General features: G+C 35.0%; 49 protein-coding genes, 2 pseudogenes and 4 riboswitches (2 of these 55 only partly in view). Of the genes and pseudogenes, 36 read left to right on the top strand and 15 right to left on the bottom strand.

Annotated features, from left to right (window positions below):
• The 3 genes in view from mtnK to MKX66_RS17890 are tightly spaced (at most 54 nt apart) and all read left to right on the top strand, a layout consistent with a single transcriptional unit that may run on beyond the window.
• Positions 1 to 925, top strand: the 3' portion of a protein-coding gene (gene mtnK, locus MKX66_RS17900; protein ID WP_341086853.1) for an S-methyl-5-thioribose kinase. Its footprint begins 356 nt before the window's first position; the window shows 925 of its 1,281 coding nt (coding positions 357-1,281); the start codon falls outside the window, past its left edge; the stop codon is at positions 923 to 925.
• On the top strand, positions 888 to 1,931 hold the full coding sequence (mtnA, locus tag MKX66_RS17895; RefSeq protein ID WP_002124936.1) for an S-methyl-5-thioribose-1-phosphate isomerase: 1,044 nt from the start codon (positions 888 to 890) through the stop codon (positions 1,929 to 1,931). The genes mtnK and mtnA overlap by 38 nt, the downstream gene beginning before the upstream one ends.
• Positions 1,932 to 1,985: 54 nt before the next feature.
• The gene (locus MKX66_RS17890; protein WP_002010177.1) at positions 1,986 to 2,627 is read left to right on the top strand and encodes an L-fuculose-phosphate aldolase; all 642 of its coding nucleotides are present in this window, start codon (positions 1,986 to 1,988) and stop codon (positions 2,625 to 2,627) included.
• Positions 2,628 to 2,671: 44 nt separating this feature from the next.
• Here the strand turns inward: MKX66_RS17890 and MKX66_RS17885 are convergent, their stop codons facing one another.
• Genes MKX66_RS17885 through MKX66_RS17875 form a run of 3 tightly spaced genes read right to left on the bottom strand, consistent with a single transcriptional unit; the run spans position 2,672 to position 5,682 of the window.
• Positions 2,672 to 3,679 (bottom strand): FecCD family ABC transporter permease, encoded by a 1,008-nt coding sequence (locus MKX66_RS17885; protein ID WP_002191791.1) that lies wholly within the window; start codon positions 3,677 to 3,679, stop codon positions 2,672 to 2,674.
• Positions 3,676 to 4,716 (bottom strand): FecCD family ABC transporter permease, encoded by a 1,041-nt coding sequence (locus tag MKX66_RS17880; protein WP_215590622.1) that lies wholly within the window; start codon positions 4,714 to 4,716, stop codon positions 3,676 to 3,678. Before MKX66_RS17880 ends, MKX66_RS17885 begins: the two co-directional genes overlap by 4 nt.
• A 48-nt stretch (positions 4,717 to 4,764) precedes the next feature.
• Positions 4,765 to 5,682 carry an iron-hydroxamate ABC transporter substrate-binding protein gene (locus MKX66_RS17875; RefSeq protein WP_000732562.1) on the bottom strand — a complete coding sequence of 306 codons (918 nt, stop codon included), beginning with the start codon at positions 5,680 to 5,682 and terminating at the stop codon, positions 4,765 to 4,767.
• A 330-nt stretch (positions 5,683 to 6,012) separates the two neighbouring features.
• Between MKX66_RS17875 and MKX66_RS17870 the strand changes: the two genes are divergently transcribed.
• The gene (locus tag MKX66_RS17870; RefSeq protein ID WP_016121395.1) at positions 6,013 to 7,062 is read left to right on the top strand and encodes an NAD(P)/FAD-dependent oxidoreductase; all 1,050 of its coding nucleotides are present in this window, start codon (positions 6,013 to 6,015) and stop codon (positions 7,060 to 7,062) included.
• 231 nt (positions 7,063 to 7,293) lie between these two features.
• Here the strand turns inward: MKX66_RS17870 and MKX66_RS17865 are convergent, their stop codons facing one another.
• On the bottom strand, positions 7,294 to 7,662 hold the full coding sequence (locus MKX66_RS17865; RefSeq protein ID WP_002010187.1) for a hypothetical protein: 369 nt from the start codon (positions 7,660 to 7,662) through the stop codon (positions 7,294 to 7,296).
• A gap of 182 nt (positions 7,663 to 7,844) precedes the next feature.
• Between MKX66_RS17865 and MKX66_RS17860 the strand changes: the two genes are divergently transcribed.
• The 7 genes from MKX66_RS17860 to MKX66_RS17830 all read left to right on the top strand — a co-directional run bounded on the left by MKX66_RS17860 (position 7,845) and on the right by MKX66_RS17830 (position 13,655).
• Positions 7,845 to 8,084: a helix-turn-helix domain-containing protein gene (locus MKX66_RS17860; RefSeq protein ID WP_002010190.1), complete on the top strand. Its 240-nt coding sequence runs from the start codon at positions 7,845 to 7,847 to the stop codon at positions 8,082 to 8,084.
• Between the two features lie 248 nt (positions 8,085 to 8,332).
• On the top strand, positions 8,333 to 8,857 hold the full coding sequence (locus MKX66_RS17855) for a spore coat protein (protein ID WP_088293265.1): 525 nt from the start codon (positions 8,333 to 8,335) through the stop codon (positions 8,855 to 8,857).
• A 20-nt stretch (positions 8,858 to 8,877) separates the two neighbouring features.
• Entirely contained in the window at positions 8,878 to 9,327 is a 450-nt protein-coding gene (locus MKX66_RS17850; RefSeq protein WP_002016711.1) for a hypothetical protein, read from the top strand.
• A gap of 179 nt (positions 9,328 to 9,506) precedes the next feature.
• Positions 9,507 to 10,175 (top strand): hypothetical protein, encoded by a 669-nt coding sequence (locus MKX66_RS17845; protein WP_002016710.1) that lies wholly within the window; start codon positions 9,507 to 9,509, stop codon positions 10,173 to 10,175.
• A 231-nt stretch (positions 10,176 to 10,406) separates the two neighbouring features.
• Entirely contained in the window at positions 10,407 to 11,672 is a 1,266-nt protein-coding gene (locus tag MKX66_RS17840) for an S-adenosylmethionine decarboxylase related protein (protein WP_341086847.1), read from the top strand.
• Positions 11,673 to 11,815: 143 nt separating this feature from the next.
• The gene (locus MKX66_RS17835; protein WP_341086845.1) at positions 11,816 to 13,042 is read left to right on the top strand and encodes an ATP-binding protein; all 1,227 of its coding nucleotides are present in this window, start codon (positions 11,816 to 11,818) and stop codon (positions 13,040 to 13,042) included.
• Between the two features lie 229 nt (positions 13,043 to 13,271).
• Entirely contained in the window at positions 13,272 to 13,655 is a 384-nt protein-coding gene (locus MKX66_RS17830) for a hypothetical protein (RefSeq protein ID WP_033708170.1), read from the top strand.
• 25 nt (positions 13,656 to 13,680) lie between these two features.
• On the opposite strand, the gene MKX66_RS17825 is transcribed toward MKX66_RS17830, so the two are convergent.
• Complete coding sequence (locus MKX66_RS17825) at positions 13,681 to 14,313, bottom strand: cyclase family protein (protein ID WP_002091277.1); 633 nt, start codon at positions 14,311 to 14,313, stop codon at positions 13,681 to 13,683.
• An 85-nt stretch (positions 14,314 to 14,398) separates the two neighbouring features.
• Positions 14,399 to 14,511: riboswitch (SAM riboswitch) on the bottom strand.
• Between the two features lie 149 nt (positions 14,512 to 14,660).
• On the opposite strand from MKX66_RS17825, the gene MKX66_RS17820 reads away from it, so the two are divergent.
• Together MKX66_RS17820 and MKX66_RS17815 are read left to right on the top strand one after the other, a co-directional pair.
• Positions 14,661 to 15,770, top strand: a complete 1,110-nt coding sequence (locus tag MKX66_RS17820; protein WP_341086844.1) for a PRK06851 family protein — start codon at positions 14,661 to 14,663, stop codon at positions 15,768 to 15,770.
• Positions 15,771 to 15,883: 113 nt separating this feature from the next.
• Positions 15,884 to 16,666, top strand: coding sequence for a nucleotidyltransferase domain-containing protein (locus MKX66_RS17815; protein WP_215590625.1), 783 nt, complete (start codon positions 15,884 to 15,886; stop codon positions 16,664 to 16,666).
• A gap of 134 nt (positions 16,667 to 16,800) precedes the next feature.
• On the opposite strand, the gene MKX66_RS17810 is transcribed toward MKX66_RS17815, so the two are convergent.
• Positions 16,801 to 18,102, bottom strand: coding sequence for an MFS transporter (locus MKX66_RS17810; protein ID WP_215590626.1), 1,302 nt, complete (start codon positions 18,100 to 18,102; stop codon positions 16,801 to 16,803).
• 147 nt (positions 18,103 to 18,249) lie between these two features.
• On the bottom strand, positions 18,250 to 19,776 hold the full coding sequence (locus MKX66_RS17805; protein WP_341086839.1) for an FAD-dependent oxidoreductase: 1,527 nt from the start codon (positions 19,774 to 19,776) through the stop codon (positions 18,250 to 18,252).
• Positions 19,777 to 20,356: 580 nt separating this feature from the next.
• Between MKX66_RS17805 and MKX66_RS17800 the strand changes: the two genes are divergently transcribed.
• On the top strand, positions 20,357 to 21,442 hold the full coding sequence (locus MKX66_RS17800; RefSeq protein ID WP_002091268.1) for a fatty acid desaturase family protein: 1,086 nt from the start codon (positions 20,357 to 20,359) through the stop codon (positions 21,440 to 21,442).
• 50 nt (positions 21,443 to 21,492) lie between these two features.
• On the opposite strand, the gene MKX66_RS17795 is transcribed toward MKX66_RS17800, so the two are convergent.
• The 3 genes from MKX66_RS17795 to MKX66_RS17785 all read right to left on the bottom strand — a co-directional run bounded on the left by MKX66_RS17795 (position 21,493) and on the right by MKX66_RS17785 (position 23,917).
• Positions 21,493 to 22,185: an amino acid ABC transporter permease gene (locus MKX66_RS17795; protein WP_002140233.1), complete on the bottom strand. Its 693-nt coding sequence runs from the start codon at positions 22,183 to 22,185 to the stop codon at positions 21,493 to 21,495.
• 93 nt (positions 22,186 to 22,278) lie between these two features.
• Positions 22,279 to 23,073: an ABC transporter substrate-binding protein gene (locus MKX66_RS17790; protein WP_002016697.1), complete on the bottom strand. Its 795-nt coding sequence runs from the start codon at positions 23,071 to 23,073 to the stop codon at positions 22,279 to 22,281.
• A gap of 121 nt (positions 23,074 to 23,194) precedes the next feature.
• Positions 23,195 to 23,917 (bottom strand): amino acid ABC transporter ATP-binding protein, encoded by a 723-nt coding sequence (locus tag MKX66_RS17785; protein WP_002029539.1) that lies wholly within the window; start codon positions 23,915 to 23,917, stop codon positions 23,195 to 23,197.
• A 210-nt stretch (positions 23,918 to 24,127) separates the two neighbouring features.
• On the opposite strand from MKX66_RS17785, the pseudogene MKX66_RS30890 reads away from it, so the two are divergent.
• Both MKX66_RS30890 and MKX66_RS17780 read left to right on the top strand, forming a co-directional pair.
• A pseudogene (locus MKX66_RS30890) lies at positions 24,128 to 24,478 on the top strand (HAMP domain-containing protein); the annotation flags it as partial.
• Positions 24,470 to 25,420 (top strand): methyl-accepting chemotaxis protein, encoded by a 951-nt coding sequence (locus tag MKX66_RS17780; protein ID WP_412097846.1) that lies wholly within the window; start codon positions 24,470 to 24,472, stop codon positions 25,418 to 25,420. The pseudogene MKX66_RS30890 and the gene MKX66_RS17780, both read left to right, overlap by 9 nt.
• On the opposite strand, the gene MKX66_RS17775 is transcribed toward MKX66_RS17780, so the two are convergent.
• Complete coding sequence (locus MKX66_RS17775; RefSeq protein WP_341086837.1) at positions 25,351 to 26,739, bottom strand: FAD-dependent oxidoreductase; 1,389 nt, start codon at positions 26,737 to 26,739, stop codon at positions 25,351 to 25,353. The genes MKX66_RS17780 and MKX66_RS17775 overlap by 70 nt on opposite strands.
• Before the next feature lie 375 nt (positions 26,740 to 27,114).
• Here MKX66_RS17775 and MKX66_RS17770 point away from each other — a divergent pair, with 375 nt between their 5' ends.
• From MKX66_RS17770 to MKX66_RS17755, 4 genes are all read left to right on the top strand, one after another.
• Complete coding sequence (locus MKX66_RS17770) at positions 27,115 to 28,779, top strand: glycoside hydrolase family 13 protein (protein WP_341086834.1); 1,665 nt, start codon at positions 27,115 to 27,117, stop codon at positions 28,777 to 28,779.
• Between the two features lie 201 nt (positions 28,780 to 28,980).
• A complete protein-coding gene (locus MKX66_RS17765; protein WP_002016687.1) occupies positions 28,981 to 30,618 on the top strand; it encodes a PTS transporter subunit IIBC in 1,638 nt (545 codons plus the stop codon).
• A gap of 4 nt (positions 30,619 to 30,622) precedes the next feature.
• Entirely contained in the window at positions 30,623 to 31,414 is a 792-nt protein-coding gene (locus tag MKX66_RS17760) for an endonuclease/exonuclease/phosphatase family protein (protein WP_341086833.1), read from the top strand.
• Positions 31,415 to 31,719: 305 nt separating this feature from the next.
• Positions 31,720 to 34,581, top strand: a complete 2,862-nt coding sequence (locus MKX66_RS17755; protein WP_341086831.1) for a YhgE/Pip domain-containing protein — start codon at positions 31,720 to 31,722, stop codon at positions 34,579 to 34,581.
• 41 nt (positions 34,582 to 34,622) lie between these two features.
• On the opposite strand, the gene topB is transcribed toward MKX66_RS17755, so the two are convergent.
• A complete protein-coding gene (gene topB / locus MKX66_RS17750) occupies positions 34,623 to 36,812 on the bottom strand; it encodes a DNA topoisomerase III (protein WP_002124971.1) in 2,190 nt (729 codons plus the stop codon).
• 228 nt (positions 36,813 to 37,040) lie between these two features.
• Positions 37,041 to 37,150: riboswitch (TPP riboswitch) on the top strand.
• A 72-nt stretch (positions 37,151 to 37,222) separates the two neighbouring features.
• Here topB and thiM point away from each other — a divergent pair.
• Together thiM and thiE are read left to right on the top strand one after the other, a co-directional pair.
• Positions 37,223 to 38,029, top strand: a complete 807-nt coding sequence (gene thiM / locus MKX66_RS17745; RefSeq protein WP_341086829.1) for a hydroxyethylthiazole kinase — start codon at positions 37,223 to 37,225, stop codon at positions 38,027 to 38,029.
• A 16-nt stretch (positions 38,030 to 38,045) separates the two neighbouring features.
• Positions 38,046 to 38,705, top strand: coding sequence for a thiamine phosphate synthase (thiE, locus tag MKX66_RS17740; protein ID WP_341086826.1), 660 nt, complete (start codon positions 38,046 to 38,048; stop codon positions 38,703 to 38,705).
• Between the two features lie 117 nt (positions 38,706 to 38,822).
• On the opposite strand, the gene MKX66_RS17735 is transcribed toward thiE, so the two are convergent.
• Complete coding sequence (locus MKX66_RS17735; protein WP_002091236.1) at positions 38,823 to 40,136, bottom strand: anaerobic C4-dicarboxylate transporter family protein; 1,314 nt, start codon at positions 40,134 to 40,136, stop codon at positions 38,823 to 38,825.
• 282 nt (positions 40,137 to 40,418) lie between these two features.
• Positions 40,419 to 40,503, top strand: a riboswitch (cyclic di-GMP riboswitch).
• Between the two features lie 140 nt (positions 40,504 to 40,643).
• Between MKX66_RS17735 and MKX66_RS17730 the strand changes: the two genes are divergently transcribed.
• From MKX66_RS17730 to MKX66_RS17700, 7 genes are all read left to right on the top strand, one after another.
• Entirely contained in the window at positions 40,644 to 42,383 is a 1,740-nt protein-coding gene (locus MKX66_RS17730) for a methyl-accepting chemotaxis protein (protein WP_078204733.1), read from the top strand.
• 163 nt (positions 42,384 to 42,546) lie between these two features.
• Entirely contained in the window at positions 42,547 to 46,119 is a 3,573-nt protein-coding gene (locus tag MKX66_RS17725) for a non-ribosomal peptide synthetase family protein (RefSeq protein ID WP_227495838.1), read from the top strand.
• A 51-nt stretch (positions 46,120 to 46,170) separates the two neighbouring features.
• Positions 46,171 to 46,272, top strand: a riboswitch (TPP riboswitch).
• Between the two features lie 101 nt (positions 46,273 to 46,373).
• Complete coding sequence (locus tag MKX66_RS17720) at positions 46,374 to 46,694, top strand: MTH1187 family thiamine-binding protein (protein WP_000082898.1); 321 nt, start codon at positions 46,374 to 46,376, stop codon at positions 46,692 to 46,694.
• A complete protein-coding gene (locus MKX66_RS17715) occupies positions 46,666 to 47,439 on the top strand; it encodes an ABC transporter permease (protein ID WP_002091231.1) in 774 nt (257 codons plus the stop codon). Before MKX66_RS17720 ends, MKX66_RS17715 begins: the two co-directional genes overlap by 29 nt.
• Entirely contained in the window at positions 47,436 to 48,434 is a 999-nt protein-coding gene (locus MKX66_RS17710; RefSeq protein ID WP_002124979.1) for an ABC transporter substrate-binding protein, read from the top strand. Before MKX66_RS17715 ends, MKX66_RS17710 begins: the two co-directional genes overlap by 4 nt.
• Complete coding sequence (locus MKX66_RS17705) at positions 48,431 to 49,180, top strand: ABC transporter ATP-binding protein (RefSeq protein WP_326996960.1); 750 nt, start codon at positions 48,431 to 48,433, stop codon at positions 49,178 to 49,180. The genes MKX66_RS17710 and MKX66_RS17705 overlap by 4 nt, the downstream gene beginning before the upstream one ends.
• Positions 49,181 to 49,625: 445 nt before the next feature.
• Positions 49,626 to 51,158, top strand: a complete 1,533-nt coding sequence (locus MKX66_RS17700) for an ABC-F family ATP-binding cassette domain-containing protein (RefSeq protein WP_002140244.1) — start codon at positions 49,626 to 49,628, stop codon at positions 51,156 to 51,158.
• Positions 51,159 to 51,630: 472 nt separating this feature from the next.
• Here the strand turns inward: MKX66_RS17700 and MKX66_RS17695 are convergent, their stop codons facing one another.
• Positions 51,631 to 53,655 (bottom strand): glycosyl hydrolase family 18 protein, encoded by a 2,025-nt coding sequence (locus MKX66_RS17695; protein WP_326996958.1) that lies wholly within the window; start codon positions 53,653 to 53,655, stop codon positions 51,631 to 51,633.
• Positions 53,656 to 54,027: 372 nt separating this feature from the next.
• Here MKX66_RS17695 and MKX66_RS17690 point away from each other — a divergent pair, with 372 nt between their 5' ends.
• From MKX66_RS17690 to MKX66_RS17660, 7 genes and pseudogenes are all read left to right on the top strand, one after another.
• The gene (locus MKX66_RS17690) at positions 54,028 to 54,399 is read left to right on the top strand and encodes a DnaJ family domain-containing protein (RefSeq protein ID WP_002140246.1); all 372 of its coding nucleotides are present in this window, start codon (positions 54,028 to 54,030) and stop codon (positions 54,397 to 54,399) included.
• A gap of 10 nt (positions 54,400 to 54,409) precedes the next feature.
• A complete protein-coding gene (locus MKX66_RS17685) occupies positions 54,410 to 54,724 on the top strand; it encodes a thioredoxin family protein (protein WP_002029563.1) in 315 nt (104 codons plus the stop codon).
• A 13-nt stretch (positions 54,725 to 54,737) separates the two neighbouring features.
• Positions 54,738 to 54,989 carry a hypothetical protein gene (locus MKX66_RS17680; RefSeq protein ID WP_002029564.1) on the top strand — a complete coding sequence of 84 codons (252 nt, stop codon included), beginning with the start codon at positions 54,738 to 54,740 and terminating at the stop codon, positions 54,987 to 54,989.
• A 129-nt stretch (positions 54,990 to 55,118) separates the two neighbouring features.
• Positions 55,119 to 55,202, top strand: a pseudogene (locus tag MKX66_RS17675) (histidine kinase); the annotation flags it as partial.
• Positions 55,203 to 55,282: 80 nt separating this feature from the next.
• On the top strand, positions 55,283 to 55,864 hold the full coding sequence (locus MKX66_RS17670; protein ID WP_002124986.1) for a TetR/AcrR family transcriptional regulator: 582 nt from the start codon (positions 55,283 to 55,285) through the stop codon (positions 55,862 to 55,864).
• Between the two features lie 66 nt (positions 55,865 to 55,930).
• Positions 55,931 to 57,148, top strand: coding sequence for an MFS transporter (locus MKX66_RS17665; RefSeq protein WP_002124988.1), 1,218 nt, complete (start codon positions 55,931 to 55,933; stop codon positions 57,146 to 57,148).
• 71 nt (positions 57,149 to 57,219) lie between these two features.
• Complete coding sequence (locus MKX66_RS17660; protein WP_002010192.1) at positions 57,220 to 57,471, top strand: helix-turn-helix transcriptional regulator; 252 nt, start codon at positions 57,220 to 57,222, stop codon at positions 57,469 to 57,471.
• Between the two features lie 75 nt (positions 57,472 to 57,546).
• On the opposite strand, the gene MKX66_RS17655 is transcribed toward MKX66_RS17660, so the two are convergent.
• Positions 57,547 to 57,671: the final stretch of an MFS transporter gene (locus tag MKX66_RS17655; RefSeq protein WP_002139495.1), read on the bottom strand. Its footprint extends 1,159 nt past the window's final position; the window shows 125 of its 1,284 coding nt (coding positions 1,160-1,284); its start codon lies beyond the right edge, outside the window; it ends in the stop codon at positions 57,547 to 57,549.

Below are 57,671 nucleotides of genomic sequence, written 5' to 3'. Positions count from 1 at the left end.
AATATTGCGTACAGCACTCATAAATCATCAAATGTTTCCGAGGCTTGCTGATGATTTAACTACTTTTATGGTAAACACTCTTCTATTAACATCAGATGTTGTAATGAATCATAAAGAAAAGAAGGAACTCGTGAAAAATTATATAAATCCTGAGTTATGTGAGATTACAGAGGACCTCGTATATTCAGAGCCATTTACAAATCATAATAAACGCAACGAATTGTTTCAATTAAACGAAGGATGGATTAGAGGGCATATTTATAGTGATAAAGAGCTTCGTATGGAAGTAGCAAAACTTAAGTTTTCTTTTATGACGAATGCACAAGCGCTGCTTCACGGTGATTTACATACTGGTTCTGTTTTTGTAAAAAGTGATTCTACAAAGGTTATTGATCCTGAATTTTCTTTTTATGGACCTATGGGATATGACGTTGGGAATATAATGGCGAATTTAATGTTTGCATGGGTGAATGCAGATGCAGTGATGCAATCTGGTATTGAGAAAGATACATATATGAACTGGATAGAATCTACCATGATAGATGTAATTGATTTATTTAAGAAGAAGTTTTTAGATGCTTGGGATATTCATGTGACAGAGATTATGGCGAAGGAAGAAGGCTTTAACCGAGTTTATTTACAATCTGTATTAGAGGATACAGCTGCAGTGACGGGTCTTGAGTTAATTCGTCGTATTGTTGGTCTAGCGAAGGTAAAGGATATGACTTGTATTGAGAATGAAGAGGCGCGTGCTAGAGCGGAGCGAATTTGTCTTCAGACAGCGAAGAAGTTTATTTTACAAGCGAATCAATATAAAACAGGTAGCAGCTTTGTAGAAACGTTAAAAAAACAGTCAATGCATAAGTGCGAAATAAGGGGAGAAGATGATGGCAGAGCAATTAATACCAATTCAGTGGAAAGATGATGCTTTAGTGTTATTGGATCAAACGGTATTACCGAACGAAGTAGTCTATGAATCTTTTAAAACGGCTGAAGGTGTGTGGGATGCGATTCAAGTAATGAAAGTACGAGGAGCGCCGGCAATAGGTGTTTCAGCAGCCTACGGTGTGTATTTAGGAGTAAAGGAAGTTGCGGAAAGTTCGGCGGAAGAATTCATAGCGGAAGTAAAAAAGGTATGTGCATACTTAGCGACATCAAGACCGACGGCAGTAAATTTATTTTGGGCGCTTGAAAGAATGGAAAGTGTCGCGAAAGAGAATGCTCACTTATCAATTGCGCAGTTGAAAGATAGATTATTAGAAGAAGCAAAAGAGATTCATAGAGAAGATGAAGAAATTAACCGTCAAATTGGAGAACATGCATTAACATTATTCCATGATGGCATGGGGGTATTAACGCATTGTAATGCAGGTGCGTTAGCAACGACTAAGTATGGCACTGCGACAGCTCCAATGTACTTAGCGAAAGAAAAAGGATGGGACTTAAAAATCTATTCCGATGAAACACGCCCTAGATTACAAGGTTCAACGTTAACGGCATTAGAACTGCAGCGAGCGGGAATTGATGTAACGGTCATTACAGATAATATGGCGGCAATGGTCATGTCACAAGGGAAAATCGATGCAGTAATCGTTGGATGTGATCGTGTAGCAGCAAACGGGGATGTAGCAAATAAAATTGGAACATTAGGTGTTTCGATTTTGGCTAAATATTATAACATTCCGTTTTATGTAGCAGCACCAACGCCGACAATTGATTTGAAAACACTGACAGGAAAAGAAATTCCAATTGAAGAAAGGGATGCTTCTGAAGTGATCAATCGTTTCGGACAATACTCTGCTCCTCAAGAAAGTAAAGTATACAATCCGGCATTCGATGTCACGCCATATGAAAATGTAACAGCGATTATTACGGAAAAGGGAATTGTGAGAGCACCGTTTATGGAGAATTTAAAAAAGCTATTTCAATAAGTAGATAGTTTTTAGAAAAATAGTCATCATAAGTTTCTTACTAGGGGGATGTATATGTTACTGCAAAAAGAAAGAGAAGAAGTTGTAGCGTACGGAAAGAAAATGATTTCTAGTGGTTTAACAAAGGGGACTGGCGGTAATATTAGTATTTTTAATCGTGAACAAGGTCTTGTTGCAATTAGCCCAAGTGGTCTAGATTATTATGAAACGACGCCTGAAGATGTAGTTATATTGAATTTAGATGGTGAAGTGATAGAAGGAGAGAGAAAACCATCAAGCGAATTAGATATGCACCTTATCTATTATAGAAATCGTGAAGATATAAATGCGCTTGTACATACACATTCTCCTTATGCGAAGACAATCGCATCATTAGGATGGGAACTTCCTGCTGTATCATATTTAATTGCTTTCGCAGGCCCGAATGTACGCTGTGCACCATATGAAACATTTGGTACGAAGCAATTAGCAGAGGCAGCTTTCGAGGGCATGATTGATCGCCGTGCAGTTTTACTTGCGAACCATGGTTTAATGGCCGGAGCGAATAATATAAAAATGGCGTTTACTATTGCAGAAGAAATTGAGTTTTGTGCTCAAATCTATTACCAAACGAAAAGTGTTGGGGAACCAAAATTATTGCCAGAAGACGAGATGGAGAATTTGTCGAAGAAGTTTGAAGGGTATGGACAGCAGTAAAATGAAATGAAAACACCCTCAAGAAAAAATCTTGAGGGTGTTTCTTACACTTTCTTAAGCAACAAATACATAAAGTAAGGTGCACCAATTAAAGCAACGACAATACCAGCTGGAATACCGCTAGGTTCGACGATATTTCGTCCAATTGTATCCGCTAGTAGTAATAACCATCCGCCGATTAAAACGGCGATAGGGATGAATATTTGATGCCTTGGACCTACTAAAGATTTGGCGATGTGAGGAGCCATAAGTCCGATAAAGCTAATGCCTCCTGTTACGGAAACAGCAGCGGCAGCAAGTGCAACGGCTGCGATTAATAAGTATCTTCGTTCTTTTTCAATTTCAATTCCAACACCGATTGCTACTGGCTCGTTTAATGCTAGTATATTTAATCTATTTGCCTTATAGAAAACAAATGGGATTAATACGATTAGCCAAGGAAGCATTGCTAAAACAAATGTCCAGTCATCTCCCCAAATGTTTCCGGCAATCCATTTAGCGATAAAGTCTACTTTCATACGATCTGCAGATGAAATAAGTACAATCATCGCGCCAGATAGTGCAAAGGAAAAACCGATGCCGGTTAATGTTAATCTTATTGGCTGAAGGCCTGTGGATTTGCTATATGAAAATACGTAAATTAGAACAGCTGTTAGAAACGCACCGATAAATCCAACGACTGGTAGTAGGTAAAGGAATGAACCTACGTCTATCGGGAAGTATAGAAAGAAAAAAGCAACTGCAACACCAGCACCAGCGTTAATGCCGAGAATACCAGGTTCAGCTAAATCGTTTCGGGTAATACCTTGTAATACAGCACCTGATAAAGCGAGTGCCATACCAGCTAATAATGTAATGACGATTCTAGGTAGCCTTAAAGAATATAAAACGAATTCTTCTTTAAATGAACCTTGTCCCATAAGTGTTGGGATTAATCTGTCATAGGAGAGAGCGGCAGAACCGAGCCCCATTCCAATTACAATTGTTGTGATGGTAAGTATGAGTAATGCAAGTATGATAAGGCGTTGTTTCTTTAGAATAGATTGCATCATGAGAAAGATCTTCCTCCTTTACGTACAATAAATAGGAAGAATGGTAATCCTACAATTGCGACGATTGCAGCAACTGGTGTTTCATACGGAGCGTTAATTGTACGTCCGATTGTATCTGCGAGCAGCATAAAGGAAGCACCAGCGATCGCTGACATCGGTATAACAAAACGGTAATCTGGTCCAACGATTGGACGAACCATATGGGGTACCATAAGGCCGATAAATGCCATGTTTCCGACAAGCGCTACAGAAGCACCTGCAAGCAAGATAATAATGATAAATAAAATTGTTTTAATGACGATAATTTTTTGGCCGAGTCCAACAGCAACTTCTTCACTGAAACTAAGGACTGTCAATTTTCTCGCAAGTAAGATAGCGAGAAATATACTTATTGAAATAACCGGAATAATAATTTTTAATTGGCTCCAAGTAGTTCCAATTACTCCCCCAGCAGTCCACATTGATACATCTTGTGAAATTTTAAAGTAAATGCCAACACCTTCTGAGATTGCAAGTAGAAATGCTGAAACAGCAGCACCAGCTAATACAATTCGAAGAGGGGAAAGTCCGCCCTTTTTCACCATGCCAATTCCAAATACCATAATAGCGCCAATTGCAGCACCGATAAAGCAAGCTAGTGTTAAGTAAAGGTAGCTTATAGAAGGATTGAAGGCAAGTGTTAGTGCAAGTGCAGCATTTGCGCCACCAGTTAGGCCAAGTAATCCAGGATCGGCAAGTGGGTTTCGCGTTAATCCTTGCATAATTGCACCAGAAACAGCGAGTCCAGCTCCTACAAAAATAGCAGCAACTTCACGTGGTAAACGTATTTCACGAAGGATGGATAGCTTATCTCCTTTAGCAGAGGAAGTAAGTGCTAACCATACGTCTTTTATAGAAGTATCTGCAGCGCCTAACACCATTGCAAACATAAAAATAAGAAAGAATGCAATGATACTCAAAATTAATTTGTATGTAAAAGCGTTGGAACGTAGGTTGTCTTGCTCTTTTTTCATTCGTTTCACATCTTTTCTTTTCATAGAATAAAGGAAGAGGAATTCTTAAATTAAGAATTCCTCATGTTTGTATTATTGACCAAGAAAGCTCTTCTTGAAGAAGTCTAGTTGGAAATCTAATGTAAGTGGATCATTGAAATAGAATTCCATCATGTTTGCTTCATATACACGATTATTTTTTACTGCTGGAATGTTTTTATATGATTCTGTCTCTTGGAATGAGTTATCAGTATCTTTGTTTTTACTTACGATTAAGTAATCACCAGCAAACTCAGGTAATACCTCAGTAGATAATGCGTAGTATCCTTCTTTTAAAGCTTTTTCTTTTACTTTTTCAGGCATTTTTAATTTCATTTCTTGGTAAAGAATTTCTGTTCCACGGCCCCAGTTTTCGCCGTATACGTAAAGCTGTTTGTTGAAGTTTTCAACAACAGAAACGGTTGCATCTTCACCAATCTTCGCTTTAATGTCTTTTCCAGCTGTTTGTGCACGTTTCTTGAAATCATCAACCCAAGTTTTTGCTTCTTTTTCTTTATTTAATAATTTACCGATTTCTAAGTGTTGTGTTAAGTAATCAACTTTTCCGTAAGTGTATGTTACAGTAGGAGCGATTTTCTTTAACTTATCAACATTTTTAATATTTGATAAACCAATGATTAAATCTGGATTTAATTCAGCAATCTTTTCAACATTCTCATCTGATACTTCAGCGACATTTTTCAGTTTGCTATCGAAACGTGGGTTTTGTTTAGACCATGAATCTACCCCAACAAGATTTACACCTAATGACATTACGTTACCAGCGAATGATGATAGGACAACAACACGTTGTGGATTTGCTGGAACTTCTACTTTACCATTTTCAGATTGGTATGTAATTGTTTCTGATTTCTTACCTTTTGCGTCGTTCTTCTTGTCTGTTGAACCGTTGCTACAAGCACTCATAACAAGGACGAACAGAACTGTTAGTGAAATAAATAATTTTTTCATCGTCTTTCTCCTTTAGATAGATGATATGTGATATACAATAAATTGTTTAGCTTTGATCTTTTGAAAAGTTAGTGGTAATACAAAAGTCTTATTAACAATCTTGAACTTGAGATTTTACCATGTAGTATTCACCATAGTAATAGAAGAAGATGTAACCTCACAGTTGCTAATAATTAACAAGTTGATAATGATTATCACTATTGATTCTTTAAATACTATAATTTTATATAGGTGTATTGTCAATAGTGATTTTGATTGTAAAATTTATAAAAACAAGTTATATTTTATTGAGAATGATAATCAATTATTAGTAGCTGAGGAGTGACACGAATGAATCAAGAAGAATTGTTTGATGTAACTGTGATAGGCGGAGGACCTGCAGGGCTTTATTCAGCTTTTTATAGTGGACTAAGAGAGATGAAAACGAAAATAATAGAATTTCAACCACAGTTAGGTGGAAAAATACATGTTTATCCGGAGAAAATGATTTGGGATATTGGCGGATTATTACCGGTCACTGGTGAGAAATTAATTGAGCAACTTGTACAACAAGGATTAACATTTCAGCCTGAAGTTGTATTGAATACAAAAATAGAATCAATTATTCGTAATGAAGAGGGTATTTTTACGTTGAAAACAAGCTCTGGGGAAGAACATTTTTCAAAAACAGTGATCGTCGCAACTGGGAGTGGTATATTGAATCCACAAAAGTTATCAATTGAAGGTGCTGAGAGATTCGAAGTCTCAAATTTAAATTATACAGTTAAATCGTTAAAACGTTTCAAAGATAAAACGGTAATTATTTCAGGCGGAGGGAACTCCGCAATTGATTGGGCGAACGAATTAGAACCAATCGCGAAAAAAGTTTATTTAACATATAGAAAAGAAGAATTATCTGGTCATGAAGCACAAGTAAAACAACTTATGAACAGTTCAGCAGAATGTTTCTTTAATACATCGATTACAAAATTAATTGCTGGTGATAACCATGAAGCGATTGAATATGTAGAATTAACAAATCATGAAACTGGAGAAGTTTCTCATTTATCTATCGATGAAGTTATTATTAATCATGGATATGAACGCGATATAACATTATTAGAAAATAGTGAGCTAGATGTTGCTATTGTTGATAATTATTATATTGCAGGGAATGCAAATAGTGAGTCCTCGGTAGACGGATTATATGCCGCTGGAGATATTTTAAAGCATGACGGGAAATTGCATTTAATTGCAGGGGCATTCCAAGATGCTGGAAATGCTGTGAATAAAGCGAAACAATTTATTCAACCTGATGCAAGTGAGTACGGAATGGTTTCTTCCCATAATGAAGTATTTAAGAAGAGAAATCGAGAATTGATTAAGCAGATGATGAAATAATAAAGGAACAAGTATACCCCCATTTACATCTCTATTTCTATGGACGAGAGATACAAATGGGGTTTTTCCTGTTTACTATATTTTCAATCATTTTCATAACACCGTTTTCATTAGTTCATGTCATATGAATGTATTTCTATAAAAAGGGAACACAAAGACTTGAACATTTTATTTGTAAATATTTCTAGGAAACAATGAATCTATAGTTGGTTTGTGCGGACCATTATTAAATTATGCTGTCCCTTTTTCCTGTTCATTAGGAAATGGGATATTTTGTATAGAAACAATATATTGTTTTCCATGTTGTCGAGCTAATGATTCTAATATTTGACGAACGCGTTTTGTAAGATTGCCTTGTTTTTTTATAGCTTCACAATATGCATCATAGAAAACGTATTTAGCCCAAAGGAAATCATCTTGTTGGAATAAGAAATGATTTTTGTACCATTCACCAATCGTATGATAACAATTATTTTCATGTACTGCTGCACTTTGTGAAAGAATACGATCGGATAAAGACTTAGATAGATGAGAAATTGTGTTTTCTGTTTCAACTCGTAATGTTTTTTCTAACATTGTAATGATGTGACGAGTAGCCATATGTTAACTCTCCTTTGTGTAAATGGGTAATACCATTCTATATTTAAAAAAATACTTACTATACTATTATACAATATATGGAATGCATCTACCTGCTTTTTAATTTGTATTTACAAAATCTTTTTTATTTGTTTACAAAAATAAAGTAAGATACATTATGTATATGAAAAAATAATAAAGGAATGAACACATTGTATATAACGATAGAAGAGGCTGCGGAGTATTTGAAATTACCAAAATCGTATGTTGAAGACTTAATTCAGCAAAAGAAAGTTCGTGCATTGTTTGATGGAGAGCAATATTTAATAAATAAGGAACAGTTTAATACACATTTAGAACAAATGGAGAAATATAAGCAGTTAGTGGAAGAAATATTAAATGAACCAATTCCAGAAGATATGGATGTTAAAGACGAAGATTAAATTTATAAAAAGCCCCCGTATTAAGATATGCAGAAATGTATCTTAATACGGGGGCTTTTTATATTAAGGGATGAAAAAGTCATCCGAAATCCTAGAGTTACTTTAAGGGAAAGAAGATTTTATGGGGATTAGTATTATTAGTTAAAAGCATATTTTTTCATAGCGGGGACAAACATAGCGAACATAACCTGTACAGATACATATACTATCAGTGCAAAAGCTTATAAATTAATGGAAGGGGTTTTCTCGTGAGTTTATTTCATTGTGATTTTTTGAAAGACTTAATTGGATCTTACGTGAGAGTAAACAGAGGTGGTCCAGAATCTCAAAAAGGAATAATAGTCGCAGTATGTTCGGATTACTTTGTATTAAAGAGTGAAAAAGGAGAGCTTTCTTACTATCAGCTTCGCCATCTAAAAAGTGTTACAAAAAATACGAAAGATTGTGAAGCAGATGATTATGGATGGTTGGAATATGAAGATGACTTTGAAAAGCTACTTCAAAGCTTCAAATATCGCTGGGTGAAAATTAATCGGGGTGGCCCAGAAAAAATTGAAGGTATTTTACAAGATGTTTCTTGTGATTATGTGACATTAATTGTAAAAGAAGAAGTTATATTAATTTCAATAACTCATATTAAGAGTGTTAGTTATAGCCCAGTAGTGTGCGGAGAGAGCGAAGAAAGTAACAGTGAAAGCAACAGTGAAAGCAATAGTGAAAGCAATAATTCAGGTCGAACTCGTGCACAAAGACAATCAAGTAGAGGAAGATAATAAGGAAGGAGGATACGAACTTGGAGAGCGTATTATGCTGTGATCAAATTAAAGGTTTAGTCGGTGAGAATGTAAAAGTAAATCTGCGCGGACCAGAAAGTCGAGTAGGTGTACTCTTATCGTTAGGAAAAGATTACCTTACACTACAATTACCCCATGGAGAAGTAGTGTATTATCAGCTGAAACATGTGAAGAGTCTAGTCAAGAAAGTGAAAGAAACAAAATGTGACGATTACTATGGTTCATGTTTCTATTCTGATGAAGATACTTTTTTTGATGTATTAAAAGACCTGAAGTATAAGTGGATAAAGATTAATCGCGGTGGACCAGAGTGTGTAGAAGGTTTATTAAGTGAAGTGCATGAAGAATGTATTATACTAGTAAACTGTGATGAAGTTATTTATATAATTAATTATCATATTAAGAGTGTGAGTCAAGTAGTGAAATGTAAAAAGAATGAAGATGAATAATGTTTAATAAATAAGAGGGGCATTATGATTGGAAGTAAAGAACGATTTCATAGTTCGCTACAATTATGAACGATATATGAAAAGGATCTCTTACTATTAAAAGACAGAACATTGCCCTGATTATTTTTTTTAGAAATGGAAGGCAGGAAAAGTAGTATTTTATAGAAAGGAGGATATAGATGAATGAGTTAAACAAAAATATTGGAGAAAATATATACGTTAAATTAATCGGTGAAAAAAGATTTAAAGGTGTATTAATTGATGTAGGAAATGATATTGTAGTTCTTTACAATGGACAAGACTATGTATATATATCTTTATACCATATCCAGTATTATAAATTTTTAAGAGAGCATGATGAAGAAATATTAAAGCCTGGTGTGGACTCTGTAATTAAGAGGGAATCACCTTCAATTTCTTTGAGAAAAGTATTAATCACATCTAAAGGGATTTTTACAGAAATTTATGTGGCAGGAAATGTTCCGATACACGGTTATGTTACAAGTGTGATGAACGATTATATTGTTTTTTATAGCCCTGTTTACAAAACTGTATATATATCTTTAAAGCATTTGAAGTGGTTAATTCCTTATAAAGAGAACCAAGTGCCTTATTCCCTCAATAAAAATGAACTCCCCGTAAATCCATTAAATATTACTCTAGCTAGAACTTTTGAAGAACAGCTTATTAAAATGTCAGGGAAAATTATGGTGTTTGATTTAGGCGAGGAATCTAATAAAATCGGAAAGATGACGAAAATTGATGAAGGGCATATTGAAATATTAAAAGCACGTGACGCAAAAATGTACGTGAATATTCAACATGTGAAATCTGTCCATTGTCCGTAGGCTAGTTGAAAGGGCTGGCTTTTTCTTTTATATATAGGGAAGAAAAGGTCGAGCCTATTTGTTTAATTCGATTTGGATATGAGGGGGAAATGAATTGAATATCATATAGGTATGTTAGTGTGATCTTTGAAGGGGCAATCTTGTACTAAAGGTGTACGAGCTACCTTTTTGTGTATTCAACTCACTTTTGAGGAAGTGCTGCTCAACTACTTTATTAAAGGGGTTTTGTTTGTGGAGCAGTTTCCAGATTCGTTTTCGATTACATTACTTGGCAGTGCTGGTGGAGCAGCAAAAGCAGTGTTAGCAATTTTGAATCAAGCGGTAGTAAATGAAAAAGATCCAATTTATGAAGTGATAAAGAATGTGAACTTCCATTTGGTGGATATAAAACAAAAAGATAAAAGTTATTATGATGAGTTGTTTCCAAATTTGAAAGAGCAATTTTTTTTATATGAAATAAACCTTCAAGATGTAGTCAAATTTAAACATCATTTAAAGGAAAAAAGAACGAAGGTTGTTATTGATGTTTCAGGTGCAGATACAATTAGGGTACTGAGTTGTTGTAATGACCTTGGCATTTGTTATATTAATTCGGCTTTGGAAAATGAGGCAGTAGATCAAGACGATAGTTTACTTGGTTTTCAGCTTACGGAAAGGTATACGAGGTTTGGGAAGGAGAAAGAAACATTTACAAATACAAGAGCGATTATAGGCTCAGGTATGAATCCTGGTGTTGTTCAATGGATGGTTGTTGAGCTTATGAAAGAACGTCCAAATGAAAAGCCGCGAGCATGCTATATTGTAGAACATGATACTTCATTTTTGAATGATAAAGAGCTTATAAAACCTCATACACTTTATGCATCGTGGGCAGTTGAGCGTTTTCTGGATGAAGCGATATGGAGTTATCCTATGTATATGAGTCATCATCGTCCACTTTACTTTTATGAGGATGTATATGCTTCAGAGTATAAAGTAAAGTTAGGTGAAAAAGAATTTTATGGTTGCTTAATGCCACATGAAGAAGTTTTAATTTTAGGGAAATCTTTTAATATGGAAGTGGGTTTTCTTTATCGGATCAATGAGTATACAACAAACTTAATTAGACAGAACTTAGATAAAGTGGAAGATTTATGGAATTGGAATCGTAAAGTATTTAATCCAGCAGAAGATGATATTATAGGAGAAGATTTAGTCGGTGTGTTGCTCGTTTATGAACATAATGAGACATACATGTATAATGTAATGAATAGTAGCCAAGTTTTTCAAAAATATAAAACAAATGCGACGTACTTCCAAGTAGGGTGTGGAATTTATGCTGGCTTATGTAGTTTACTGTTAGATACTTTTGGACAAGGCGCTTATTATGTAGAAGAATTATTATTAAATACTGAAAGTAAGTATGGGGAATATTTAAATTTATATATGAAGGATTTTGTAGTAGGACATAATAATTTTACAGATGGATTGCTAAATGATAGGGTAAGATGGATATAAATTGTAACTGAAAAGGAAGGAGCTGTATCTCCTTCCTTTTAGTATTAGAAGGTTACATGTTGCCCTGAAAGCAATTTCATAATTATAATTTAAAGAGATAACACTTGAAATGTTTTTTTGTATTGATCAAGAGGAGTTTTTATATGAACAAATACAAGAGCTTGATTTATGAAGAAAGAGAAGCTTTAAAAGTATTTATATTATTATTCTATATTATATTCTTTTTATATGACGTTATCTATTATTTTGTTTATCCCGCTATGAATATTAATGAAGCAAGGGTAGGGTGGCCAGAAGGTGGTATGGGAATAGGTGTATATATATTAGTAATATCTTTATTTACTATTTCAATATATCTTCAAAAACAAGGTTATGTATATTTTGTGAAATACTTATTTTTAATTGGGTATATGCTTATTGATCTTATTAATAACTTAATGATTTATTTACACAGTGATCGTGTTTTTGAAAATGGAAATATGGTTGAAATATTTTTAATTCTATTTGCACCCATTTTCGTGAACAGAAAATATTTTTATTTCGTTTCCTGTAGTGTAATTGGAAAATATGTATTTTTTACTTTGATATTACAAGATGTAAAAGTTGTGATTCCGCTTGTATTATGTATATTCTTTTTCATCATTTCGCATTCTTTATTAAAGAGATTTCAATCTTATGTAAGGACAGTTGTTGAGATGATGAACAGTATGAAAGAGACAGAAAATTTAGCGGTTATTGGGACTATGTCTACAACAATCGCTCATGAAATTCGAAATCCATTAACAGCTTTAAAAGGATTTACACAAATTCAAAAAGAAAGAAATCCTGAAGATACGATGAGCTATGAGATTATGCTGCAAGAAATTGAGAGAATTAATGGGTTTGTTAGTGAATTGATGTTATTAGGAAAACCGAAACCAACAAATTATGAATGGTGTAATATAGGGGAAATCCTTTTATATGTTGTACAGTTAATGGAAAGCTATGCAACTCAATATAAAGTGAAATTTAATTTGCAAGTAGATGGAAATTTACCCGTTATAAATGGTGATGATAAGCAATTAAAACAAGTGTTGTTAAACATCATCAAAAATGGAATTGAATCGATGCCAGGAGGCGGGAATATTCAGATTCTGGCATATGAAAAAGCTGGAGAGAACTTGTGTATTTCTGTTGAAGATCAAGGTCTTGGGATAGAAAATGAGAAAATAGAAAAGATCGGAAAAGCTTTTTATACAACAAAAGAGAATGGTACAGGTCTTGGATTAATGATTACATATAAAATTATTGAAGAACATCAAGGGAGTATCGCGATTGAAAGTAGTATGGGGATAGGAACGAAAGTGGAAATTTATTTACCAACAGTGTAGTGCATTAGACGAAATTACTTTTCAGAAAAGTGTTCTTGTTGTGTAAATATAAACATTTTATAAAATGTTTCAAGAAGGGTTTTTTTTATAAAAAACTTCGTTTATAATGGAGGAAAATATCGACATAGAGCTTTTAGCTCATGTAACGGTTCAGTAGTGTTATGAAAAGAAAAGAAGGGGTGCACGCGCATCCTTTTTTCTATGCGGATATGATGAAAGGGGTGGTATGATGGAATTAACATTAAATTCGACTGTATGTTTACACACGATTCAATTTCGAAAAGAGCAAAAGAACTATATTGTAAAAGATACGATTACAGGAGAGACATATGAAATGCCGCCACTTTGGATTGATGCACTAGCAATGATGCGTGACGGTTTTTTATTGGGAGAAATTGAGGAGAAATTAAAAGAAGAATATCCAGCAGAAGAAGTAAATATGGTAGCATTTACGAGGCAACTGTTAGAGCTAGAACTTGTCGAAATGGTAGATGGAGAAGAGATAGCTTGTACAAAGAAGAAAGATAAAGATTATTTAGCGTGGATACGCCCAAGGGTGGAGCAATTCTTTTTTAACTTAAATAAAAAATATAAAAGCAAAGGTCAAAAGTGATCTTTGCTTTTTTTGTAGACCATGTTTAAAAAATAACAGCGAATGCCCTTGCGAAAGCACCGTCACTATTTTTAATTTTTAAAGGTGCTGCTGAGAAAAAGAATCGTTTCGCTTTAATGGCATCTAAGTTTGTTAAGTTTTCAATTAAGTAAATATTATTTCCTAACAGTATGTGATGAATCGGTGATGTTTCTGTCGTTACCTCATCAGGAGAAATAAAATCTAAACCGACAGATTTTACTTTTAATTGAACTAGTTCTTCAGCTAATTCTTCGGAAAGATAAAACGCTTCTTTCTCATAAGCTTCGGTATTCCATTTATTAGATAGATTGGAATGGAAAATGACAATATCGCCTTCTTTTATGTCGACAGTATGTAATACTTCCTTAGGTAATTTTCGCTCTTGAACATGAGTCACATCGATAAGAACAGCTTCGCCTACAAATTGATTTAGGGGTAATTGATCAATAGTGGTTGCGCCTGAAATGAAATGAGCAGGCGCATCACAATGCGTACCAACATGAACGACAGAATGAAAATTCGTAACTTGATAACCTGTTTCTTCAACGCTTGTAATGGCTTCTAGTTGGATTTTTGGTGTTCCAGGAAATTGAGACATATTATTTTCAAACGTTTGTGATAGATCAATTACTTTCATTTTACATACCTCCAATATATTTTTTTCAAATAATAAAAAGCCCATCCTTCATAATCAAGAAAGATGAGCTTTACATACTAGTTGAGTTTTATCTTCCAAAATGCAATGCATTTTGCAGGAATTAGCACCTATTCAGTTTGCATAAACTGAGGTTGCTGGGCTTCAAAGGACCGGTCCCTCTGCCTCTCTTGATAAAGGTTTATTCGGTTTTAAATTCGGAATATTTGTGATATTTAAATTGTAATTCATTTCCTTTTTTCATGCAATACAAATTAGGTGTTCACCCAAATAAAGTTGCTCGCATATTGTAGCTTATGTAAGTAGACTGTTGCGAAGGAGTGAGTGCAGTGACAGGGAATGTATTAAATTATTATGCTGGTGGCAATACAGCTAGAGGATTTCATAATTTATACGAAGAGAATTTAAAAGGGCTAGATAGGTTGTTTATTTTAAAGGGTGGTCCAGGAACGGGAAAATCTTCTTTAATTAAGGCAATAGGTCGTGAATGGGTTGAAAAAGGATATGATATTGAACTTTTGCATTGTTCTTCTGATAATAAGTCAGTTGATGGAGTGATTATTCCGAAATTAAAAGTAGGAATTGTTGATGGAACATCACCGCATGTTATTGAGCCGAAAATGCCAGGAGTTATTGAAGAGTATATAAATTTAGGAGTTGCTTGGGACTCAGATAAATTAAGAAAGCAGAAGTTAGAAATTGAACGGTTTGTATTAGAAGCGGGCAAGGCTTTCAAATCTGCTTACGGATGTTTTAAAGAGGCGTTAGTTATACATGATGAGTGGGAGAAAATATATATTAATAACATTGATTTTAATAAAGCAAATGAACTAACAGAACAGCTAATTCAGAAATTATTTGCAGATAAAAAGGGAAAACAATCGATTGTGAAACATCGTTTTTTAGGAGCTGCTACACCGAAAGGAGCAGTTGATTTTGTTCCTAATTTAACAGAAGGATTACCACATCGTTATTTTATAAAAGGACGCCCGGGTTCTGGAAAATCAACAATGCTTAAAAAGTTATCGAAGGCAGCAGAAGAAAAAGGTTTTGACGTTGAAGTATATCATTGCGGATTTGACCCGAATAGTCTTGATATGGTTATCGTAAGAGAATTAGGATTTGCAATTTTTGATAGTACCGCACCACATGAATATTTTCCAAGTCGCGAAGGTGATGAGATTATAGATATGTATGCTCTTATTGTTAAACCAGGGACGGATGAGAAGTATGCTACAGAAATTCGTGACGTTTCCATTCAATATAAAGCAAAAATGAATGAGGCGATGTCTTTCTTAGCAAAAGCAAAATCAGTTCGTGATAAATTAGAACGAATTTATATTGCTGCTATGGATTTTTCAAAAGTGGATGCATATAAAGAGGAAATTCAAAAAGAGTTTGAACGAATTACTGCTACTGTAATTGAAAAGAAAAAATAGGTGCTTTATTGAGCTGTCAGAAATTGTCTGACAGCTGTTTTGGTATATAGTAAAATTAGTCGTATATTTGTCGAATTTCCAAGGAAATAATCAAAAAATGGGGATGGTATGAAATGAGAGGGAAAATTGAATTAGAGTTAGAAAGAATTGAAAAAGAGAATGATGTGAAAATTTTATTTGCAGTGGAATCAGGGAGTCGTGCTTGGGGATTTCCATCGAAAGATAGCGATTATGATGTTAGGTTTGTTTATATACACCCTGTAGAATGGTATTTATCAATCCATGATAAGCGTGATGTAATCGAATATCCAATTAGTGATGATTTAGACATAAGTGGTTGGGATATTAAAAAGGCATTGCAACTATTCGCGAAGTCAAATCCAGCTTTACTTGAGTGGATTCGATCACCAATTTTTTATTCGAAAAACTCTAACTTTCCAGAGCAGCTTCAGCAAATGAGTGAAAAGAATTTTGATCCAAAGGCAACGATATATCATTACTTACATATGGCTTCAAAAAATTATCGTGAATTTTTGCAAGGCGAGAATGTAAAGTTGAAAAAGTACTTTTATGTATTACGTCCTATTTTAGCTTGTCAGTGGCTAGAAGAGAAAGGGACATTACCTCCAGTAGAATTTGACCGATTACTTATAGAACTATCTATAGAACGTAGTGTATTGAATGAGATTGAGAAGTTGTTAGTAAAGAAAAAAGCAGGTACGGAATTAGATGTTGGATTGAAAGTTCAGGCGTTAAATCAATTTTTAGAAGAACAAATTGATTATTATCAGCAATACGTGAAAGGGATTGAAAAGGGATTAGGGATTGATATTGAGAGTTTGAATACATTATTTCGAAATATGTTGTTTGAAGTATATGAAAAAGAGCACAAGTGAGTTTGTGCTCTTTTTTATCCCGCATTAACGGGCAGTAAGACTCCCACCTCAAGGTTCGGCTGGAGCGAAGAAGTCAGGTGGGAGGTCAACTGCCCGTAAACGCCCGATTGGTGAGGGCTGATTAAAGTTTCACTTTATTTTGTAGGAATAAAGAAAACAGATATAGCTGCGATAAGACCTGCAAAGGAGAATAAGTAAAAATTCCACGCCAAGTCATATTGCATTGTCATAATAATACCGACAAGAATAGGGCCAGCAATTGCACCAACTCGGCCAAGTCCAAGTCCCCAGCCTAAGGAGGTAGCTCGTATATGTGATGGGAAGTATTGTGTTACATAAGCATTTAATATTTGAGTAATACCGACTGATCCAATTCCAGCAAGACCAATTAAAAGATAAATGATTGTAACAGATGGTTTAATTGTTAATAGTCCAATACATATGGCTGCCATAAGATAGGAGATACTAATAATAATTTTTGCTCCTATACGATCGGCAATCGCCCCAGCAAATACTGCACCGATAGCTGCAGTAATATTTAGTATAAGTAGAAATGATAAACTAGATCCAAGAGGGTATCCTGCCTGGCGCATCATCTGTGGTAGCCAAGTATTTAAACCGTATATTAAAAACATTCCCATTATATAAGTGAGCCAAAAAAGTAGTGTTGCTTTTATGTAATCTTTTGAGAATAACGTAAGAAATCCATTTTTCTTTTGTATATTAGATGGTGTTTCAGGAATTTCATCTTTTACATGGAATTCAATTTGAAAGCGATTAAGAATTTTATTCACTTCTTCTTGTCGATTTCGTGATAATAAAAATTGAATGGACTCAGGTAAATAACGAATAATGAAAGGAATGAGGAGTAGCGGAATCATTCCGATGCCAAACATAATTCTCCATCCGAAATCTTCTAGCATAAACATGGATAAAATAGCGCCTAACACGATACCTAAAGGATAGCCAGTAAACATAAGAGCATAAATAAAAGATTGCCGTTTTTTTGGTGAATATTCAACAGTAAGTGCTGAAGCCGTTGGGATAACACCGCCTAATCCGATTCCTCCGATAAATCGAGATAACCCAAATAATTCAGGAGAAGGAGCAATTGCAGCTAAGCCCATTGTGATAGAAAAAAGGGCTAAACAGCATATAAGTGTCCATTTTCGTCCAATTAGATCTGTAATGGTTCCAACTAGAATAGCACCAATAAACATCCCAAATAAAGCATAGCTGGCAATTGTTCCAGCGTGGGCTGGTGATAGTGCCCAGCTTTTGTCTTCTAGGAGCTTTGGCAGAACGGCGCCGTAAATACCTAAATCATATCCGTCAGCTAGAATGGCTAGCCAACAAATAAAAACAACAAGTTTTGTAATAGAACTTGAAAAGATAGTTTCTGTAGATTCTAGATGAGGTGGAGCAGAAGGTTGCATAGTATTCACTCCTTTTATTTGTAGATGAATATATTATTTTATTTTATTTAATGTTAATATTTCCCTGCGTATGTCGAAATTTATATGAAAAGGTGTCATGAAAAATAAAAAAGTTCAACAGGATTCCCGTTGAACTTCTTTGTTTTTTTATTCGTTATCAACTAGCTTTAATGGTTGATCTGCTGGACCTTCCATAACATCCCCATCAATTGAAAAACGGGAACCATGGCAAGGACAATCCCAAGTGCAATCACCGTTATTCCATTCAACTTCACAGCCGAGGTGTGTACAAGTCGTGTCGACGATATGTAATTTTCCTTCTTTATCTTTATAGGCACCTGCTCGTTTACCGTTAACATGTACAACAGATCCCTCGCCAACTTCAAGATCTTCTGGTTTACGTAATGCGGTTTCAATTTTCCCTTCAATTAAATGTTTAGCAACATCAATGTTCTGAGAGAGGAATGTCTTTATATCTGGGTTTGCATGAAAGCGTGATGGTGCAAACAGCTCTTTATATGGGCTGTGGACTTTTAGAATGGAGTCCTTCAGTAAATGAGCTGCTGCAGTTCCAGTCGTCATTCCCCATTTACGATATCCAGTTGCCACAAATATATTTGGATTCCTTTCGTTAATATGTCCGATATAAGGGAGTTTATCTAGCGTGATTAAATCTTGCGCTGACCATCTATAAGGAATTTCATCTACTCCAAAAGTAGATTCAGCAAAGGAATATAGTGCATCATAATGAAGCATCGTATTAATTCCTTGGCCTGTTTTATGGCTCTCTCCGCCAATCAATATCAACTTTTCTCCATTGCTTGTCGTATAACGTATGGAGCGTTTTGGATCATCGATACTTAAATACATGCCACCTGGATAATCTGTTTTTGCTTTTATTGCAAGAGCATAGGAGCGTTCTGCGTACATTCTCGTAAAGAAAAAGCTATTCGCATCATAAAAAGGAAAATGAGAACAAGAGACGACATATTCACAAGTGATGCGATGCCCCTCCTTTGTAATTACTTGTGGATAATCTCCTTTTTCCACATCCATAGCTGTTGTTTGTTCATAAACTTTGCCACCCATCTCCACAAACTTTTCTAAAAGTGTTTTCAAATAAAGGAGGGGATGGAATTGTGCTTGATTTTTCATTACAAGTGCAGATTGTATTGGAATAGGAATCGATAGAGATTGAACATAGTCACAAGGTATATTTAATTTTTGATAAGCTTCATATTCTTTCGATAAATTTCTTAATCCGTTATCGGTAGTTGTATATAAATAGGAATCTTCATTTGAGAAATTACAGTCGATTTTATATGTTTGAACAGTTTCATTTATGAATTGTAGAGCATGATTATTTGATTCATAGTAAAGCCTGGCCTTTTCCACACCGAAATGATTTATTAATTCGTCGTAAATAAGATCATGTTGTGCTGTTACTTTCGCTGTTGTATGCCCAGTTGTTCCGTTTAAAATAAGACCAGAATCAATTAAAACAACGTCGATGCCTTCTTTTGCAAGTAAATAGGCAGTAGTAATACCTGTAATACCAGCACCGATAACAGCAACTTTCGTCTTTATATTTTCAGATAAACGAGGGAAAGTAGGAAACTGAGTAGATTCAATCCAATAAGATAGTGGCAATTGTGGAAATGTATCACTTGTCATTACGGAAACCTCCTGATTTAGAACCATTTTCCTTTTAATATTTCCATATTATATGAAATTCATGTGTGTTGTTTTAGAAGGAGTCTATTTTTATTAAAAGAGGAATTAAATTATTTTAATATAATTAATTTGATGGGGCATTATGAAGAAGTAGGATTTATATAAAGCTAAATTTAAGTGATTCCGTTTGTTGATTACATAGAGAGTTCTTGAATGAGATATAGTCCATGGTGTTTAAGTATATGTATATATATAGTGGATAAACCCCTATGAAATCTATACTTTTTCTTTAGTGAAATAAAGTATGATTATAAAAGTATAACCAACTTTTATTACTAGGTCATAAAAGTTGTTGACAATATAGAAATTCTATTGTTATGATTCATCATGTGGAAAGGTTGATAGAGAGTAAAAAGAGAAATGTTTTTCATTGATAATAAAAGCGAAAATTAAGTGACGATAGAGTGAGTATATTTTCCTTATGATAAATGCTTTTTGGATCACGTAGTAAAATCAATCTGGAAGCAAGAATTGATATATGCAAGTTGCGCGGGGCGCGGCATAAGAAAGGGGCAAAAGGATGAAGGAGCTTCATACGTTTGGGTGGTATGCAGCACGTGTAGCACCACATTTGCCGAAAAAAGCATTTAAACCAGTTCCTAATCGATTATTTGGTGGACTGGCTTATTTACTTGTGGCATTGGCTGGTTTAATAACGATCGGTGTATTTGAATTGAATGTGTGGGCAAATCTAGGAATTGCAATTGTTCTTGGATTATGTTTTGCTTCACTTGGATTTTTAGGACATGAAATTTTACATGGAACAGTTGTAAGAAAGGCATGGCTTCGTGATTTTTTAGGTGCGATAGCATTTATGCCATTATCAACTGGCCCAAAACTTTGGAGAAAGTGGCATAATGCAACGCATCATGTTCACACACAGCATGAAGAGAATGATCCAGATGCATGGCCGACATTTGAGAAACTGAAAAAGAGTAAGTTTTTGAGTTGGGTATATCGCATGCCTCTTCATGTACGTTCATTCTTTAGTTTCCTGTCACTAACAATTCAATTTACGTTACATTCGACTCGAATGTTCTTTCATTTTATAAAAGAATTTAAGTCATCCAATCAAAAATCTGTATGGCTTCAACTTCTTTTGCCCTGGACAGTTTGGATTAGTTTATTGTTTATTATGGGACCTACAAAGTGGTTCTTTGCATACGTGATTCCGTTGTTAATTGCTAACTTTATTGTAATGGCGTATATCGCAACAAATCACCGCTTAAATCCTATTGTTCCAGTAAATGATCCTTTAGCAAACTGTTTATCAGTAACAGTACCGCGCTGGGTAGACGTTTTACATTTCAATTTCTCATACCATACAGAACATCATCTGTTTCCTGCTATGAGTTCTAAATACTATCCATTAGTAAAAGATAAAATTAAAGAAATGTGGCCGGAACGCTATCACGAAATGCCGATGACAAAAGCTTTGGCAGCACTTTGGAATACACCACGTGTGTATTATCACGGAAGTGAATTAGTTGATCCGCATAGGGAGCATTTCTATGGTTCTTTAGGAAATGGATTGGATCCTCATAATATTTCATATCGTGAGGAACATATAGAGGAAAAAGAGACTATAAAAAAAGTAAATCAATAATAGACATATTTTACGATGAAAAAGCAAGCTCTCTTAGAGCTTGCTTTTTGTTATAAAGAGACTTCTTTCTTGTTCTTCGTCTTGACCTGGACAGAGTTATTTTCTTTTCGTTGTAGTCGTTTTTCTAGAAGACTAACAAGATAAGTAAATAGAAGAACTAGTGCGAGATAGTATACACCAACAATGATATATGTATCTAATTGCTGGAAGTTACCTGCGGCAATTGATAAACCGGATCCCCATAATTCGGACATTCCTACATAAGCGACAAGTGAAGAATCCTTTAATCCAATAATAAATTGGTTCCCTAGAGGGGGAAGAGACAGACGAAATGCTTGTGGTAATATAATTCGGCGCATAGCTAAAGGGTAAGGCATACCTAAAGAGCGAGCAGCTTCCAATTGTCCACGGTCAACGGACTGAATGGATCCGCGGAAAATTTCAGTAATATATGCACCGTTATGGATTGCTAAAGCAATTGCTCCTGCCCAAAAAGGAGTGAAGACAATAATCGATGTAATACCGAAATAGAGAATGGCAATTTGAACAATTAAAGGTGTACCACGAATAATGGCGATATATACATGAGCAATACTATTTAAAATCTTATTGTTAGAGATTCGAAAAAAAGCGAATAGTAATCCAATTAGTGAACCGAGTAATAGGGATGTTAATGTTAATTGTAATGTGACAATAGTAGCCTTTAAGAGTGTGGGATAAGTAGACATAAAAATTTCAAACATATGTGTCACCTCATATTGTATGGATTTTAGTAGGGAATGAAATACCCCACATAAAAAGTGGGGCATAATGTATGAAACATTTGACTAGCTAATTTACTTCGTTTTTTCCTCTTCACCGAGAATATTACGCCCAAACCATTTTTTACTGATCTTTTCATACGTACCATCTTTAATGATTTCATCTAAAGCTTTATTTACTTTCTCAACCATTTCTTTATCATCTTTACGAATAGCAATTCCCATTTCATCAAGATTTAATGGTTTTCCAGCTTCTTTTATATTTGATTTACCTTCTTTGATCATACGTAAACCGACCATTTGATCAGTGATTACTGCATCAATACGTCCAGGCTCTAAGTCCATAAGTGCAGTAATATCGCTATCATATTCTGTGATTTGATCTGTATGTTTTGCAACAAGGTCTTTAAAGGTACTAGCTTTTACAACACCAATTTTTTTACCTTTCAAATCTTCTGGAGAAGAGATAGATGTATTCTTTTTAGCCACAAAAATTTGGGCACCAGAACGATAATAAGGATTGGAGAAACTAACAGCTTTTAAGCGTTCTTCTGTAATTGCCATACTGCCCAATATAGCATCATATTTTTTCGATTGTAGACCTTGAATTAGCGTTTCCCATGGATTTGTAATAGGAGTGGGTTTCATATTCATTTTTTTCGCAAGTGCCTCACCAATTTCCACATCAAAACCGGCAAGCTTTCCGTCATTTTCTTTATAGTTAAAAGGTTTATATAAGCCACTCATCGCATAACGAAATTCTTTTTCACCATTTGAAGAAGTAGTAGCACTTTCCTTACTACAGGCTCCTAGTATGAAGGATGTACATAATGTAATACTCGCAACAATGGTTAATAGTTTTCTTTTCATAAAACCCCTCCTATATATTGATCATACGGATGGTTTTAAGTATGTTACTGAGATATTTTATTTGGACAATTAGTTGTGCACCGTATGGATGTATTTCTTTTCATTTGAAACAGAAGTTATATTATAAAACGTTACGTAAAAATTGTTTTGCTCGTTCATGTGATGGAGCTGAAAAGAATTGTGCTGGCGGAGCGTCCTCTACAATCTTTCCGTCATCCATAAATATGACGCGATCAGCTACATCTCTTGCGAAATTCATTTCATGAGTAACAATAATCATGGTCATTCCTTCTTCAGCAAGTTCTTTCATAACTTGCAATACTTCTCCAACAAGTTCAGGGTCTAAGGCTGAGGTAGGTTCATCAAATAGCATAATTTTAGGATTCATAGCAAGAGCTCGTGCAATCGCAACGCGTTGCTTTTGACCACCTGAAAGTAGGTGAGGAGTTACATCCGCCTTATCTTGCAGGCCGACTTTTTGTAGGAGTTGATTCCCAACATCCTTCGCGTCTGCTGTCTCCAATTTTTTTACGTGAATAGGTGCTTCTATGATGTTTTCTAGTGAGGTCATATGAGGAAAGAGGTTAAAGTGTTGAAAAACCATACCGACATTTTCACGGACTTTGTTTAAATTTGAATGCTTCGGATCAATTCGTTCACCTTGTAAGTGAATTTCACCTTCATCGTACATTTCTAAAAAGTTAAGACAGCGAAGTAATGTACTTTTACCGGAACCACTGGCACCAATTAAAACAACAACTTCTTTTTCTTTTACTTCTAAATCAATTCCTTTTAAAACATCAAGCGAGCCGAATGATTTTACTAGATTTCGAACTTGGATCATACAAAACCCCCAGTCAAAAATATATTTTACAAATGTTTCCCCTTATTTCTGTTATTAGTCATAAATTGTCAGAATCCTTTATTTTTTTGACGGAATTTGATATTCAAGGGAATTATGATTTTTAAAATCTCTATATCTTTCTATAACGAAAATATGGATAATAATAGATAGGTAGCACTTATATTGCTTATAAGAAGGGGGAAAGAAGAGATGGAAAAAGAAAGGAAGACATTTTCCTTTGGCTTACGTACACAACTTATGCTATTCACTACAGTTTTAGCCTTAATTACATATTCAACAAGTTTATTTTTTATTTACGTTATATATGATTATTTTCAAAGTTATGTAAGTCAAACTGTTTATAATATTATCGTTATGTTATTAGGTGTAGTATGGTCTGGAATTTTAGCGTATGGGGCAGCAATATTTTTAATTAAACCACTTCGAAAGTTGGAAGAAGCAGCAAGGAAAGCGGCTGATGGTGATATTCGTGAAGATGTCCCATTGCCAAAAGTAGATGATGAGATTAAATCTTTAAGTGTTGCATTTAATATGATGCTCGAGAACTTAAGAGGTATGGTAAAAAATATTGATACTACATTTTCGTATACAAATAATCAAGTTCAGCAAATTAGAAGACAAACAGGGGAAGCGACAAAGCAAGCACGCGGTGTGTCTGAAACTCTTGCAGAGATTTCTTCTGGCGCCGAGCAATCAGCAGCTTCCATTCAGGCGATTGTTTCAACTGTCGATACAACAACCTCTATTGCGAGTGAAGTAGAAGAAAAAGCAAAAAAGTCCGACGAATTGTCTTTAGAAATGGTTCAAGCTTTAGGACAAAGTACACGTGTCTTTACTTCTTTAATTCAAGGCATTCAAACATTGGCAAAAGAGAATGAAGATTCGATGCAAAATGTACAGAAGTTAGAAGAACGAATGAGACAAGTAGAACATATTGTTTCTGTTGTGAGTGAGATTGCTAGTCAAACGAATTTATTAGCATTAAATGCTTCTATTGAGGCAGCTCGTGCTGGAGAGCATGGAAGGGGCTTTGCAGTTGTAGCTGAAGAAGTACGTAAACTTGCTGATGAAAGCGATCATTCTGCAAGAAATATATCGCAGTTATTACGAAATATGCAAGAGGAAGTGCAACAAGTCGCATTGAAAATGACGGAGCAAGTGAAAACAGCTAAAGAAGAGGCAAAACGAGGAGAAGCTACTGAATTAATTTTAAAAGAAATGTCATCGAGTATTATGGAAGTTGCCGATGCAACTAAGCAAATTAGTAGCTATATGAACGAACAAGTGAGTCACATTCATCAAACAGGAGCACAGACGAAGGCTGTAGCAGCAATTGCTGAGGAAACATCAGCTGGTTCACAAGAAGTGGCACGTGTGACGTTGCAACAATCTAAAAATATGGTAGTAATCGATCAATTATTAAAGGATTTAGAGAAGCAAGCAGCGGACTTGAAACAAACCATTGAACGATTTTCAATGTAAAAAGGAGGAATGCTTTGTTGAAAACGAAAAACATTACAAGGGTCATATGCTGTCTTCACTTTACGCAACCTTTGAAAATTAGAGCCATAATAACTAGTTTGCCAATTTTTTATGTCGATATCGGGCCAATTGACATAGTCTCCTAGTGTGTAAGGATCTAAGCTTTCCCGTAAATCTTTAACCCAGCGTATATTTCGATTTTCTTCATCGTTGCATTTCCAAGAAGTAATATATTCTTGAGCAATGATTGCCTTGCGGTGGAAATAAGCTGTTTCATTAGGCGAAATGTTTTCTACAGCACCTACGAGTGATTGGTGCCAAATACTCGCATCTTTATTTGGTGCATGAGAAAGAAAATATTGTAAGATTTGAATACCTTTAAGAGGGATAGGTTTATATACGTAGGAACCAGAGCGTTTGAATTTTTCAGGAATATTGCCGCTATTAAAGAATTGAACAGCCTTTATATACGGGACTTCATCTATAAAGAGAGAAGGATTACCAGTTTCAAGAAGAGGAGATAATAGATGATAGAGTTCAGAAGGAGAGCCGACAAATTCACCTTTCACCTCGATTTTATTTCGTTGTTTAGAGAATAATTCAATTGATGAATTGAGACGTTCATCTATATAAGGTGCCCAGTTTTGCCAAGCTTGAAATGCAGCAATAAAGTCTTTCCATTCCCATGTAAGTGAGAAAATTGATACGTTTTTAATAGGGTGGACTCGAAAGGTTAAGGAAGTAATAATCCCGAAATTTCCACCGCCACGGCATGCCCAAAATAGGTTAGGGTTTTCTTGTTCATTTGCACGAATGATTTTTGCACCAAATTTCCCGCACGCTTGTACCATTTCGACTTCTACTAATTGATCACATGTTAGTCCAAATAAGCGTGAAAGCATGCCAATGCCACCGCCGAGTGTTAACCCCACAATTCCGACACTTGCACTTGTGCCAGCTGGTATTGTAACACCATATTTCCAAAGTTCTTTGTACACAGTGCCAAGATTTGCACCCGCTTCAATTGTTGCTGTTAATTTTCCTGTACTAACCGTAATTTGCTTCATTTCACTCACATCAATAATAAGCCCGCCATTTAAAAGAGAGAAATTTTCGTAGCTATGTCGTCCACTTCTTAAGCGAAATGGTATATGACGCTCACGTGCCCATTTTAAGGCGTTACACACATCATTTTTATTTTGACAAAAAACAATAATACAAGGAAATTTTGGAATGCTTAAATTTAAATTTATTCGGGCTATGTCATACCCAGGATCCGAGGGAACGACGATACGACCAGTTAATTTTGTTTGTTTCAATTTATATCTCCTTTCTGAAATAATATGAGCTTGTATTAGTATATGAAGAGTGTATTTAACACGCATGGACGAGAAGAAGAGAAGGGTTAGATTTATCCCGTTATTTGCGAGCGGTAAGACAATCCGGCTGAAAAAAAGAAGATAGGGCTGCTCGTAAAATCTCGATTGGTAAGGGCTAATAATCAGCGGGGAATGGACACCTCCTTAACGATTAAAGTTTCACTTTATCTTTGTGAGAAATAAATAAGGCATAAGAATAAGGAAACTACATAGAGTTCAATGAAAACAGTTGCAAACTATTCATATTTTGTTATGATAGTGTTACGAAAACGTTTGCATAAAAAATCCGATGGGATGCAAAAGGAGAGAATTAGTATGAATAAGACATGGTGGAAAGAAGCTGTCGCTTATCAAATTTATCCACGTAGCTTTATGGATTCAAATGGTGATGGTATTGGAGATTTACAGGGGATTATTGCAAAGCTGGATTATTTAAAAGATTTAGGTATAGATGTAATTTGGATTTGTCCAATGTATAAATCACCTAATGACGATAATGGTTATGATATTAGTGACTATCAAGATATTATGGATGAATTTGGTACGATGGAAGATTTTGATATGCTACTAGATGAAGTTCATAAGCGTGACATGAAGCTTATTATTGATTTAGTTATTAATCATACAAGTGATGAACATCCATGGTTTATTGAATCAAGTTCTTCTAAAGAAAATCCAAAGCGTGATTGGTATATTTGGCAGGATGGTAAAGACGGCGCGGAACCAAACAATTGGGAAAGTATCTTTAATGGTTCTGCATGGGAATATGATGAAGTGACAGAGCAATATTATTTACATTTATTCTCGCGTAAACAACCAGATTTGAACTGGGAGAATAAAGAAGTTCGTGAAGTTTTATATGATACTGTTAATTGGTGGCTTGATAAAGGTATTGATGGTTTCCGCGTCGATGCGATTAGTCATATAAAAAAAGAAGATGGCCTCAAGGATATGCCAAATCCAAAAGGGTTAAAGTATGTGCCTTCTTTTGACAAACATATGAATGTAAATGGTATTCAGCCATTACTAGAAGAATTAAAAGAAAATACATTTGCTAAATACGATATTATGACTGTTGGAGAAGCAAATGGTGTGAAAGTTGAAGATGCTGATCTTTGGGTTGGAGAAGAGAATGGTAAATTCAATATGGTATTCCAATTTGAGCATTTAAGCTTATGGGATGCAGAAAAGAAGAAAGATCTTGATGTTGTTGAGTTGAAAAAAGTATTAACAAAGTGGCAAAAAGGTTTAGAAAATAAGGGATGGAATGCTTTATATATTGAAAATCATGATAAGCCACGTATTGTGTCTACTTGGGGAAATGATAAAGAATATTGGCGTGAAAGTGCAACGGCTTTAGGAGCGATGTATTTCTTTATGCACGGCACACCGTTTATTTATCAAGGACAAGAAATTGGTATGACAAATGTTCAGTTCCCGAATATTGAAGATTACGATGATGTAGCAATTAAAAATTTATATCGTGAGAAAATTGCAGAGGGCGTATCACATCAAGATATGATGGAAATTATATGGGCTTCTTGCCGCGATAATTCACGTACACCTATGCAGTGGAACGATGAAATGAATGCTGGCTTCACAACAAGTACACCTTGGTTTAGCATGAATCCAAATTACAAAGAAATTAATGTTGAAAAGCAAAAAAATGAAGAAAAGTCTATTTTCAATTTCTATAAGAAAATGATTGCCTTGAAAAAAGAGCACGATGTACTGAACTACGGTACGTACGATTTACTTTTAGAAGACGATCCACAAATTTATGCATATACACGTACGCTACAGGATGAAAAAGTCATTGTAATTAGTAATATCTCAAAAGAGGAAGCTGTGTATAATGAGAGTTTATTCGCATTAGAACGCAAACGTTTGCTTTTAAATAACTATGAAGTTGCGGAACATGAACAAATAATTACAATCACGTTGAAACCTTATGAAACAAGGGTTTATCGCATTTCATAATGAAAAAGGATGCTCCTTGAGCATCTTTTTTTATGAAAAAAAATAAATTTCTATTGCAATGTGAAAACGCTTTTATTAAAATAGATTTATGAAAACGGTTGCGTAAAGAGAAAAAGAAACATAAGGAATCGTTTTCATAAGAGAAACAGAAATTATAATTTAAATCATTATGTTGTTATAAATAAAGGGGAGGAAAAACAGATGAAAATTACGTCTTTTGATTTTTGGCAAAAGTTCGGGAAAGCGTTACTAGTTGTTGTAGCTGTAATGCCAGCAGCTGGTTTAATGATTTCCATCGGTAAGTTAATTGGGATGTCTGCTGGGGATGTTAACGCAGTTCATACCATTGCTCGAGTAATGGAAGACATCGGTTGGGCAATTATTACAAATCTACACATCTTATTCGCAGTAGCAATTGGGGGATCTTGGGCGAAGGATCGAGCAGGTGGTGCATTTGCAGCACTATTAGCATTCGTCTTAACAAACAGAATTACAGGAGCTATATTTGGCGTAAACGCTCAAATGTTAACGGATTCAAAAGCGACAGTTTCTTCATTTTTAGCAGGAGATTTACTTGTAAAAGATTACTTTACTTCTGTACTTGGTGCACCAGCATTAAACATGGGAGTTTTCGTAGGGATTATCACAGGTTTCTTAGGAGCTACTTTATATAACAAATACTACAATTATAATAAACTGCCACAGGCATTAGCATTCTTTAATGGAAAACGATTCGTACCATTCGTTGTAATTGTTTGGTCTACAGTCACTGCGATTGTATTATCACTTGTATGGCCATTTATCCAAAGTGGATTAAATGAATTTGGTCGCTGGATTGCAGCATCTAAAGATAGTGCACCAGTTATTGCACCGTTTGTATATGGAACGTTAGAACGTTTATTATTACCATTTGGATTACATCATATGTTAACAATTCCGATGAACTACACAGAGCTAGGCGGAACATATACGATGTTAACTGGCTCAAAGGTTGGACAAATTGTAGCGGGACAAGATCCGTTATGGCTTGCATGGATTACAGATTTAAATAACTTATTAGCAAATGGAGATACGAAAGCATATAACGATTTATTAAATAACGTTGTACCAGCTCGTTTCAAAGCTGGACAAGTTATCGGCTCAACGGCAGCGTTAATGGGGATTGCGTTTGCGATGTTCCGTAATGTTGATAAAGAAAAACGTGCAAAATATAAACCAATGTTCTTATCAGCTGCATTAGCAGTATTCTTAACAGGTGTAACAGAACCAATTGAATTCATGTTCATGTTTATTGCACCAGTATTATATGTTGTGTATGCAATTACAACAGGACTTGCATTCGCATTAGCGGATTTAATTAATTTACGTGTTCATGCATTTGGATTTATTGAGTTAATTACACGTACACCAATGATGATCAATGCAGGTTTAACGAGAGATTTAATCAACTTTGTCATTGTTTCATTAGTGTTCTTCGGCCTTAACTTTACGTTATTCAACTTCTTAATTAAAAAATTCAATTTACCAACGCCAGGGCGTGCAGGTAACTATATTGATAATGAAGATGAGTCAACAGAAGGAACAGGAAATGTACAAGATGGTTCATTAGCAACAAAAGTTATTGATTTATTGGGCGGAAAAGATAATATTGCTGACGTAGATGCTTGTATGACACGTTTACGTGTAACAGTAAAAGATTTAGATGCCGTTGCACCAGAAGCAAAATGGAAACAAAATGGTGCTTTAGGACTTATTGTAAAAGATAAAGGTGTACAAGCAGTATATGGCCCGAAAGCTGACGTATTAAAGTCAGATATTCAAGATATGTTAGGTGCGTAATAATATGAAATTGCTAACTTTAAATTGTCACTCTTGGCAAGAAGAGAATCAAATTGAAAAAATAAAGTATCTTGCTAAAGCAATTCAAGAAGAAGATTATGATGTGATCGCATTGCAAGAAGTAAGTCAGTCTATACAAGCTGAAAATGTATGCGGTAACAAGAAAAAAGATAATTTTGGACTTTTACTGCTAGAAGAGTTAAGAGCATTAAATGTAAAAGAATACAATATTATTTGGGATTTCTCTCATATTGGATATAATGTGTACGAAGAAGGATTAGCAATTATAACAAAGCACAACATTGTAAAGGAAGATACGTTCTTTGTCTCAGAAAATAAGGATACAACGTATTGGAAAACACGCAAAATTGTAAGTGCAACAATTGCTTATAATGATAAGAATATAACGTTTTATTCTTGCCATCTCGGTTGGTGGAATGATGAAGAAGAATCATTCAAAGACCAAGTTGATCGTTTAATGGAGCGTGTAAATAGCAATGAACTTTCCTTCTTAATGGGTGATTTTAATAACAATGCTCGTTTGGAAGGAGAGGGTTATGAGTATATGATGCAAAAAGGTTTATATGACACATATGAACTAGCGATAGAGAAGGATGAAGGAACAACTGTCCAAGGAGAGATTGCTGGTTGGGATGAAAATAAACAAAACTTACGAATCGACCTAATATTAAGCAATCAAAGTAAAACAGTTAATTCTTCAAAAGTCATTTTTAATGGAGCAAATCGAAATGTAATTTCTGACCATTTCGGTGTAGAAGTACAATTAGATATATAATAGAAGAAATCCTCACAGATAATGAAAAGCTGTGAGGTTTTTTTGATAAATACAAGTATTCCCAAGAGAAAATACTTGTATTTTTTATGACATTTCCTATATATTTGTTATTATTGAATGTAAAACTAATTTGGTCATTTTGTATGCATACTTTTTTTACTTCGTTATATAATGAAGTAAGTGAAATATTTAATGGGGAAAATAGTATGTTTTCGTTTAATCCACGATGTAGAAAGTGATATAATTACAAAATGTATGTATCATTTTCTAAAGAAGGAAAAATATATAATTAGGTGATAACTTTTATGAAACAAATTTGGCGTATTTATAAGACAGATTTACGGAATGTAGCCAAACATTGGGCTGCAATTGTTATTGTTTTAGGGTTAATGATTTTACCATCGTTATATGCATGGTTTAACATTAAAGCTTCTTGGGATCCTTACGGAAATACGAAAGGAATCCAAATTGCAGTTTCTAACCAAGATGTTGGATCAAATTTAAGAGGGAAAGATATTAACATCGGGGAAGAAATTGTAGATTCACTTAAGAAGGACAAAAATTTCGGGTGGAAGTTTGTTGATGAAAAGCAAGCAATTTATGGAGTAGAGCGTGGAGATTATTCCGCAAGTATTACTATTCCAAAAGATTTTTCTGAAAAGATTGCAACGGTCTTGAATGAAAATCCACAGAAACCAGAACTTGATTACTATGTAAATGAAAAAGTAAATGCGATTGCACCGAAAATTACAGCTAAAGGTGCATCGGGTCTTACAGAAGAGGTTAGTAAAAACTTTGTTAAAACAGCAAACGGTGAGATTTTTAAAATCTTCAATGACCTTGGAATCGATTTAGAAACAAACTTACCAAGCATCGAAAAAGTAAAAGATCTTGTATTTAAATTAGAAGCGCAGTTCCCAGAAATGAATACACTTATGGATAAGGCGTTAGATGATGCGACTCGAGCGGAAGATATCGTGAAAGTAGCACAAAAAGATCTACCTGTTGTAGAGAGTGTAATAAATGATGGGCAGGAAGCATTGGCAAACTTAGATAAGTTCTTTGCGAATCAAGATCAAACATTGAAAAATGCTCCAGGGACGATAAGAAATGATTTAGTAGCAGCCAAAGGTGTTATGGATAGCGCAGCTGCATTTACTGACTTTTTAATGAATCCGGGTGTGGATTTAGCTATTCCTGATTTGTCTGGAATGAATGGATTGCCTGAATTTCCAGCGAGACCGGACCTTTCTAAGTTGAATAGTGATGGTTATAAAAATATAGCGCAAAATATTAATCAAACAGTCAATAATGTTTTAAGTTCATCCCGTGCAGGAACAGCTTATGCACAAAGTGTTATGGATGGATTGCAAAATGGGAGCGTTGACCCAGAGATAGCTAAGAAAAATATTTCAACTATATCTAATAATCTTCAAACGCATATTGACAATCTCTCTTATGTAATTGATGTTATGGCTCGTTTAGAGCAAGGAGCTCAAACTGAGTTTGGGCAAAATTTCTTTAAAACAAGAAAAGAGCATTTAACAGCTATTAAAGATGGACAACAAGATTTAAATAATCGATTTAAACGTTTAAATGATTTGATTAGCACAGGTCAAGAAGTAAAACAAGATGTGCGAGATGGAATCAATCAGAAACTAAATGAAACAAATGCTTTAATCGATCGAGCTGAAAAAGATTATAATGAAACATTTGTAGCAGATTATCAAAAAGCAGTTAGTACAGTAGATCAAGCTAAAGCTGATGCAAATGCAGCATATGATAATGCAAAAGCAGATTACGATAAAGCGAAAAATGGCCTTGAAGGTGCTAAAGCAGATTTACAAAAAGCAAAAGAAGATATACAAAATAAAGGTGTTAATGGTTTAGATTCAACAAAAGTAGCTTTAAATAGCTTAAATGGTCAATTCCAATCTGGAATCGGTTTAATTGATGATATGATTCCCGTTCTAGAAAGCACAAATAAGGTTTTAGCAGATGTAAATAGTGATAAAAACCTTAATAATGGAATTGCAAAATTAAATAAAGCGAAAAGCAGTTTACAAAAAGGTGTAGAGGCAACGAATAAGGGTATTACACTTCTTAACAATGGCCAGAAACCGACAAAAGATGTAATTGAAAGTATTAACAATGCTGCGAAAGGCGGAGCAGCTCAATTAGCAGATGTATTATCGACGTATGATGCAGAAATTGTACCAGGCTTCAATACAGCAATTGCTCGTACAAAAGAGATGTCGAAAAATACAACTCAAATTTTAAATGATGCGGACAAAAAGCTTCCAGATGTTAAAAAATTACTAGAAGATTCATCAAAAGGCTTAGTAGACGGTAGAAAGAAATTAGCAGACATTAAAGCTGAAATGCCGGAGACTGAGAAAAAGATTAAAGAATTAGCAGATAAAATTCGTGATTTTGAATCTGAAGAGGATATAAAAGACATCATACGCTTATTAAAGAATGATGTTGAAAAGCAAAGTGACTACTTTGCAAATCCAGTAAATTTAAAAGAGAATAAATTATTTGCAATGCCGAACTACGGTTCAGCAATGTCACCATTCTATACAGTGCTTGCATTATGGGTAGGCGCATTATTAATGGTTTCATTATTAACGGTAGAAGTACACGAAGAGGGCGCGAATTATAAGAGCCATGAAGTTTACTTCGGACGTTTATTAACATTCTTAACGATAGGTCTTTCACAAGCGTTTATCGTATCAATGGGAGATATATTCTTACTCGGTACGTACGTAGTCGATAAGTTCTGGTTTGTGTTATTTAGTTTATTTATTGGGGGAGTATTTGTTTGTATCGTGTACTCACTCGTTTCTATTTTCGGAAACGTTGGGAAATCGATGGCGATTATTTTACTTGTACTACAAGTAGCAGGATCGGGCGGTACGTTCCCAATTCAAATGACACCACCATTCTTCCAAGCGATTTATCCGTTCTTGCCATTCACATATGCTATTAGTGCAATTCGTGAAACAGTAGGTGGAATGCTTTGGGATATAGTAACTAGAGATTTACTTGTGTTAAGTGCTTTCGTAGTAATCATGGTTGTGGCTGCATTATTACTGAAAACACCAATTAACAAATCAAGTGAAAAGTTTGTTGAGAACGCAAAAGGAAGTAAAATTATTCATTAAAAATAAAAGGTTCCTACCGATAGTGGTAGGAACCTTTTTGTTTAATCAAATTTTAATTTCTTTAATGCTTCTGCGAATGGATTGTTTAATGGTTCTTCTTCTTTGTTCTGCTGTTTCATATATTTTTGAACGTCGCGTTTATCAGCTTTGCTGCCGGATTCTTTTTTACGTCTCTCTTGGAATGTAGAAAGTTTCTCACGATAGCCACATTTACATGCGAAAATTTGGCCTGCTCCTTCACCACGAAGTTCTAGTTTCTTTTTACACTGAGGACAGCGTGCATTTGTAGTGCGGGATACATTTTTACGGTGACCACATTCGCGATCTTGGCATACAAGCATTTTACCTTTTTTACCGTTTACTTCTAACATTGGTTTACCACAGTCTGGACAAGACTTCGTTGAAATGTTGTCGTGTTTATATTTCTTATCACTCGATTTAATTTCAGCAACAATTTCTTTCGTATAGTTCTTCATTTCTGAAATGAATACTTCTTTCTTTAATTTTCCTTTAGCGATAGCTTCTAACTTTTGCTCCCATTCACCAGTTAGTGTAGGAGATTTCAGTTCTTCTGGCACTAAATCAAGTAACTGACGGCCTTTTGAAGTAATGTGAATATCTTTACCACGTTTTTCAAGCAAGAACGAATTGAATAACTTGTCGATAATATCAGCTCGTGTAGCTACAGTACCTAATCCACCAGTTGACTTTAACGTGTCAGCAAGTTGTTTGTTTTGCGTATCCATGTATTTTGTTGGGTTTTCCATCGCTGAAAGTAATGTTGCTTCATTAAAACGTGCAGGTGCTTTCGTTTGACCTGATGTTTGGACAATTAGTTTTATGTTTAATGTATCGCCTTTTTCGATGCGAGGTAAGATTTGTTCTTTTACATCATCGCTTGCATCATCATCTTCAAATCGATTTTCATAAACCTCTTTCCAACCAGCATGTAAAATCGTTTTTCCGCGTGCGATGAACGTTTCGTCACCAATTTTCGTGCGCAATGTTAGTTGTTCATATTCAAAGGCCGGGAATAAAACAGCTAAGAAACGTTTTACAACTAAGTCATAAATTTTACGTTCTTTATCTGTGAAAGCTGAGAAGTTTACATAGCTCTCTGTTGGAATAATTGCGTGATGATCACTTACTTTACTATCATCAACAAATGATTTATTAGATTTTACAGGTTTCTGCAATACTTTATGTGCTAAAGGACGGTATTCTCCAACTCCGCAAGCCTTCAGACGCTCTGGAAGTGTTCCGACAATATCAGATGAAATATAGCGTGAATCTGTACGAGGGTACGTTAAAACTTTATGCTGTTCATATAATTTTTGCATAATGTTTAATGTTTCTTTCGCAGAGTAACCAAATATTTTATTCGCATCACGTTGTAGCTCAGTTAAATCGTAAAGACCAGGAGCGAACGATTTCTTTTGTTTTTTATCAATGTCTACAACAGTAGCATTTTGTTTACTAATTTTGTTCACGATTGCATCAGTTTTTTCTTTATTAAAGCTACGGCTATTTCCTTTTGTATCTTGCCAAGTTAGCTTTAATCTCTCAGCTGTTTGAGCTTCGATACCATAGTAAGTTTGAGCTTTGAAATGTTTGATTTCATCTTCACGGCTTGCAATCATGGCTACAGTAGGTGTTTGAACACGACCACAATTTAGTTGGGCATTAAAGCGAGTAGTTAATGCTCGAGTCGCATTAAGTCCGATATACCAGTCAGCCTCTGAACGTGCGACAGCTGAAGCGTATAGATTGTCATATGCTTTTCCTGGTTTTAAATTTGCGAAGCCATCTTTAATTGCTTTATCGGTAACAGATGAAATCCATAGACGTTTAATCGGTTTCTGCATTTTAACTTTATCGATAATCCAGCGTGCGACCAACTCTCCCTCACGACCGGCGTCAGTAGCTATAATGATTTCATTTACATCTTTTCTAAGAAGCTGACTTTTTACAGCGTTAAACTGCTTCCCTGTTTGTTTAATAACGGTTAGTTTTAAACGCTCCGGTAGCATTGGTAAATCTTCTAAATTCCACTGTTTATATTTCACATCATAGCTTTCTGGATCAGCTAATGTAACGAGATGACCTAAAGCCCAAGTAACAATATATTTACTACCTTCAAGATAGCCGTTCCCTTTTTTATCACATTTCAGTACACGTGCGATATCACGTGCAACAGAAGGTTTTTCAGCAATTACAATACTTTTTGCCATATTTAAAAACATCCTTTCAAATTTCCATACGTTAAATATAGCATACATCTTTGTTCTATTCAGTCTTGCTGACGGTTTGAGTTATTTGTGGTGAAATATACGTGTGAGAGTTTTACTTATATAAAGGCGAAGAATGGTTGAACCAGGAGAGTTCTGATCTCTATCATTCTATAAAAGTAAAGAACTTGTTATTTTACTAGAATAAGAGTAGACTTTGAAGTAGATGAATAATAAACACATGGGAGTTTGTGGATGCAAACTGAGAGTATGACTAGTCCGTCATTGACCATTTGAACCTGTTGGATAATGCCAGCGTAGGGAGAGTGTAAAAGCACATGTTCAGGCACTTTGCGTACGCGCAAAGTGCCTTTTTGTGTATCTCCCATTACTATAGTTAGGAGATGAAAAGGATGAATATGAAAGAAATTAGTAAAGTAGTGGATTTGGTGAGAGAGTCTAATCCACTCGTGCATAATATTACAAATGTTGTTGTAACAAATTTTACAGCAAACGGTTTGTTAGCATTAGGAGCATCACCTGTAATGGCGTATGCAAAAGAAGAAGTAGCAGAAATGGCTAGCATTGCGGGAGCCCTTGTTTTAAATATGGGTACACTTCGTCCTGAAGAGGTAGAAGCGATGTTACTTGCTGGTAAATCAGCAAATACGAATGATGTACCAGTATTGTTTGATCCAGTTGGGGCAGGAGCAACTTCTTATCGAACAGAAGTTGCGAGATATATTCCAGCTGAAATCGATTTAGCTGTTATTCGCGGAAATGTAGCTGAAATAGCTAACGTTATTAACGAGAAATGGGAAATTAAAGGTGTAGATGCTGGTACTGGCAACGGTAATGTTGTAAATATTGCAAAACAGGCAGCGGATGACTTAAATACAGTTGCGGTAATTACTGGAGAAGAAGATGTTGTTACAGATGGAGAGCGAACTATTCTTATTCGAAATGGCCATCCTATTTTAACGAAAGTTACTGGAACAGGTTGTTTACTAACTTCTGTAATAGGAGCATTTGTAGCGGTAGAAAAGGATTATGTAAAGGCAGCAGTAGCGGCATTAACGTTTTATGGTGTAGCTGCGGAACTGGCAGCTGCTAAGACAGTGGAGAAGGGACCTGGTAGTTTCCAAATTGAATTTTTAAATCAGTTAGCAAATACAACTTCAGATGATATTGAGAAGTATGGGAAGATTGAGCTTATATAGTAAGGAGGGGAACTAGATGTCGCGCATTACAATGGATGAAATGTCTAGGTTATTACCAGTATATTTTATTATGGGAAGTAACAATTGTACGAAGGAGCCACTACAAGTATTGAGGGATGCACTAGAAGGCGGTATAACAATTTTTCAATTTCGTGAAAAGGGAGAAGGGGCTTTAACGGGAGAGAAACGTATTGATTTTGCGAAAGAACTGCAAGCGCTTTGCAAGGAGTACGATGTACCATTCATCGTAAATGATGATGTGGAACTAGCCCTCGAGTTAGATGCAGATGGCGTGCATGTTGGACAAGATGATGAAGGAATTACTTCTGTTCGTGAAAAAATGGGTGATAAAATTATTGGAGTATCTACACATACAATTGAAGAAGCACGCTGGGCGATTGAAAATGGAGCCGATTATTTAGGAGTTGGTCCAATTTTTCCGACGAGTACGAAAAAAGATACAAAAGCGGTTCAAGGAACGAAAGGTCTAAAGTATTTTAGGGAACAAGAGATTACAATACCGATCGTTGGGATTGGTGGGATTACGATTGAAAATACAGCTTCTGTTATAGAAGCGGGTGCGGATGGTGTTTCAGTTATTTCAGCGATTAGCTTAGCGGAATCTGCGTATGAAGGTACGAAGAAATTAGTTGAGGAAGTAAATAAGAGTTTGTAGAAAAAGCCTATGTAATATTTTAAATGCTATATGGAGGAATAGACTGCCAAAAAAGTTTAAACAAACGTTTGATTAAAAAAGCACAAACCTTTTTAAATAAAGGTTTGTGCTTTTTCTTTAAAACATAATTGAAATTAAGAGCATTCCAATTCCAATAGAAGTAAAGGTTGCGATCAGGCCCGGAATCATAAAGCTATGATTTAAAACATATTTACCAATTCCTGTTGTACCAGTACGGTCAAAGTTAATTGCAGCAACGATTGTCCCGTAGTTTGGAATGAAGAAATATCCATTTACTGCAGGGAACATCGCAATAAGTAATGCCGGCGGAATACCAAGTGATAGTCCAAGTGGCACTAAAGCACGAACTGTTGCTGCTTGGCTATACAGTAAAATAGATAGAATGAATAGTGCAATAGCAAATAGCCATGGTGCACTTGTCACTAAGTGTTGAATTGATCCTTGAATTATATTTAAGTTTCCGTTGAAGAAAGTATCTCCCATCCAAGCGATACCAAAAATAGCAACAACTGCTGTTGCGCCTGCTTTAAAGACGTTACCAGTTACAATGCTTTCCACATTTGGTTTACAGAAAATAATAATGAGAGCAGCAATGGTTAACATGACCATTTCAATTGTGTTTGGCATGGAAAGACGAGCTAACTTCCCGTCAACCATCCATCCCGGACGAAGGGCTTCAAATGAACCAAGAAGTACGACAAGGAAAGTTCCTACTAGGAAAAGGATAACTGATAATTTAGCGCCTTTTACACCCGCAAATTCTTTTTTCTCTTCAAGTTTAGGGATCATTCCCTCTTTTAATCGCTTCAAGTATTCAGGGTCTTCATTTAATTCTTTTCCCATTTTACTAGCAACGAATGCAGCTACCATACAAGCAATAAAAGTAGAAGGGATACTGACTTTTAAAATATCTAACAAGGTGATTTTATAGTCGGCTAACATTGCTAAAAGTGCAACTGTTGCAGCCGATATTGGACTAGCTGTAATTGCCTGCTGGGAAGCGATAACGGCAATTGACATTGGTCGTTCAGGTCTAATTCCTGATTCGCGAGATACTTCGGCGATAACGGGAAGTACAGAATAAGCGACATGACCAGTTCCCGCGCATAGCGTGAATAAATAAGTAACAATAGGAGCAAAAAATGTAATACGCTTTGGATTTTTTCGTAATGCTTTCTCAGCAAGGTAGACAAGGTAATCCATTCCTCCAGCAGCTTGCAAAGCACCGGCAGCTGTAATTACTGCTAAAATCATAAGCATTACATCAATAGGAGGAGCTGTAGGTTGTAAGTGGAAGACGAAAACAAGTATTGCCATACCAACGCCACCCATTACTCCTAGACCAACTCCGCCCAGGCGTGCACCAATAAAAATGCAGATTAGTAACGTAAGAAATTGTAGCCAAAACATGATAAACTACCTCCGAAATTCGTAAGTTAAGATATATTCGAATAGTTTGATTTGAATGAAAAATAAGTAATGATCCGAAATAATCCTTGTATTATATACATTTTTTATTATATAACACAAGAAATGTAACATTCACGTACTTTGTTAAATTATTTCAAAAAAATAATCCGTTAAAACTTTATATTTATATGTATAAATGGGTGGACATTTTAATTTTTATGTTGTAATCTTTGAAAGAGAATATTGTAATTCTCATAGAACTCCCATATCGTTCAACTCGTTCAGCGAGAAAGGCAAACTGATGGAAACATGAGGACGCAAAACTACAGGAGCTAAGGTCGAAAGGCTATGCTAGCCAGTTACCGGACGGATAGGGTTGGTCTTGGCCAATGCTTTTACATTGGTCTTTTTTTATTCTCGAACATATTGAGAATCATTTCTAAACAAAATATTCGTATATTTTGTTTTTTTGTTTTTAATTTTGATAATTAAGGAAGGTGAATATTAGTGAAAAAGTATTGGCATAAGTTATCATTTCTTCAAAAGAACGTCTTATTAACTGTCTTAGTTATTTTGACGCTTGTTGGAAGTATGGGTGCATTAAGCTTCAACATGTTTCAAAATAGTATGATGTCTTTATTTGAAAGACAGTCTATTGAAACGGGAGAGATAGTGCTAAAAAAACTGGATGTAGAATTAGTTAGAGACATGACGAAAGATCCTACAGCCGAAAGAGTGAAAAAAGAAAAGTTAACAGGGCAATTAGATGAAGTGTCAAAAGAATTGAAAAGTGTTGGACAAACGTATGTTACAGGAGCAAAAGCGAATGAAAAGCGAGAGTTACAACTCGTTGGTTTGACTACAGAGTTAACAAATGCAGTCCCTGTAAAGCCGGGAGATTATTATGAACAACCCGCTCATTGGATGAATGCATACGATAAAGTGATGGATACGAAAAAGGCTCAGATGACAGAAGTATATGAAGATGAATTAGGTTCGTGGGTGACAATATTAGAGCCAATTACAGATGGAGAAAACAATATTGTTGCAATTGTTGCGGCTGACTTAGATGCTTCTATCGTTCCTAGTACAAAGAAGAATTTTGTGATACAGGGTATACTCTTTATTATTATTTCATTAGCAATGGCAACTATTACTCAATTCTTTATCGTACGTCACTCGTTAGCTCCATTAAAAGATTTACGAGAGGGATTACGTAAGATTGGTGAAGGTGATTTAAGTATTAAATTAAAAGAAAGACCAGATGATATTGGAATTATTAATATATATTTCAATAACACGATTGATAAATTTAAAGGGATTATAGATAAAGTAAGACAGACTGCTGAGCAAGTTTCTTCTTCTTCACAAGAATTGTCGGCAAGTACAGAGGAAAACAGTATGGCAGTTCAAGAGATTGCAAGTTCTATTGAAGGTTTAAGAGTAGGAGCGCAATCTCAAGAAACTTCAGTACAACAATGCCTAGGAATTGTACATGGAATGGAAAATAAGGTAGAAGAGATAACTGGGGCTGCGAAACAAGTTGCAGTTGCTTCAGAAGGTATGGAGCAACATTCAATTGAAGGTAATGAAGTCATTGGACAAATCATTAATCAAATGAGTTTAATCCAAAATGCAGTACAAGATTTATCTTCTATCATCTATTCGTTAGAAACAAGGTCAAAAGAAATTAGTGATATTGTAACTGTAATTACAGGTATTTCAAATCAAACAAATTTATTAGCCTTAAACGCTTCTATTGAAGCTTCACGTGCTGGAGCAGCTGGAAGAGGGTTTGCAGTTGTTGCTGATGAAGTGCGCAAATTAGCAGAACAAACTGAAACGTCAGCGAAAGATATAGCGAAATTAATTAGTGAAACGCAGACTGAAACAGAAGAGGCTGTAGTTTCAATGCAGAAAGGTTCAAAAGAAGTAGAATCTGGAATTACTCTTGTTCAAAGTAGTGGTGCGTTCTTCGAGAAAATTTCAAAGTCAGCACAGTCTGTTACAGATCAAGTTAGGGCTGTTTCTAGCAACTCAGGTGATATTTTACAAAATAGCCAGAATATCGTTCAAGTCGTAAATGAATTATCACATATCGCGAATACTTATGCGAATAGCAGTAGTAATGTTGAAGAAAGTATGAAGGAGCAAGAAATATCAGTACAAGATATTGCAGAATTAGCTACATCTTTAAGTTGGCTTTCACAGGAGTTACAAGAGTTGATTGGAGAATTTAAAAGTTAATAAAAAATATAAGGTGTAGATATAATCTGCACCTTTATTTCTTTAATTAATAGTCTAATATCTAAATTTAAGGATGTTAGAGGTAAAACTTTAATCAGTAGGGGATGAACACCCCCACTGATTAAAGTTTCACTTTATTTTATGGAGAGCGAGAGGATTCAGTATGAGTATTTTCTTAAAACGTTCATATGTGGAGAGATATGAACAATTTTTGCAACAAAATTATGAACCACTTATGATACCGAAGGATTTTCAAGTAAACGAATATAAGCAGATGAAAATTGAGGATATACAAGCGATCGAACATAGTAAGTTAGATATAATAGTCGCTACTTTTGTATGGTTGCATCATGTTAGTAATGAAAAATGTATAGTGATTCCTCATTATATGGAACAGAGTAGTTATCCGTTATGTATTACGATTTCAGAGGAACTTTCTTATGAAGAGCTAAAAGTAGAAATTAATGATCAAATTGTGCAGTTAGAAAACATGGAAGAAGTACAAAAAGTATTATTACAATATGATGAAGGAAAATGGGGGAAACCTGCAGTTACAGTAGGAAAAGAGAATAGAAATAGTCAGTTGAACTTTATTGAATTAAAGAATAATTACTTTGAGGTTTCTTATAATAAAATGCAATTGGAAGAAAAAACAGCGACTCGTTATATAGAGCAAATTGAGTATGTATTACAGCAAGGAATTACAAACGAGAAGCAATGTATTGTAGCTATGGATATTATTCCAGAAGAAGAGTTAGCAATATATAAAGAGATAAATCATACAGAAGTACCATATCCGAATAAGAGTATTTCCGATATGTTTTATGAAACAGTAAGGAAGTTTTCAAATCGTATAGCTTTATCTTCTTTAGAAGGAACATTAACATATGAACAACTAAATAAGAGGAGTAACCAAATCGCTCATATGTTATTACATAATGGAGTGAAACAAGGCGATTATGTTGGTATCTTTATGAAGCGAAGTATTGATACGGTAGTAAGTTTATTAGCGGTTTTAAAAGCAGGCGCTGCGTATATTCCAATCGATCCAGATTATCCTGCCAATCGGGTGCAGTATATTATTGAGGATAGCCAATCGAAATTAGTGCTAACAAAAGAAACAAAAATTCCGTATGAAGGCATTCGCGAGTTGTCTCTTTATGATATTGAAAAATTTTCAGATGCAGATGTGAAATTGTCAATTCATCTTGATGATATTGCATATATGATCTACACATCAGGTTCTACAGGAAACCCGAAAGGAACAATGCTTGCGCACCGCGGGGTAGTTAATTTATGTACATGGATGCAAAGACATTATGAATTAACAGAAGAAGATATTTTTGCACAGTTCCCATCATTTAGTTTCGATGCGTCTATTTGGGAGTTATTTGCTTCATTGTTCTGTGGTGGAAATGTATATGTTTTATTAGATGAGCAAAGACTTTCAGTCGATGCTTTTGCAAATGCAATTTATAAAGAAAAGGCAACATCTATTTTAGGATTAGCTACAATTTTCTTACAACAAGTAGCAACATACCTTCCAGATGAAAGTAAATATAAGTTGGATTCATTAAAGAGAATTGCAGTTGGTGGAGAAATGCTTACTGCTGAAGTAGTGAAATTATGGCGACAGAGAATTGGTACTCATGTTCAATTGAATAATGCATATGGTCCGACGGAATGTACAATTACAACAACTACTTATCCAATTCCAGAGGAGTTAAATGATAAATTTGCTAGTATTCCAATTGGGAAGCCAGCGGATAATTATAAAGTTTGGATATTAAATGACAATATGAAAGTTTGTCCAATTGGTATTCCAGGAGAATTATATATAGAGTCAGTAGGTATCGCGAAAGGTTACTTTAATAAGCCAGAGAAAACAGAAGAAGTGTTTATTCCACACCCTTTAAAACATGATAGTAGGATATACAAAACAGGTGATATTGTTAAAGTATTGGAAGATGGAAATATTGAATTTCTACACCGTAAAGACAATCAAGTGAAAATTAGAGGACACCGAATTGAACTAGGTGAAATCCAAAATACAATTGCAAAATATGAAATGATAAAAGATGCGGTTGTATTTACGAAGAAAAGTGAAGAAGGTAGTCATTATTTAGTCGCTTTCTATACAACTGTTAATGAAGTTGCTATGGAAACCTTAATACACGATTTAAGAGAACAATTACCAGATTATATGGTGCCATCTAAGTTAATTTATATTAATGAACTGCCACTTACACCAAATAAAAAGGTTGATGTGAAGCGATTAGCACAACTGGAAGAAGAGTATGAGCCAGTTCGTTCACAAGAATATATCGCACCATCTACTGAAGCGGAAGCAAAAATAGCAAAAGCTTGGATTGATGTATTAGGCGTCTCGAAAGTTAGTGTCCATGACGACTTCTTTACAGTTGGTGGGCATTCGTTAAAGGTATTACGAGTTTTAACTCTATTGAAAGAGGATTTCCCGCATTTAACAATTCAAGACTTTTTCCAGGAACGCACAATATATAGGTTATCGCAAATTCAAAGGGAATTAAAAGTAGAGGAAGAAGACATATTCCGTGAATATAAAGTAATTCATGAGCCAGCAACAATTTCACATATAAAAGAAGTGAAAAGCGGTAAAGTTTCAAATATCTTTTTAACAGGAGCTACTGGTTATTTAGGTTCTCACATATTGCATGAATTACTAAAAGATACAACAGCACATATTTATTGCTTAGTAAGACCAACGCAAGATATACAACAAAGAATTGTTAATACATTAACAAATTACTTTAAAAATATAAAAAAAGAATGGCTACAACGCATAACAGCAGTACCTGGTGATCTCGGGGCAGAGAATCTTGGTATGAGTGAGGAAGAATTTAAAGTCATTCGTTCCAAGGTTGATACTGTAATTCATTGTGGTGCAGATGTAAGACATTTTGGAGATGTGGCTCAGTTTGAAAATGTGAATGTGCAAGGAACGGGTCGTATGCTAGCGTTAACTGAAGAAGGAGCGACATTCCACTTTGTTTCAACAATTGGTATTCCGATAGAATTAGCGATGGATCAATGGGATATATATGAAAAAACAGGTGATTTTAACTACGATGTGGTGTTGGAGAATGTGTATTCTAATAGTAAACTACAGGCAGAAAACCTTGTTCGTGAAGCGATAAAAGATGGTGTACGAGGAAATATTTATCGTGCGGGTAACTTAGCTTGTCATTCAGAAACAGGAAGGTTCCAACAAAATATTGAAGGAAATGCATTTTATCGTCTGATTAAAGCGATGTTACTTATTGGACAAGCTCCGAATGTAAAGTGGAAAATTGATTTTACACCAATTGATTTTGCTAGTAAATCGATTGTAACATATGTACAAGATTCACAAATAGCTGGAGAAATGTTACACATCTGTCACCCATGTCAAGTTGAATTTGAACATTTTATAAAGCTAATTGAGGGATGTGGATACAACCTTGAAATGGTTCCACTTTCGGAATATGTAAATACCGGGCTTGAATTAGCGAAGGGAAATGAAGTAATAGCAGAGCTAATTGCTTCTCAAGTTGCAGGAGATGGAGCACAGCAATCTGAAATTGTAATGGGTACTCGTAGAACGAATGAATGGATTAAGAAAAAAGAACTGGTAGTGCCAGCGATTAATAAAGAATTTATTCAGCAATTATTAGCTCATGGTGAAGAAGTTGGATATTTTCCAAAAATAATGAAATGATATGTACGCTTTTGTTTGTTCAATAAAATAAATCATGCTACAATGAAAACGAATTAAGAACCGGGGAGCCAATTGGCTGAGAGGATGTAAGTATACATCGACCCTCAACCTGATCTGGATAATGCCAGCGTAGGGAGTTACTTTAAAGTGATGTAGCATAAGTTATTATAGAATAACTTGTATACAAGGCTTTCCTACATGGTAGGAAAGCCTTTTCTTTTTTTGAAACCATATTTTGTAAGGGGGATTTTATTATGTCACAACAAGTTACAATTTCATTTTCAGTAGTACCACAAGCGAAGAACAAAGATGTGTATTCCGTTGTTGATAAAGCAATTGAAGTTGTACAACAGTCGGGAGTTCGTTATGAAGTAGGGGCAATGGAAACAACGTTGGAAGGAGAATTAGATGTACTTCTTGACGTCATTAAACGCGCGCAACAAGCTTGCGTCGATGCTGGAGCAGAAGAAGTAATTACTTCTATTAAAATTCACTATCGTCCAAGTACAGGCGTAACGATTGACGAAAAAGTTTGGAAGTACCGTGATGAATATGCAAAACCAGAAGCGATCTAAAATAATCACAACAATTTGGCTTATCCTTCTCATTGCTATATGGGAAGGATCTGTTTCATTATTTAAAATTGAGCCGTGGATTTTACCGAAGCCGTCTGCAATTGTGCAAGAGTTAATTGGAATGAAAGATTTACTATTACCGAATACAGTGCAAACGTTACAGGAAGTAATAATTGGGTTGTTTTTTGCAATTTTACTTGGGACGAGTATTGCTATCATTATGGATGTCATCCCTTTATTTCGGATTTTAATGAATCCATTGCTCGTTATTTCGCAAACAATTCCAATCGTTGTGCTCGCACCATTATTTATTATTTGGTTTGGATACGGAATGTTGCCAAAAGTAATGGTTGTTATTCTTGTTTGTTTCTTCCCAATTGCGCTTAGCATTTTAGAAGGTTTCCAAACGGTAGATAAAAATATGCTGAAACTGTTACAAACAATGAAGGCAACGAAATGGCAAGTTTACCAGAAAGTAAAGTTTCCAGCAGTACTCCCATACTTTTTCTCAGGTTTAAAAATTGCTGTTACATATAGTGTGATGGGGGCGATTATTGGGGAATGGCTTGGTGCCAGTGAAGGATTAGGAGTTATGCTTACAAGAGCAACAAAATCCTTTTTAACGGCTCGAGTATTTGGTGTTGCAGCGATTATCGTCATGGTGACATTATGTCTGTACTTTATTGTTGAATTTATGGCAAGAATAACAGCACCATGGATATACAGAAAGGGCGGCAGAAAATGAAAAAAGGTTTAAAAATTATGTTAGCTGCATTATTAGCAGTAACTGTTGCCGGATGTAATCCGGCGAAGAAAGAAGAAAGTTCAAGTAAAGATAAAAAAGTAAAAGTCGTTTTAGATTGGTTTCCAAATACGAATCATACTGGCTTATATGTAGCGCAAACGAAAGATTATTACAAAAAGCAAGGGCTTGATGTAGAAATTATCCAGCCTGGTGATAATGTAACGGCAGAGCAGATGATTGCTTCTGGGAAAGCAGACTTTGCGATAAGCGCACAAGAAAATGTAACATTAGCTCGTGTTGAAGGAATCCCAGTTGTTTCTGTTGGTGCAATTATTCAGCATAATACCTCTGCTTTTGCATCTCTAAAAAAAGATAATATGACGTCACCGAAAGATTTTGAAGGTAAACGTTATGGCGGCTGGGGGGGACCAGCAGAAGAAGCGACGTTAAAGACGATTATGGAGAAACATCAAGCTGATTTTAATAAAGTTGAAAAAATTATTCTTGGACAAACAGATTTCTTTAAATCAATCGGTCGTGATGCAGACTTTGAATGGATTTATTATGGATGGGATGGAATTGAAGCGAAGCGTCAAGGAAAAGAGTTAAATACAATTATGGTAAAAGACTTAGATCCAGCGCTTGATTTCTATAGTCCTGTTATTATTACAAGTGAAAAACATACGAAGCAAGATAAAGATTTTGTGAAAAAATTTATGACGGCAACGACGGAAGGTTATGATTTTGCAATTAAAGAACCGAAAGAAGCTGCGGATATTTTAATTAAAGCTGTTCCAGATGTGAATAAAGAATTAGTACAAGAAAGCCAAAAGTGGTTAAGTACAAAGTATCAAGATGATGCAAAAGCGTGGGGAGTACAGAAGGAAGAGATTTGGACAAATTACATGAATTTCTTATATGACAACAAAGTTATTAAAAAGAAAATCGATGTAAAAGATGCCTTTACAAATGAATTCCTTCCAAGTGAAAAATGAGTGGATTACAAATAAAAGATATTGTAAAAGCTTTCGATGGAAAGAATGTATTAGCAAATATTAGTGCGTCTATACAAGAGGGAGAGTTTGTCTCTTTTGTAGGTCCGAGTGGTTGTGGAAAAAGTACATTATTAAATATGATTGCAAGTGTTGAAGAGCCAACGAGCGGAGAAGTGTTTTATAACGAGGAGTATGTAAAAAAACAAGATGTTGTTAGTTATATGCCACAACAAGATTTATTACTACCGTGGCGATCGGCTTTGCAAAATATCGTTCTTCCATTGGAAATCGAAGGGAAGCCTAAAAAACAAAGGCTGACAGAAGGAATGGAAGCATTAAAGCAATTTGAGCTAGATGAATATGCAAATCATTATCCAGATGAATTATCAGGTGGAATGCGTCAAAGAATTAGTTTCCTTCGTACGTATTTATGTGAAAAGCCAATTATGCTGCTGGATGAGCCTTTTGGAAAATTAGATGCATTTACAAAAATGGAAGTACACAGTTGGCTTTTAAATTCTTGGCATCAAGAAAAGCAAACAATTGTTATGGTTACACATGACTTAGATGAGGCAATTTTACTTTCTGATCGCGTATTTATTTTATCTCAAAGACCAGCATCAATAGTTGGCGAGGTCCAAGTGGAATTACCTAGGCCGCGAACGATGGATATGTTAACATCTCTTGAGTTAAAGAAGGATAAGGAAGAAATTTTAAGAGTATTGGCTCCTTACATGAAAAAATAGAAAAAAGTCTTTTAACAGTTTTTTGTATAATTGCTGTTAAGAGGCTTTTTTCTATTGAAGGAGAAAGATGAAATCTATAGGGGAAATAGTGGGTTCATTAATATCGGATAAATTGGAAGAAGGAACAAAAGAAAAAGTAGAGAATAGAATATAACAGAGTGGTTTATACTCTTAATATAACAAATGTTAAAGGAGTGAAAGGATAAAATGACTTTATCAACTGTTCTTCAAATGGTTTTAGCTTGATACGGGAGAAGTCTGCCCATTTTTAACAAATAAGCTAAATTGAAGACAGCAGGTAAAGAACCTTAATCCTTTCTTACGATAATATGTAATGGGTAAGGTGTATTCACCTTACCCATTTTTATATGTATAACTAAATAAGGCTTTATACTGTTGTTCTCTCTATTTAGCTTATGGATCATAAGAAAAGGAGAGAAAAAAGATGAGTATATTAACAGTAGAAAATGTAAGTCATTCATATGGTGAGAAAACCATTTTATATAATGCGTGCTTTCGATTATTAAAGGGCGAACATGTTGGGCTAGTAGGGAAAAATGGAATTGGAAAATCCACATTATTACGCTTGTTAACAGGAGAACTTATACATGATGATGGAAACATTGAATGGTTTCCACATGTGAAGATTGGCTTTTTGCAACAGCATATAGATTTACAAGAAGGCATAACAATTGAAGAATACTTGCAAAGTGCGTTTTCTAACCTGTATGAGTTGGAACGTGACATGTTAAAACTTACAGAAGAGATGGCTGGAGCAGGAGAAGTAGCGAAATTGTTAGTAAGGTATGGAGAGTTACAAACTATATTGGAGAATTCTAATTTTTATCAAATTCATACAGAAATTGAGGAAGTAGCAACAGGCTTAGGCTTGTTTGAAATAGGATTGGAAAAGGATGTTTCAAAGTTAAGTGGTGGTCAGCGGACAAAGTTGTTACTTGGGAAACTCCTTTTAGAAAAAGCGGATGTTTTATTATTAGATGAGCCAACTAACTATTTAGATACAGCACATATAGAATGGTTGCAATCATATTTACAAATGTATGAAAAAGCTTATATTATCATTTCGCATGATGAAATATTTTTGAACAATATTACGAATGTTATTTATCATCTAGAAGAACGAAAGGTTAAGCGCTATGCGGGAGATTATGAAACCTTTTTGCAAAGTTATCAATTACAAAGGAAACAATTACAAGCGGCGTATGCGAAACAACAAAAAGAAATTGCACATTTAGAGGGTTTTATTCAAAAAAATAAAATTCGTAAAGCGAAACAAGCGAAAAGTCGTGAAAAAGTATTAGAGAAAATGAAAAAGGTTGAAAAGGTTAACGATGTACCTCGCGCCCGTTTTGATTTTAATGTTTATACTGAGCCAGTGAGTCGTATATTACAGGTAGAGAAACTGAAAATTGGTTATGGTGAACCGTTATTTCCAGAATTGGATTTTCAAGTGAAAAAAGGGGAAAAGATTGCGATTATTGGTCATAATGGGATTGGAAAAACAACAATGTTAAAAACATTACTAGGACAAATAAAACCGTTAGGCGGCTCAGTTTCTGTTGGGGAACGAGTAAAACCCGCTTATTTTGCACAAGAGGAATTTTCCTCAGAAATAACTGCACTAGAAAGAGTATGGGCAGGGAGACCAGATATGACAAGAAAAGAAATCCGACAAGCATTAGCAAAGTGCGGATTGAAAGAAGAACATGTATTAAAACCTATCCAGTTATTAAGTGGAGGAGAACAAACAAAAGTACGATTATGCGAACTTATCGTAACTAAAAGCAATGTTTTAATTTTAGATGAACCAACTAACCATTTGGATACAGAGACTAAGACGGATTTACAGGAAGCGTTAAAACAATATAAAGGTACAGTTTTAATTGTTTCACATGAGCCCTCTTTCTATGAAGCATGGATAACGAAAATATGGAATATCGAAAAATGGAACGTTTAACAATAATCACAAAGAAAAGGCGTTAGCTTTTATGAGCTAATGCCTTTTCTTTGTGATTAACATGATTTTCGAGAACTCTCAAATGAGAATTGTAAGAAAAAGAACTCTTATGGTGCGCTTATAAGCGCACCATAAGAGTTCTTTTTCTTTGGTTATATTTATAATAATACTAGATGCCTTTCCCTAATAGGCTACTATCTTTTTTATATATATAGATAGTTTGAAATGGAATGGAAATGATTCCTATATGTAAAGGATAATGTGATTAGTATGGGAAGACAATAGAACTTAAAGGAAATTCATGTAAAATTCAGATGAACTTCACGCGAACTTCATACTAGAAACTAAATATAATTATAATAGGTTATTATAATATAAATTGTGATTTTTCATAAAATTAAAAGTTTGAATTTAGGATAGAGCACTCAAACCTAAATTCAAACTTTAGTGAAATAATTAATGGAGGTTACGTTTAGTTTTCATTAATGGATGCATTTACAAGTTCGGCGGGATTGCCTGTTCCTGCCCCTCCGATTGTAACTGATCCACCAGGAGGAATTTCACCATTCCATCCTGCATTCGTAATTACGTAATGATTATTTATTTTACTACTAATTTTAGAATCCCAAACTTGTGTTAAATTGCCGTTATAATCAAATTCTAATTTCCAGTTTTTAATAGGGGTCGTTCCGCTATTTTTAATTATAATTGAGAAGTTGTAACCACTTCCCCAATTTGAAGTGACTGAAAAGGTAGCATTGCCATTTCCACCGGGAGGTGTTGTGTTAGCATCATCTGTTTTTATAAGAATAGAAGTAGGTTGTGATTTGTTACCAGCAGCATCTTTTGCTAATACTGAAAATGTGTATTCTGTATTAGATTTCAAGTTTTTAATTGTAATGCTATTTGTTGTTGTACTCCATTTCTCTTCTCCGGCAGTAATTTCATATTCAGTAACGCCTACGTTATCAGTAGATGCAGTCCAGTTTAATTGAACTGAGTTTGAATTTTTATTTGTAACAGCAATATTTTTTACGTTTGTTGGTGGTTCAGTATCTTTTTGAGTAATAGGTCCACCAAGTAATTCTTTTACTAGCGTATCAAGTAATTTTGATCCACTACAACTATATTTTGGACTTGTACGGCAATCCCCGCTTAGTTCCCAAAACATTGCGCCACTTAAACCCTTTGTCTTTATATAGTCTGTTTTATATTTCATAGATTCATTGTCATCATAGCTAATAAAGGTTCCTGTAGTCGCATTATATAAATAAGGTACTTTCGCTACATCGTTCCATCCGCGAACAAAACCATTTTTATTCACATAATTAGATGCTAAATCACCATAATCGTACACACCTGTGTCACCGGTAGAATAATCATCCCAAGTGCCTTTAGAAGCGAGCTTTCCGTCACTACCTGGTTTACAAGGTTGGTATTGCCCATTATTTTCTTTTCCGCAACTTTTCCATCCACGTCCGTAAAAAGGTACACCTAATACGAGTTTATCCGCTGGAACCCCTTCATTTGTATAAATGTCTATCGCACCATCTACGTAAAATTTCGTATCCGCTGCGGGGTCATTTGGATCTTTGTATAGTGCAGCATTATGGTTAGAAGTAGCTTCCCACCCACCGTGGAAATCGTATGTCATAATATTAATCCAATCCAGTATTTGAGAAATCTTCTTTAGCTCTGTATGATCCGCATAACGTTGGCTTGCACCTGACGCGATTGTTAGTAAATATTGTTTACCATCTTCTGCACCAGCTTTCGTTAATGCATTTCGAACATCTTGAAGCAGAAGGGTGAAGTTTTGTTTATCTTCAGGACGATAACTACCACCAGGAATCGTTTCAACACCCGGGTATTCCCAGTCTAAATCAACGCCGTCAAATCCATATTCGCGAAGAAAAGCTACTGTAGATTCAGCGAATACTTTTCTTGTTTTTTCATCAGCGGCCATATCAGAAAAGCGGTTAGACCAAGTCCAGCCACCAACTGAAATAATTGTTTTTAAGTGAGGATACTTAGCTTTTAATCGTTTCAGTTCTCCGAAATTTCCACAGCGGGCATATTTATCACAATCTTCCCAAGTTGTACCCGATCCCGGATAAGATTTTGTGACATCAGCCCATGGTTCACCGAGTACGAGAGTGCCATTAGGGACCTCTTTATTTTGCAGTGGTACACCAGATTCTTTACAGTTCCACGTTTGTTTATTTGGATTATCGGGGTGAGTAGAAGGGTTTCCATGTTTTCCATTCCAGCAAATATCAGCGAAAGCATAGTTTAAATGAGTTAGCTTTGATGCATCAATGTCTGCAACTTGATAATTACGTCCGTAAACGCCCCATGAAGGAAAATACCCAACAATTTTTTGACCTTGCTTTGGTGAATCTGCTAATGCGAAATTTGGAGTAATAAAGTTTGTGAGAAAAAGAGGTAAGAAAAGTAGTAGGGATAGTAATAGTAGCGTGAATTTTTTTGATCTCATAGTCATTTCTCCTTTCAAAATAAAAGATATATTTAAAGGCATGCGCCAATAAACCAAAGTGAATCTAGACGTATGAAACGTCTAGATAAAAATGATCAGACATCACGAAGTCTATACAAGGGAGCTGGGGGTGATTAAATCGTAGCAAATGCAAGATTTGGTGTAAACGCTTTATTTGATTCGCAAAGATTTTCTCAATATTAAATGGCTCTAATACAGACTACACATGAAAATAAAATATTGATTAGGGAGGAAAAGGCTCCTTGTAATTAAATTTGAGAAAAAATTGTATAAAGTCAATTTGTAATAGCGTAGCAAGATGAGAAAATATCATGTAAAATAATAGTAAAAATATGTAAAGGAGCGAATGGTGTGGATGTCTTTTTGAACATTGCTGAAGAAAAAATTCGACAAGCAATACGGAATGGTGATCTCGATCATATTCCGGGGAAAGGAAAACCACTACAATTAGAAGACCTTTCAATGGTACCTCCAGAACTTAGAATGAGTTATAAAATCTTGAAAAATGCAGGTATGATTCCACCAGAAATGGAACTACAAAAAGATATATTAAAAATAGAAGACTTAATTGCGTGCTGTTATGATGAAGTAGAGAGAAAAGAATTACAAGAAGAGTTAACAGCAAAAACGCTGCGTTTTCAGCAGGTAATGGAAAAGAGAAAGATTAAAGATAGTTCGGCTTTTCGTATGTATCAGGATAAAGTATTTCGTAAATTACGCTAAGAGGGATAAGATGAATACATTTGAAACGATAGAAGAATTAGCGACATATATTGAAGGACAACAATTGGTACTGCTGTTTATTAAAACGGAAAATTGTGGTGTTTGTGATGTTATGTTAAGAAAAGTAAATTGCGTATTAGAGAATTATGATTACGTAGAGAAAGTAGAAATATTACTACAAGACATGCAAGAGATTGCGGGGCGATATGCAGTATTTACAGGGCCAACAGTTTTATTATTTTATACTGGAAAAGAGATCCTTCGTGAATCGCGCTTCATTTCACTTGAAAATTTAGAGAGAACCATTCAATTATTCGAAGATTAAGGGAGGCTTTTATATGGAATTTATTATTGTCATACTATTATTTGTTGTAGTTGGAACGATCGCAACAGCAGTTCGATCAAACAAAAAGAAGGTAAATCTTACAAAACAAAATAACATTCATAATTCATCCAACAGCTCATCACCATTATTTTTCTTTGCTGGATCGGATAATGATAGCTCGCACGATGGAGGTTCACATGATTGCGGAGGTTCTTTTGGTGGAGATAGTGGAGGTAGCTGCGGTGGTGGAGGCGGCGGTGATTGATGAGAATACGCCCTATAGGGGGCGTATTTCTTTTTAAACAAACGTTTGATTAGTTGGCTTCCACATGCATAAAAACAGTTAAACAAACGTTTGATTAAATATTTTTAACATGCTAGGGGAAATGAAAAGGGAACCGTATTTCTTACTAAATTAGGATTTAAATTTGGAATAATACATATGATTCGAATGTGGTTTGAAAGTACGTTTTCTTAAATAAGGAGTATAGCCTCTTGCGATAGAGGTTTTTTATTTGTTATTATTAGACTGAACGGTCGGTTTAAAGAGGTGTGAATATGAGAAGAAGCGCAGAAGAGATAAAGAAAGAAATTGCCTATAAAGCAGAAAGTCTGTTTTCACAGAAGGGCTATGCAGCTACATCTATGGAAGAGATTTGTGAAATTACAGAGAGAAGTAAAGGAAGCATTTATTATCACTTTAAAAGTAAAGAAGAATTATTTTTATTTGTAGTGAAACAGCATACGTATGATTGGCTTGAAAAATGGAATGAAAAAGAGAAGTTGTATAGTACTAGTACTGAAAAACTATATGGTCTCGCGGAATATTATGTAGAGGACATACAGCAACCCATTTCAAATGCAATAGAGGAATTCTCTATGAGCCAAGTTGTAAGTAAAGAAATTCTGGATGAACTGTTAGCTTTAACTAGAGAATCATATGTTATGGTTGAGAAATTAATTGAAGCAGGTATACAGTCTGGAGAGTTTCAAGAAGATGATACGCGTGATCTTATGTATATTGTGAATGGATTATTATCGGGGCTTGGAGTACTTTACTACGAGTTAGATTATAAAGAGCTGAAACGTATTTATAAAAAGGCAATAGATGTATTGTTAAAAGGAATGGCAGCTGAATAATAGGTCAGTTGCTTTTCTTACAAAATAAATTAGACCGAACGGTCGGTTTATGAAAGGGGAATGAAAATGAACGCTTTATTTAAAAACCGAGCATTTATGCTCGTTATGGCATCTGATATTTTACAACAATTTGCAATTTGGATCAGAAATATGGCTCTTTTGTATTTCATAATGGAGCGAACGAATAATGATCCAGTTTCAGTTTCTTTGTTATCGGTTATGGAATATGCACCTATTTTTATTTTCTCGTTTATCGGTGGGGCGCTAGCTGATCGCTGGAATCCGAAAAGAACGATGGTCGCTGGAGATGTATTAAGCGTACTGTCTATTGTAGGAATTGTCTTGTTGCTAAAGCTGGATTATTGGCAGGCTATATTTTTTGCAACACTCATTTCCGCGATTGTAGGTCAGTTTTCACAGCCATCATCTTCGCGTATATTTAAACGCTATGTAAAAGAAGAACAGGTAGCAAATGCGATTGCATTTAATCAAACATTACAGTCGCTATTTATGATTTTTGGACCAGTGGTAGGATCGCTTGTGTACACACAACTTGGTTTATTTACGTCACTATATAGCTTAATTATTTTATTTTTGTTATCTGCTATCGCTCTTTCATTTTTACCAAAATGGGTGGAACAAGAGCAAGTGGCGAGAGGTTCATTAAAAAATGATATAAAAGAAGGTTGGAAATACGTTCTTCATACGAAAAATTTACGTATGATTACGATCACTTTCACCATTATGGGCTTAGCTGTTGGACTAACGAATCCATTAGAAGTGTTTCTTGTAATAGAACGGCTTGGAATGGAAAAGGAAGCCGTTCAATATTTAGCCGCAGCTGATGGAATCGGTATGTTAATTGGTGGTATTGTTGCTGCAGTTTTCGCTTCAAAAGTGAATCCGAAAAAGATGTTTGTATTCGGTATGAGCATATTAGCGATGTCATTTTTAGTAGAAGGGTTATCTACATCATTTTGGATTACTAGTTTCATGAGATTTGGAACAGGTATTTGTTTAGCCTGTGTCAATATCGTTGTCGGTACGCTTATGATTCAACTTGTACCAGAAAATATGATTGGCAGAGTAAATGGAACGATTTTACCACTGTTCATGGGGGCAATGTTAATTGGAACTTCACTAGCTGGAGGATTGAAGGAGATGACCTCACTAGTTACTGTATTTTGTATAGCAATGGCACTTATTTTATTTGCGATAGGTCCGGTTTTACGTATGCAAATAAAGAAAGAAGATATTGTGAATCGAGAGGAAATGACGAATTGATTAGTTTCGAAATAGCTATTGTAAGGGAGCAGAATTGCTCCCTTTTCTTGTGGCAATCTTTTGACAATGACATGTACCAACTATATACTGATGATGTAAAAACGATTTTACAGGTTAGGAGAAACGGTGTGAAAAATCAAATCTATGAATTGCGCACTGCAAATAATATTTCACAAGGTGCATTAGCGGATAAGTGTAACGTATCAAGACAGACGATAAATGCAATTGAGAATAATAAATATGATCCAAGCTTAGCACTAGCATTCCGGTTAGCAGAAGTATTAGGAACAACTGTCGATAAACTATTTTTGTACAAGCTTTAGAGTTTTTAATTGTGGGGCGTTATCGTTAAAAATATAAGAGAAAGATCCCCTTCTTGTGTGAAGGGGATCTTTCTCTTATATTGTTTTAGTTTTCGGATTAGGTGGTGTAACGGACGTATTATTTTCGGGTACTCTAGTTAATAAGAATCCACCGATAATAAATAAGACAATAATACTAAGGACACCAGCGTTTGTTTTTC

It is taken from the genome of Bacillus sp. FSL R9-9530, assembly GCF_038008145.1.
GTDB lineage: Bacteria > Bacillota > Bacilli > Bacillales > Bacillaceae_G > Bacillus_A > Bacillus_A mycoides.
Note: the sequence above shows the minus strand (reverse complement) of the source record. Positions and strands in the feature narration are given on the sequence as shown.

What these genes read in the sequence shown, in the direction of transcription:
- MKX66_RS17765 (WP_002016687.1), top strand. Translation starts at nt 28,981, where the DNA reads ATGAAAATTACGTCTTTTGATTTTTGGCAAAAGTTCGGGAAAGCGTTA.
- mtnA (WP_002124936.1), top strand. Translation starts at nt 888, where the DNA reads ATGGCAGAGCAATTAATACCAATTCAGTGGAAAGATGATGCTTTAGTG.
- MKX66_RS17760 (WP_341086833.1), top strand. Translation starts at nt 30,623, where the DNA reads ATGAAATTGCTAACTTTAAATTGTCACTCTTGGCAAGAAGAGAATCAA.
- MKX66_RS17710 (WP_002124979.1), top strand. Translation starts at nt 47,436, where the DNA reads ATGAAAAAAGGTTTAAAAATTATGTTAGCTGCATTATTAGCAGTAACT.
- MKX66_RS17715 (WP_002091231.1), top strand. Translation starts at nt 46,666, where the DNA reads ATGAATATGCAAAACCAGAAGCGATCTAAAATAATCACAACAATTTGG.
- MKX66_RS17665 (WP_002124988.1), top strand. Translation starts at nt 55,931, where the DNA reads ATGAACGCTTTATTTAAAAACCGAGCATTTATGCTCGTTATGGCATCT.
- MKX66_RS17720 (WP_000082898.1), top strand. Translation starts at nt 46,374, where the DNA reads ATGTCACAACAAGTTACAATTTCATTTTCAGTAGTACCACAAGCGAAG.
- MKX66_RS17815 (WP_215590625.1), top strand. Translation starts at nt 15,884, where the DNA reads ATGAGAGGGAAAATTGAATTAGAGTTAGAAAGAATTGAAAAAGAGAAT.
- MKX66_RS17830 (WP_033708170.1), top strand. Translation starts at nt 13,272, where the DNA reads ATGGAATTAACATTAAATTCGACTGTATGTTTACACACGATTCAATTT.
- MKX66_RS17735 (WP_002091236.1), bottom strand. Translation starts at nt 40,136, where the DNA reads ATGTTTTGGCTACAATTTCTTACGTTACTAATCTGCATTTTTATTGGT.
- MKX66_RS17890 (WP_002010177.1), top strand. Translation starts at nt 1,986, where the DNA reads ATGTTACTGCAAAAAGAAAGAGAAGAAGTTGTAGCGTACGGAAAGAAA.
- thiM (WP_341086829.1), top strand. Translation starts at nt 37,223, where the DNA reads ATGAATATGAAAGAAATTAGTAAAGTAGTGGATTTGGTGAGAGAGTCT.
- MKX66_RS17680 (WP_002029564.1), top strand. Translation starts at nt 54,738, where the DNA reads ATGGAATTTATTATTGTCATACTATTATTTGTTGTAGTTGGAACGATC.
- MKX66_RS17865 (WP_002010187.1), bottom strand. Translation starts at nt 7,662, where the DNA reads ATGGCTACTCGTCACATCATTACAATGTTAGAAAAAACATTACGAGTT.
- MKX66_RS17805 (WP_341086839.1), bottom strand. Translation starts at nt 19,776, where the DNA reads ATGACAAGTGATACATTTCCACAATTGCCACTATCTTATTGGATTGAA.
- MKX66_RS17790 (WP_002016697.1), bottom strand. Translation starts at nt 23,073, where the DNA reads ATGAAAAGAAAACTATTAACCATTGTTGCGAGTATTACATTATGTACA.
- MKX66_RS17685 (WP_002029563.1), top strand. Translation starts at nt 54,410, where the DNA reads ATGAATACATTTGAAACGATAGAAGAATTAGCGACATATATTGAAGGA.
- MKX66_RS17870 (WP_016121395.1), top strand. Translation starts at nt 6,013, where the DNA reads ATGAATCAAGAAGAATTGTTTGATGTAACTGTGATAGGCGGAGGACCT.
- MKX66_RS17845 (WP_002016710.1), top strand. Translation starts at nt 9,507, where the DNA reads ATGAATGAGTTAAACAAAAATATTGGAGAAAATATATACGTTAAATTA.
- topB (WP_002124971.1), bottom strand. Translation starts at nt 36,812, where the DNA reads ATGGCAAAAAGTATTGTAATTGCTGAAAAACCTTCTGTTGCACGTGAT.
- MKX66_RS17725 (WP_227495838.1), top strand. Translation starts at nt 42,547, where the DNA reads ATGAGTATTTTCTTAAAACGTTCATATGTGGAGAGATATGAACAATTT.
- MKX66_RS17800 (WP_002091268.1), top strand. Translation starts at nt 20,357, where the DNA reads ATGAAGGAGCTTCATACGTTTGGGTGGTATGCAGCACGTGTAGCACCA.
- MKX66_RS17860 (WP_002010190.1), top strand. Translation starts at nt 7,845, where the DNA reads ATGAACACATTGTATATAACGATAGAAGAGGCTGCGGAGTATTTGAAA.
- MKX66_RS17770 (WP_341086834.1), top strand. Translation starts at nt 27,115, where the DNA reads ATGAATAAGACATGGTGGAAAGAAGCTGTCGCTTATCAAATTTATCCA.
- MKX66_RS17700 (WP_002140244.1), top strand. Translation starts at nt 49,626, where the DNA reads ATGAGTATATTAACAGTAGAAAATGTAAGTCATTCATATGGTGAGAAA.
- MKX66_RS17660 (WP_002010192.1), top strand. Translation starts at nt 57,220, where the DNA reads ATGTACCAACTATATACTGATGATGTAAAAACGATTTTACAGGTTAGG.
- MKX66_RS17825 (WP_002091277.1), bottom strand. Translation starts at nt 14,313, where the DNA reads ATGAAAGTAATTGATCTATCACAAACGTTTGAAAATAATATGTCTCAA.
- MKX66_RS17875 (WP_000732562.1), bottom strand. Translation starts at nt 5,682, where the DNA reads ATGAAAAAATTATTTATTTCACTAACAGTTCTGTTCGTCCTTGTTATG.
- MKX66_RS17795 (WP_002140233.1), bottom strand. Translation starts at nt 22,185, where the DNA reads ATGTTTGAAATTTTTATGTCTACTTATCCCACACTCTTAAAGGCTACT.
- MKX66_RS17755 (WP_341086831.1), top strand. Translation starts at nt 31,720, where the DNA reads ATGAAACAAATTTGGCGTATTTATAAGACAGATTTACGGAATGTAGCC.
- MKX66_RS17670 (WP_002124986.1), top strand. Translation starts at nt 55,283, where the DNA reads ATGAGAAGAAGCGCAGAAGAGATAAAGAAAGAAATTGCCTATAAAGCA.
- MKX66_RS17880 (WP_215590622.1), bottom strand. Translation starts at nt 4,716, where the DNA reads ATGAAAAGAAAAGATGTGAAACGAATGAAAAAAGAGCAAGACAACCTA.
- MKX66_RS17810 (WP_215590626.1), bottom strand. Translation starts at nt 18,102, where the DNA reads ATGCAACCTTCTGCTCCACCTCATCTAGAATCTACAGAAACTATCTTT.
- MKX66_RS17835 (WP_341086845.1), top strand. Translation starts at nt 11,816, where the DNA reads ATGAACAAATACAAGAGCTTGATTTATGAAGAAAGAGAAGCTTTAAAA.
- MKX66_RS17785 (WP_002029539.1), bottom strand. Translation starts at nt 23,917, where the DNA reads ATGATCCAAGTTCGAAATCTAGTAAAATCATTCGGCTCGCTTGATGTT.
- MKX66_RS17885 (WP_002191791.1), bottom strand. Translation starts at nt 3,679, where the DNA reads ATGATGCAATCTATTCTAAAGAAACAACGCCTTATCATACTTGCATTA.
- thiE (WP_341086826.1), top strand. Translation starts at nt 38,046, where the DNA reads ATGTCGCGCATTACAATGGATGAAATGTCTAGGTTATTACCAGTATAT.
- MKX66_RS17705 (WP_326996960.1), top strand. Translation starts at nt 48,431, where the DNA reads ATGAGTGGATTACAAATAAAAGATATTGTAAAAGCTTTCGATGGAAAG.
- MKX66_RS17780 (WP_412097846.1), top strand. Translation starts at nt 24,470, where the DNA reads ATGATGCTCGAGAACTTAAGAGGTATGGTAAAAAATATTGATACTACA.
- MKX66_RS17695 (WP_326996958.1), bottom strand. Translation starts at nt 53,655, where the DNA reads ATGAGATCAAAAAAATTCACGCTACTATTACTATCCCTACTACTTTTC.